Raw genomic sequence first — 57,671 nt, 5'->3', positions numbered from 1 at the left:
GTCGTGTTCTCCTTCGAGCGCCAGCTCGATAAAAACAACAAGTACCACGGTGTCTCCGGCGGCAGCTACGAATACTTCGAAGGCATGGACATGCCGAAGCTGATCGCCAAAATCGAAAAAGTGGATGACTACACCGTACGCTTCACGCTGACCCGTCCGGAAGCGCCGTTCCTCGCCGACCTTGGCATGGACTTCGCGTCAATCCTGTCGAAAGAGTACGCCGACAACATGCTGAAAGCCGGCACGCCAGAAAAACTGGACCTCAACCCGGTAGGTACCGGTCCGTTCGTGCTGCAGCAGTACCAGAAAGACTCACGTATTCTGTACAAAGCCAACCCGGACTTCTGGGGCACCAAGCCAAAAATCGATCGCCTGGTGTTCTCCATCACGCCAGATGCTTCGGTGCGCTACGCCAAACTGCAGAAAGGCGAGTGTCAGGTGATGCCGTATCCCAACCCGGCTGATATTGCCAGCATGAAGAAAGACACCAAAATCAACCTGATGGAACAGCCAGGGCTGAACGTCGGTTACCTGTCTTTCAACACCGAGAAAAAACCGCTGGATAACGTCAAAGTGCGTCAGGCACTGACCATGGCGGTGAACAAACAAGCGATCATTGATGCGGTCTATCAGGGCGCCGGTCAGGCAGCGAAAAACCTGATCCCACCAACCATGTGGGGCTACAACAATGACGTCAAAGACTACGCTTACGATCCGGCCAAAGCCAAAGAGCTGCTGAAAGAAGCGGGCATGCCGGATGGCTTCAGCATCGACCTGTGGGCGATGCCGGTACAGCGTCCGTACAACCCGAACGCCCGTCGCATGGCGGAAATGGTTCAGGCTGACTGGGCGAAAATCGGCGTGAAAGCCAAAATCGTTACCTTCGAGTGGGGCGAGTACCTGAAGCGTGCTAAAGCCGGTGAACACCAGACCGTGATGATGGGCTGGACCGGTGATAACGGGGATCCGGATAACTTCTTCGCCACCCTGTTCAGCTGCGCGGCAGCGAAAGATGGTTCTAACTACTCACGCTGGTGCTACAAGCCGTTTGAAGATCTGATTCAGCCAGCGCGCGCTGAAGCCGATCACAACAAACGTATTGAGCTCTATAAGCAGGCGCAGGTAGTGATGCACGACCAGGCGCCAGCACTGATCATCGCGCACTCAACCGTGTACGAGCCAGTGAGCAAGAAAGTGAGTGGCTATGTGGTTGATCCATTAGGTAAACATCACTTCGAAAACGTCGACATCCAGGAATAACCTTTCGGATTATCGCGGTCAGGGCCAGCATGGCTGGCCCTCGGGCGGCACCTTCGCCGCCCGTGCTCCGCACTTTATTTCCGGCTAATTTCTTATAAACCCTCAATACCTTGCGCTGATGCAGCGTGAAGTATGACGGGGATTTTGAAGCGCTTCTTGCGTCGCGTCCGGCTATGCCGGCTGCGGATTGTGAGCAATGTAGTCCATGGCGTTAGCGCCACGGAAAATGACTGAGAATCCGGCTTATGCTGCAATTCATACTCCGACGTCTGGGCCTTGTCATCCCGACGTTCATCGGTATTACATTATTGACCTTTGCCTTCGTTCACCTGATCCCCGGCGACCCGGTGCTGATCATGGCCGGTGAACGCGGCATCTCCCCTGAACGTCATGCGCAGCTGATGGCCCAGTTTGGTCTCGATCAGCCGATGTGGAAACAGTACATCACTTACATCAACGGCGTGCTGCATGGCGATCTCGGCATCTCGCTGAAAAGCCGCATCCCGGTGTGGGATGAGTTCGTGCCGCGCTTTAAAGCCACGCTCGAGCTGGGCATCTGCGCCATGATCTTCGCCGTTGCCGTGGGTATTCCGGTCGGCGTGCTGGCGGCGGTGAAACGCGGCTCAATTTTCGATCACACCGCGGTGGGCATCTCGCTGACCGGCTACTCAATGCCGATCTTCTGGTGGGGCATTATGCTGATTATGCTGGTGTCGGTGCAGCTCAACCTGACGCCGGTCTCCGGCCGCGTCAGCGACACCATCTTCCTTGACGACAGCCATCCGCTCACCGGCTTTATGCTGATTGATACGCTGCTGTGGGGCGAAGAGGGTGATTTCAAAGATGCGGTGATGCACATGATCCTGCCGGCCATCGTGCTGGGCACCATTCCGCTGGCGGTGATTGTGCGTATGACGCGCTCCTCGATGCTGGAAGTGCTGGGTGAAGATTACATCCGCACCGCGCGCGCCAAAGGCCTGACGCGCATGCGCGTGATCGTGGTGCATGCGCTGCGTAACGCCATGCTGCCGGTGGTCACGGTGATCGGTCTGCAGGTGGGCACGCTGCTGGCGGGCGCCATCCTCACCGAAACCATCTTCTCCTGGCCGGGACTCGGCCGCTGGCTGATCGAAGCACTGCAGCGCCGTGATTATCCGGTGGTGCAGGGCGGCGTGCTGCTGGTGGCAATCCTGATCATTCTGGTCAACCTGCTGGTTGATCTGTTGTACGGCGTGGTGAATCCGCGCATCCGTCATAAGAAATAAGGGGGAATCATGTCTGCTGTTGATCCCGCAAGCGTCACCGCTGCACCGAAGCCGATGACCCCGATTCAGGAATTCTGGCACTATTTTAAACGTAACAAAGGCGCGGTTATCGGCCTGGTTTACATCATTCTGATGCTGCTAATCGCCATCTTCGCCGATGTGCTGGCACCGCATGCTCCGGCTGAGCAGTTCCGCGATGCGCTGTTGCACCCGCCGGTGTGGCAGGAGGGCGGTAGCTGGAAGTTTATTCTGGGCACCGATGACGTCGGCCGTGACATCCTGTCGCGCCTGATGTTTGGTGCGCGCCTGTCGCTGCTGGTGGGCTGCATGGTGGTGGTGCTGTCGCTGATTCTGGGGGTGATTTTCGGTCTGATGGCCGGTTATCTCGGCGGCGTGGTAGATGCAGTGATTATGCGCCTCGTCGATATCATGCTGGCGCTGCCAAGCCTGCTGCTGGCGCTGGTGCTGGTGGCCATCTTTGGCCCGTCGATTGTCAACGCCTCGCTGGCGATTACCTTCGTCGCGCTGCCGCACTACATTCGCCTGACGCGCGCAGCGGTGCTGGTGGAAGTCAATCGCGACTACGTAACCGCCTCCAGCGTGGCCGGTGCCGGTACGCTGCGCCAGATGTTCATCAATATTCTGCCTAACTGCCTGGCACCGCTGATCGTGCAGGCGTCGTTAGGTTTCTCCAACGCCATCCTGGATATGGCCGCGTTGGGCTTTCTCGGTATGGGGGCGCAGCCGCCGACGCCGGAGTGGGGCACCATGCTCTCCGACGTGTTGCAGTATGCGCAGAGTGCCTGGTGGGTCGTGACCTTCCCCGGAGTGGTCATCCTGCTGACGGTTCTGGCCTTTAACCTCATGGGCGATGGTTTGCGTGATGCACTCGACCCGAAACTCAAGCAGTAAAGAGGCACCGAGATGGCGTTATTAAATGTAGAAAAACTGTCGGTGCATTTCGGCGACGAAAAGGCACCGTTCCGTGCGGTTGACCGCATCAGCTACCAGGTAGAACAGGGCCAGGTCGTCGGGATTGTCGGCGAGTCCGGCTCCGGTAAATCGGTCAGCTCGCTGGCGATCATGGGGCTGATTGACTATCCCGGCCGCGTGAAAGCGGAGAAGCTGGAGTTCAATCAGCGCGACCTGCAGCGCATCTCCGAAAAAGAGCGCCGCCAGCTGGTGGGCGCAGAAGTGGCGATGATCTTCCAGGACCCGATGACCAGCCTCAACCCGTGTTACACCGTGGGCTACCAGATCATGGAAGCGCTGAAGGTGCATCAGGGCGGCAGCAAGCGCACGCGGCGTCAGCGTGCCATCGACCTGCTGGAGCAGGTGGGCATTCCCGATCCGGCGTCGCGGCTTGATGTCTATCCGCATCAGCTGTCTGGCGGCATGAGCCAGCGCGTGATGATCGCCATGGCCATTGCCTGTAAGCCGAAGCTGCTGATTGCCGATGAGCCAACCACGGCGCTCGACGTAACCATTCAGGCGCAAATCATCGAACTGCTGCTGGAGTTACAGAAGCAGGAGAACATGGCGCTGATCCTGATTACGCACGATCTGGCGCTGGTGGCCGAAGCGGCGCAGCACATCATCGTGATGTACGCCGGTCAGGTGGTGGAAAGCGGCAAAGCGGTGGATATCTTCAAAGCGCCGCGTCACCCGTATACGCAGGCGCTGCTGCGTGCGCTGCCGGAGTTTGCCGCCGACAAAGCGCGGCTGGCGTCGCTGCCGGGCGTGGTACCGGGCAAGTATGACCGCCCTAACGGCTGTCTGCTCAATCCGCGCTGCCCGTACGTGACCGACCGCTGCCGTACTGAAGAACCTGAGCTGCGCGATATTCCGGGCCGCCAGTCCAAATGTCACTTCCCACTGGATGATGCCGGGAGACCGACTTATGAGTCTTGATAACACGAAGCAGGATTACCTGCTGCAGGCGATTGACCTGAAAAAACACTATCCGGTGAAAAAGGGTCTGTTCGGCCAGGAGCGCCTGGTGAAGGCGCTGGACGGCGTCTCCTTTAACCTCGAGCGTGGCAAAACGCTGGCGGTGGTGGGCGAATCCGGCTGCGGTAAATCCACGCTGGGTCGCCTGCTGACAATGATTGAAACGCCGACCGCCGGCGAGTTGTACTGGCACGGGCAGGATCTGCTGAAACACGATCCGCAGGCGCAAAAGCTGCGCCGGCAGAAAATCCAGATTGTGTTCCAGAACCCGTATGGCTCGCTCAATCCGCGTAAGAAAATCAGCCAGATTCTGGAAGAGCCGCTGGTGATCAATACCGCGCTGAGCAAAGCGGAACGGCGGGAAAAAACGCTGGAGATGATGGCCAAAGTGGGCCTGAAAACTGAGCACTACGATCGCTATCCGCACATGTTCTCCGGCGGTCAGCGCCAGCGTATCGCTATTGCACGCGGCCTGATGCTCGATCCCGACGTGCTGATTGCCGATGAGCCGGTCTCGGCGCTCGACGTCTCGGTGCGCGCTCAGGTGCTCAACCTGATGATGGATTTACAGCAGGATCTCGGCCTGTCCTATGTGTTCATCTCGCATGACCTGTCGGTGGTGGAGCACATCGCCGACGAGGTGATGGTGATGTACCTCGGACGCTGTGTGGAAAAGGGCAGCAAAGAGGCGATCTTCAGCAACCCGCGCCATCCGTATACTCAGGCGCTGCTGTCGGCCACGCCACGCCTCAATCCGGACGAACGCCGCGAGCGCATCAAACTGACCGGTGAGCTGCCGAGCCCGCTGAATCCGCCGCCGGGCTGTGCGTTCAACGCACGCTGCCGCCGTCGTTTCGGTACCTGCGTGCAGCTGCAGCCGAAACTGAAGCAGTATGGTGAGCAGCAAATCGCCTGCTTCGCCGTCGACCAGGATGAGAATCAGCCGGTGGCGACGCCGTAATTACGGCCAGCCAGTGCGAAAGGCTCCTGCGGGAGCCTTTGTTATTGGTGGCCTGATACATGAGTAAAATTAACCTGACGTGTCTTAATCGCCTGCGATGGCAGAAATGTATTACGCGACTGAATCTTTAAATCGCTGGTCCTGAACCACAGCGAAAAGGTTAAGGCAAATTCTGAATCCGTGCCGCATTGTGTGAGCGCCGTCACGGCCAGAGATAACTGCACATTTCAATAGTAAGTTGTTTATTATCAGTGTATTAGCTTAATTATCTTCCGGCTGCTATTTCCGTTAATCGATTTTTATTAATCCTGCTCAATTAATCAGTGCATGCTTTTTGCATCTGTATATTTTCAATCTTTCAGATAAAACTCTTTTGTCGAATCTGCGGTTTTAATAATCAGAATTCTCTCACCGTGTCTTAACGTGTGTGTTATATTCGCGGAAATTACCCCTCCGCTTTAACAGGCTCTGATCATGAAGAACTACGACGATCTGCAGCGTTTCCAGGAAAAAACGCAAACGCTGGACATTGCTTTTAAGGATATGTCCGGGCAATCGCTGGAAGCCGATCACAGCCAGTGGGCGATCATCCGTCAGCTGGCGACGGATGATGAGCCGGAGCTGGGTAGCGGCCAGCGCGTCGATCTGCCGCAGCCGCAGCCAATTCGCGGCGATGAGTTTGTCGCGCCGCCGCAGGCTCTCAATCCGGCGCCCGTCGCCCGCAGTGAAAAGGCATCGCTGCTGCAGAGCCTCGCCGCCAGCGCGCCGGCACCCGACACAGAAACACCGCGCAGCGCGTTATTCCCGCCAGCAAGCAGCGCGCCCACTGCCGCGTCCGTGTCGTCGCTGGCACCGGCAGCCACGCACGTAGCGCGTCAGGCGGCCACTTCACTGTTCCCACCGCCGCCGGTCAGCGCGCCGGTTGCTGAACAGGCTGTTGCCCCTGCTGCCGCAGCACCGGCCACTGCGCCCGCCGTGGCGCAGCCGGAGCCTGCTACGCCCTCGCGCTTTGGCGCACTGTTCCGCTCACGTGCGGCGGAACCGGTTCATTTATCTAAAGAAACACTGCTCAAACCGTTACTGGAGAAGATCGCGCTATGCCATTAGTTTGTGTGTGCTCGCCAAAAGGGGGAGTAGGAAAAACCACCATGGCGGCCAACCTGGCCTGGAGTCTGGCGCGTGCCGGCAGCAAAGTGCTGGCGATCGATTTTGACGTACAAAATGCGCTGCGCCTGCATTTTGGCGTACCGCTGCACGACAGCCGCGGCTTTGTGGCGCGCTCGGAAGAGCAGGCTGACTGGAGTCAGTCGATCCTCACCACCGGCAGCAACATCTTTGTCATGCCTTACGGTGAGGTGACTGAAGCGCAGCGTGAGCGCTTCGAACACAACCTGGCGCACGATGCCCATTTCTTAAAACGCGGCCTGGATACCGTCCTGAATTATCCGGGTCTGGTAATTATTGCAGATTTTCCGCCGGGACCCGGTCCGGCGCTGAAAGCCATGCAGGCGCTGGCCGATATGCATTTAGTGGTGATGCTGGCGGATACCGCCTCGGTGGCGCTGCTGCCGCAAATTGAAAACCATCGCATGATTGGCCAGCCATTAAATAATCAGCACGGTCATTATTTCGTGCTCAACCAAAGTGATAATCGCCGGAATATCAGCCGTGAAGTGACCGCATTTATGCAGCAGCGGCTGGGCGATAATTTACTCGGCGTGGTGCACCGCGATGAAAGCGTGGCTGAGGCCAATGCCTCGCAGCAGTCAATCTATGATTTCAGCCCGGCTTCAGCAGCGGCGTTTGATATTGAACTGGTGGCAAAACGGGTGGCGAATATCCTGAATATCAACGTAGGCAACGGCGAAGTTCAGGCACCGATCCGCAGTCATTATTAACAAGCCCGGCCGCCAGCGGCCTGGTTCAAATAATAACAACACAGCTTCTTCAGGGTGAATCATGAGTAAACTCGGGTTTTACCTGCTGCTGCTGGTGCTTGCACCGGTCGCTGCGGTAATCGTCATCACGCCTATGGACAGCCAGAAACAGTATATTTTTGGTTTGATCAGTATTGGCATGATGTTTTTACTGGGCTTCAGTAAAAGCCGTAAAATAACCATTGTGATGGTTTTTCTTTCCGCGCTGATGTCGACCCGATATATCTGGTGGCGCACCACGGAAACGCTGCAATTTAATTCCGAAATTGAAGCGATTCTCGGTATCGGCTTATATCTGGCCGAGCTGTACGTGTGGCTGATCTTAATTCTCGGCTTCCTGCAAACCAGCTGGCCATTAAAACGCACCATCGAACCGCTGCCGGATGATACCCGCTTGTGGCCGACGGTCGATGTCTACGTGCCGACCTATAACGAAAGCCTCGACGTAGTGCGGGATACCGTGCTGGCGGCGCAGTGTATCGACTACCCGCGCGATAAGATCAAAGTTTACCTGCTGGATGATGGCAAACGCAGCGAGTTCGCGGTATTTGCCGCCGATGTTGGCGTCGGCTATATCACCCGCGACGATAACCGCCACGCCAAAGCCGGCAACCTCAATCACGCCATGAAAATCACCAAAGGCGAGCTGATTTGCGTGTTTGACTGCGACCACGTGGCGACGCGCACGTTCCTGCAGGCCACCGTCGGTCCGTTCCTGAAAGATCCGAAGCTGGCGCTGCTGCAGACGCCGCACTACTTTTACTCGCCGGATCCGTTCGAACGTAACCTGCGCGCCGCGCGCAGCATCCCGAATGAGGGCTCGCTGTTTTACGGCCCGGTGCAGCAGGGCAACGACAACTGGAACGCCACGTTCTTCTGCGGCTCCTGTGCGGTGATCCGCCGCAGCGCGCTGGAACAGATTGGCGGCTTCGCGGTGGAAACCGTCACCGAGGACGCACATACCGCGCTGAAAATGCAGCGTCTCGGCTGGGGTTCGGCGTTCCTGGCAATTCCGCTGGCGGCGGGTCTGGCGACCGAACGTCTGGGTCTGCACGTGATTCAGCGTACCCGCTGGGCGCGCGGCATGACGCAGATTTTCCGTGTCGATAATCCGCTGCTGGGCCGTGGGCTTAAGTGGCAGCAGCGTCTGTGCTATCTCAACGCCATGCTGCACTTCCAGTTTGGCCTGCCGCGCGTGGCGTTCCTCACTGCGCCGCTGGCTTACCTGCTGTTTAACCTGAATATTATCCACTCGTCGGCGTCACTCATCTTCGCTTACGTACTACCGCATCTGGTGATGTCGCTGTACGTTAACTCACGCATGAACGGCAAATTCCGCTACACCTTCTGGGGTGAAATCTACGAAACCGTGATGTGCTTCCACCTGGTGATTCCGACGCTGCTGACCCTGCTGTCGCCAAAGCACGGCAAATTCAACGTGACGGATAAAGGTGGTCTGCTGGACCAGGGCTTCTTTGACTTCCACATCGTGCGGCCTCACGTCATCGTTGCCGCGCTGCTGTCGATTGGCATCGTGGCCGGCGTGGTGCGCGCCGTGGCGCATGATTACTTCGGGGTGGACCCGTATGTGATTGCGCTCAACGTCGGCTGGGCGGTGTTCAGCCTGATCATCCTGATGGCGGCGATTGCCGTGGCGCGTGAAACCAAACAGGTGCGTAAAACCATTCGTATCGAGGTGCAGATCCCGGCGGTGATTCACTATGCCAGCGGCATCTCTTCGCGCACGCAAACCAGCGATCTGTCGATGGGCGGCGCGCAGCTGGATGCGCCGGACAACCGGCATGAGCACGATGAAATCGAAGAGATCGATCTGCTGCTGAAATCGGGTGCCATCACCATTCCGGTGAGCAAGATCTCCGGTGATGAGGAGACCATTCGCCTGCGCTTTGGCGCGATGCCGCTGGCGCGCCGCCGTGAACTGGTGCGCGTGGTGCTGGCGCGGGCCGATGCGTGGATCCAGCCGGAATATAAGCAGGACAATCCGCTGGTGTCGCTCGGCACCATCATCCGTACCGTCTTTGAGCTGTTCTGGCTGAGCTGGAAAGATCGCCGTGAGGCGCGCAAGCGTGATGGCCAGGCAACGGCCAAAGAGGACAGCGCAGCATGAAAACATTGACGTACACGTTGCTGGCCAGCGCGCTGACCACCACGCTGCTGCTCGCCCCTGCCTGGGCAGAGACGCCGGCGGTAACCCAGGACAGCGCCGCGCTCTCTGACGTACCGCCGCCGCAGGGGCTGGATGGCAGTGCCGATCCGCAGCTGAAGCAGGCCGCGGGCGACGCGCCGTACACGCCGGGCGATGCAGCGCCGCTGCAGGAAAATACAGCACCCGCACAGTCGGCAGAGTCAGCACCGCCGGCAGAGGCAGCAACGCCAGCAGCATCGGCTGCGCCTGACATCGTCATACCGCCGGTGGCTGCGGAGGCACCGGCTGCCGCTGATCCCGCTGGCGCGCTGTTAAACCAGCCGGTGAGCAGCACCATTTCGGTGGCGCAGATGGGGCAGCCGCGCGGCATCACCCTGACCGGCGGCCAGCTGCAGTCCGGTATTCTGTTTACCCTGCCGGGCGATGAGGTGATCACTAATGCGCGGCTCAACCTGTCGCTGCGCGTCTCTGCCGCGCTGGCGGCGCGCAACACGTCGCTGCAGCTGATGCTCAACGGCCAGCCGCTCGGCACCCTGCCGCTGGGTGCCAGCGACAGCGATGTCAGCGACTATCAGCTGGATATTCCGGCGGCGATGGTGGTTTCCAGTAATAACCTCAGCTTTAAAATCAACGATGCCGACAAGCTGCTGTGCGAAAAAGAGAGCGCGCAGCAGTATCAGGTCACCATTCTGCCGAAAACCACGCTCAGCCTTGAAGGCCAGCAGCTCAACATCGGCACCAGCCTGCGCAACTTCCCGCGTCCGTTTATTGATGTGCAGCGCATGACGCCCGCCAGCGTGACCTTTGGTTTTGCCGCTAACGTTTCGCCGGATAGCGTCAGCGCCGCCGCGCTGGTGGCTTCCTGGCTCGGCATTCAGTCGGATTACCGTGGCATCCGTTTCCCGGTGGTGCGCGGCGATCTGCCCGAGCACAACGGTATCCTGATCGGCCATCCGGGTGACAAAATCGGCAGCGTGACGCTGCCTGCGGCGAAGGGGCCGCTGCTGCAGGTGATCGATAACCCCAACAATCCGGTGTACAAACTGTTGCTGGTGGTCGGTGCAGATGATGCCCAGCTGCGCCAGGCGGCCAACCGCCTGACCACGCAGCCGCTGGCCACCGATGCCAGCAGCCTGAACGTACCGCCGCAGCCGATTGGCACGCGCAAACCGTACGACGCACCGCGCTGGATCAACACCAGCCGCCCGGTGCGCCTCAGCGAGCTGCTGCGTAAAGATCAGAGCCTGACCACCACCGGTATCTGGCACGATGCGCTGCGGGTTAACTTCCGCGCGGCGCCGGATCTGTTCCTGTGGGACGGCGACGCGATTCCGGTCAATCTGCATTACCGTTTCCCGTCGGAAAGCTGGATCGATGAAAACAATTCGTTCCTCAACGTCACGCTGAACGGCACTTTCCTGCGCAACCTAACGGTGAACAAAGTCGGGCTGCTGGAGAGCGCCTGGCACCGGCTGGGCGGCGATGCACGTCAGGAGCAGTACACGCTGAAGCTGGAGCCATACCTGATTTACGGCGACAACCAGCTGGCGCTCTACTTCAACATCAAGCCAAAGGCGGATGCGCCGTGCGGCGTGCTGCTCAACAACAACATCAAGAGCCGTATCGAAGAGGATTCGTGGATCGATCTGAGCCACACGCGTCACTTCACCATGCTGCCGAACCTATCGTACTTCGTCGGTGCTTCGTTCCCGTTCTCGCGGCTGGCGGATTTTTCGCAAACCACGCTGCTGCTGCCGGAGGCGCCGGGTGATGCCGAGATCGCCACGCTGCTGGACATGGCCGCGCGCGCCGGTAACGCCACCGGCGTGCCGCTGGTACAGAACCAGGTATTGTTCGGCCTGCCGAATGGCGGCACCAATCTGACGCGCCTGCAGCACAGCGATGTACTGGCGGTGAGCACCATGCAGCACAGCGCCTTCACGCAGCAGATGCTGGCCGGCACCGCTTACCAGACCAGCGGCAACACGCTGGGCGTTAAAGAGCCGACCACCGTCGATAAGCTGCGCGGCTGGCTGACCGGTGACTGGTCTCGCCAGCAGCTGGATGCCGATCGCTACTTCTCCTCAAATGAAGCGTGGCGCGGCTTTGTCAGCTATCGCTCACCGTGGAGCGCCGATCGTCTGGTGGTGATGACGGTCGCCACCAGCGATCAGCAGCTGCTGCGTTTGCACGATGATTTGAATTCGGCGCGCATCAACGCCGGCATCCGCGGTGATACTGCCATCATCACCGATGAGAACGGCATCCGCAGCTTCCGCGTCGGGCCGCAGTTCCCGAGCGGTGAAATGCCGTGGTACATGATGGTGGTGTGGTATGCCAACCAGCACTCGGTACTGATGGCGCTGGCGGCGCTGCTGCTGTCGGCGCTGATCGGCAGTGCGGCCTGGGTGATGCTGAAGCGCCACGCGTGGCGCCGTCTCCACCCGCAAGACGATAGCCACTCCGGCCGGAAGTAAGGATAAAAATAATGAAAAAACAGCTGATAAGTGCCGGTATTCGTCAGGCGTTGCTGCTGGGCGGCGCGCTGACCTTCTCACAGCCGCTGCTGGCGGCGGAGAGCACCAATCCGGCGTTACAGGCACTGTTCGACCAGGCGGCCTACTGGCATCAGAAAGCGCATGACGATCTGGCGAAAGCCTCGCTGCAAAAAATCCTGATGGTGGAGCCGAACAATACCCAGGCGCTGTATCTGCTGGCGCTCTATTCACAGCAAAGCGGCAGCGCGGCCGATGCGGCACAGTGGCGCGCCCGCCTGAGTGCGGTATCGCCCAACGATCCGCATCTGACGGAGCTGGACAACGCGCGGCAGCTGCAGAGCATTCCACAGGCGCAGCTGTCGCTGGCGCGTCAGCAGGCGCGCAGCGGTAACATCGCCGCCGCGCTGCAAACCTGGCGTAACACCTTCAGCGGCAACGAGCCGCCGCCGAGCGTGGCGGCAGAATATTATCTGACCATGGCCGGCGACCGCACGCTGCTGCCCCAGGCGGTGGAGGCGCTGCGGCAGTTTGCCGCCGACCATCCGCAGGATACCGGCGCTCAGCTGGCGCTGGGCAAAGCGCTGACCTATCAGGAAGCGACGCGCCGCCAGGGCATTGATGTGCTGGCCAGCATGGCGGACGGTAATAAAGAGGCCGATCGCTCGCTGCGTCAGGCGCTGCTGTGGCTGGCGCCGCAGGCGTCGGACGCCGCGCTGTACCAGACCTGGCAGCAGCGCCATCCGCAGGACAGCGCCGTGGTGGATTACTACCGCAAAAATGTCGGCGGCGCGGAGAAGGGCGCGGGCTTTAGCGCGCTGAACAGCGGCGACGTCAGCGGTGCGCAGAACAACTTTGAAAAAGTGCTGCAGGCCAACCCGCAGGACGCCGATGCGCTGGCCGGTATGGGCTACGTGGCGCAGCGCGCCGGACGCTACGCCGAAGCCGCCGATTATCTGACGCGCGCCGCACAGCTGGGCGGCGATCAGAGCCAGCAGCGTCAGCAGCAGGCGGCCGACGCCCGCTTTTATGCGCAGCTGGCAAATGCCCAGCAGGCGCTGAAAAACGGTGACAGCGCGCAGGCGCTGGCGCTGAGTGAGCCGCTGACGCAGGCCGAGGGCGAAAAAGGTATATCGGCGAAGCTGTTCCGCGCTGATGTGCTGCGCCGCAGCAATCAGCTGCAGCAGGCGGAGCAAACCTACCGGGCTATTCTGCAGAGCGATGCCGATAACCGCAGCGCCAAAGAGGGGCTGTTTTACGTGCTGCGCCAGCAAAACCGCAGCGCCGAAGCCAATACCCTGCTGGCATCATTGCCCGACAGCGTGCGCCAGAGCGTGGCACCGCGCGGTAACAGCAGCGATCCGCTGCGTGCGCAGGCAAAACGCGAGCTGGCGGCAGGCAATCGCAGTGCGGCCATCGCCACGCTGAACAGCGCCATTCAGCGCTATCCCAGCGACGGCTGGCTGCGACTCGATCTGGCGCGCATCTACCGCGCGCAGGGCGATAATTTACTGGCCGCCAACGTCATGCAGCCGACCCTGCGCAGCGGTGCCAGCACCAGCGAGCTGTATGCCGGTGCGCTCAATGCCAGCGAGAACGGTGCCTGGCAGCAGGCCAGCCAGCTGCTGGCGCGCATTCCCAACGGCAGCAAGAACAGTGAGATGCGCGAACTGGCGCAGCGCGTGAATTTCAATCTGCAAATGGCCACCGCCGATCGCTATCTGGCGCAGGGCTCTGACGCGGCAGCGGCCAATACGCTGCGCGCGCTGGCCGCCACGCCGCCAGCCAATCCGGTCGATGCCGGTAATCTGGCGCAGAAACTGGCCAAAGCCGGCGATCTCACCACGGCGGTGACGGTGGTGCGCGGCAACATGCAGCGCGGCGTGCAGGGCAACGCCGGTGATTACGCCGCGCAGGTGGCGGTACTGAATCAGGCGGGACTGACGACCGAAGCGCAGAGCTTTCTCAGCAGTCCGGAGTTGCAGGCGCGCAGTACGCCCACGCAGCTGGCCGGTATTCGCAACGGTTATCTCATCAATGAAGTCGATCGCCTGCGCGAGCAGAAGCAGTACGCCGCCGCCTATGACAAGCTGGTGGGTGCGCTGCAGCACGATCCGCAGAACCGCGATCTGATGTTTGCCATGGCGCGTCTGTATCAGTCCGGCAAGATGAACAAAGAAGCGGGCGTGGTGTATGACTATCTGCTGACGCAGGATACGCCCACTCAGGATGCGCGCACCGGTGCTATTGATGTGGCGCTGGCGCAAAACGACGTCGACAAAGCGAACACCTTAACCCGCGGCCTGCGCAATGAGCAGACGCCGGATCGCCTGTTACTGCTGGCACGCGTGGCGGAAGCCAACGGCGAGCACAGCCAGGCGATGAGCTACCTGCGCAGCGCGCGCGGCCAGCTGATTGGTCTGCAGGGCGCACAGAGCGGCAGCGTGCCGACCGTTGGCGGTCTGGCGCTGGCGGACAATCCGTTTATCAACCGCAGCACCTCGCCGGTGTCCGGTTCGCCTTCCAGCTATGGCACAGTGATGCCGTGGCAAACGGCACCGGCCACCAGCAGCAGCGCGCAGGACGTCACGCTGGCGAGCACCACGCCGGCGGTACGGCAGAGCCAGACGCTGCGCCAGATTGACGAAATGATGGACAATCTGCAGGAGAAAACCGGCACCTGGGTACAGGGACAGATGCAGGTGCGCGGACGCGACGGCGAATCGGGGCTCAGCAAGCTGACCGAAGCCAAGGCGCCGCTAACCTTCTCGACCGTGCCGTTCGGCGAGTCGCGCTTCGACTTTACTATGACGCCGGTGTCGCTCACCGCTGGCAGTGCGGCCGGTGATGCTTGGCGTCGCTTCGGCAGCAACGCGCTGGTGCAGGGCAATGTGGTGGCATCCGGCGCGGCCAAAATAGACGACACGCCGTCTTCGTCGACCGATTCGCAAAAGGCCACCGGCGTGGAACTGAATATGGCGCTGAAGGGCGACAGCTACAAAATCGACCTCGGCAGCACGCCGCTCGGCCAGGATCTCAGTACGCTGGTGGGCGGCGTGCAGTGGTCGCCGAAGCTGACCGATTTCCTGACGCTGATCCTCACCGGTGAACGCCGCGCCATGACTGACAGCCTGCTGTCGTACGTTGGCGTGGAGGACAAGACCAGCGGCAAGCGCTGGGGGCGCGTCACCAAAAACGGCGGCAACGCCATGCTGAGCTTCGATAACGGCGACGCGGGTTTCTACGTCGGCGGCGGCGCTTACAGCTATCTGGGCGAGAACGTGGCGAGCAACAACAGCGTGCAGGCCACGGCGGGCGCTTACGTGCGGCCTTACCACTACGACGACCGCGAGCTGAAGGTCGGCATGAGCCTGTCGTGGATGGATTTCTCCAAAAACCTGAGTTACTTCAGCTACGGTCAGGGCGGCTATTTCAGTCCGCAGAATTATGCCGCGGTGTCGTTCCCCATCGACTTCAGCCGCAAGTTTGATGATCTGAAAGTCAACGTTGGCGGTTCGGTCGGCTATCAGTCGTACAGCCAGGACAAGAGCGCGTATTTCCCCAACGATCCGTCGCTGCAGTCCCAGCTGCAAAGCCTCGCCGATCAGGGCTTTGTCAAAAGCGCCTACTACAGCGGTGAGAGCAAAAACGGCATCGGCTATAACCTGCACGCCGGCGCCGATTATAAGATTAATAAAGATGTCACCATCGGCGGCCAGCTCGGCTATGACACCTTTGGCGATTACAACGAAAGCACAGCCAATCTGTACTTCCGTTATCTGTTTGGAGACAACTAATGAGTGAGCAACCGGGCGCACGCATCAGCCATCCGTATCAGCCGGGCTGGTTTGATCTGGTCAGCGTGATGATTGAGAGCATGCTGGACAACGCTGGCGCGGAGGCGGAAGCCTTCCTCAACGGCGTGGGCGAATTGCTGGCAACGCGCTATCCTTTGCCGGAGGCGCGCACCGTGCAGGATCTGGAGCGCGAAATTAATCTCCAGCTGGCGCGCTTTAACTGGGGCTTTGTTCAGCTACAGCCGCAGCAGAACGCGATTATGCTTGAGCACCATGCACTGCCGCAGGGTGACAGCCAGCTTGATGCAGAACGCTGGCAGCTGGCGCTGAGCGCAGTGCTGGCCGGCGTGTACGCGCAGTGGCTACGTGCGCAGGGTGGTAGCGCGGCGGTACCGCTGACGCTGGAAAAAATCGACGGCGGCACGCTGCATTATCGATACCAATAGGAAGCTGTGATGAGAGTGATGCGGTTCTGGCGTCAGTGGATGCTGTGTTTCATGGTGATATTTTTCAGTGCTCAGGCGGCCGCCGATGGCTGGAGCAGTTACAAAAGCCGCTTTATGAGCAGCGACGGCCGCATCAGCGATACGGCCAATAACAACGTCAGCCACACCGAAGGTCAGGGCTACGGCATGCTGCTGGCGGTGGCGTATAATGATCGCGCCACCTTTGATTTGCTGTGGCAGTGGACGCGTACCCATCTGCGCAATCCGCAGAATGACCTGTTCTACTGGCGCTATACGCCGGGCGCAGCCGATCCCATCGCCGATAAAAATGATGCTTCGGACGGGGATGTGCTGATCGCCTGGGCGCTACAGCGCGCGGCGCAGAAGTGGGGCGGTGATTATCAGCAGGCGTCGGATCGCATTCAGCGCGCGGTCATCAAGCTAACGGTGATCGACTACGCCGGCCGCAAGGTCATGCTGCCGGGCGCGCAGGGCTTCAATAAAACCAGCTATGTGGTGCTTAACCCTTCCTATTTCCTGTTCGCCGCATGGCAGGAGTTTGCGCAGCACAGCCATCTGCGCGTGTGGAACACGCTGATTGATGATGGCCTTGCGCTGCTGGGCGACATGCAGTTTGGCAAAACCGGCCTGCCGCTGGATTGGGTGGCGCTGAACGCCGATGGCTCCGTCGCGCCGGCGGTCGGCTATTCCAACCGCTTCAGCTATGACGCGATTCGTATTCCGCTGAATATCTGGTGGTACGATCCGCAAAGCCTGCGGCTGGTGCCCTTCCAGCGCGTCTGGCAGGGCTACGCGCGCGACACCACGCCCGCGTGGTTTGATGTGCTGGCCAACACCCCGGCGCCTTACAATATGGAAGGTGGCCTGACCGCGGTGCGCGACCTGACGCTCAACCAAACCGGCTACCTCAGCGACCGCCTGGCGCCGGAGCAAAACTATTTCTCCGCCAGCCTGCAACTGCTAACCTGGCTGGCTTATCAGGAGAAGCGATAGCCGAACGCTACCTGCACCCGTCGGGATTTATACCGGAGCGCATCAAAGCGCACCCTGTAAAAACCACGCAACTATCTTGTAGGGTCGCCATTTATGGCGACCTTTTCATTTTCGTGTGCTTATTTAAAATCCGCATACGGTTCCAGTGGCTGTGGTGGCATATCCATGTCGCCGTTCCAGCCGGCCATTGAATAGCGCACATACAGCAGCCCGTGGCTTGGGGTGTAATCTTTCGCCTGCTGAATGTCCATGGCTAAACCCAGCGACCAGTGCGGCGTGATGCGCCGCTCTATCAACGCCTGCACGGTATAGCCGAAACCGCGTCCGGAACTGCTGTCCGATGACGGATTGCTGGCCAGCGTAAAGCCTGGATTCACCGGGTAGCGCGCCTGAGCGTCGGTGGTTGACTGTGACCACGACACCGAGCCGCCGAGTTCATACGACCAGTTTTCCGTGCGCTGACGCCAGGTCAGCGGCACCGCCAGTGAGAAGTAGCGCTGCGGGCTGTAATAGCCGCCCTGGCCAAAGGTGTAGTCGCTCAAATCTTTCTGATAGTGCCACAGCATACTGTTCAGGCCGATGGTGGCGCGCTGGTTGTCGCTATTGATCAGCTTGTAGTAATAGCCTGCCATCAGCCGTTCGCGGCTGTTGTCCGCCACGTTTTCACCGCTGATTTGATGGGCGCTGAGATCGGCCCACACCCCGTGCGCGCCGCCCCGATCGTAGCTCAGGCCGATGCCGCCGCCGGTCGCGACGACGCCGCCCCAGTTTTTGCCGCCGTTAGTGGCCGGATCGCGCGCGCCGGCGTAAGCCAGCAGCGAACTGGAGATCGGGCGACGTGAAGCGGTAAAAGTCACCCCGAGATCGTCGATGTCAGTTTTCCAGCTTACGCCGCCGACCCAGTTAGTGACGGTAAAACCGAGCGGCGTGGTGCCGATATCGGCTGACCAGCGATCGTTGTGCCAGCCGACGCCCAGCGCGGTGCCTTCGTCCCGCTGGGTGAAATCGCGCCGGCAGCCCCCGGCGTTGGCGTCGTTACAGCTGCCGAACTGTTCACTGTGGCTGCCATCAGTGGTGGAAAACGTACCGGCAGACACCTGTACGTGATCGACGCGCACAAAGCTGCGGCCATCGGCCAGCGGGGTTTCCGCCTGCAGCATGGTGGTATGAGCGGTAAAGTCAGAGGTGCCACCGTTGCCCTTATCGCGCGAGTAGTCCTGTTCCAGCGTCACGGTGGTGTCCTGCTGGCGATACAGGTCAGCGGCGTCGCTGCGGATGCTGCGCTTCAGCCAGTCGTCCTGGGCCTGCGTGCGCGTCAGCCGGGTATAGCGGGCGTTATCGTCTGGCAGCGCAGGGGTGATGCCGCTGGCGACCATCGCCGCGCGGTAATCCTGCTGTGCCAGCGCGGGCTGGCGCTGCTGTCTCTCCAGCCGCGCGGCATCACGCAGCACCAGCGCTTTTTCCTGTGACGGCGCGACAGCGGCGGCGCGGGTTTTCAGCGCGCTGAACAGCTGCTGCGCTTTGAGGAGATCGCCGCTGTTTTGCCAGGCGAGTGCCACGCGCCGGCCGCTGTTCAGGCTCTGCTGCGCCACGCTGTCCGGCAGGCTGTGCAGCGCTGCGCGCGCTTCGGTGGTGCGCTGCAGCGCCAGCAGCGCCTCGATGCGGCCGAGCGCGGCATCGTTGTTGCTGGCGTCCTGCTGCAGCACCTGCTGATAACCGGCCAGCGCTGTTGTGGCATCGCCCCGCTCCAGCGCCCAGTCGGCCAGCGTAATGTCGCGGCGCGGCGAGGCCGGCTGCTGTTGCAGCAAGCGGATGGCGGCGGCTTCATCACCGCGGGCGCGTAGCTCCCCGGCACGCCCGAACGCCTGGTTTTGCGCCAGGCGATCCGCCAGTTCATGCATGTTGCTGTCCCAGCGGGCGGTGGGTAAACGGTGCAGCGTGGCCAGCGCGGCGGCATCGTCGTCGCCGGATGACTGCCACAGTGCCGTGGCATACAGCGCGGCTGGCTGCTGCGGCTGCTGGCGCACCATCGCGGCCATTACCGCCGCGCCTGCCTGGTTGTCACCGCTGCTGCGTAGCGCATTGGCCAGCCGCCAGGCCAGCCAGACATCATCCGGTCGCGCCTGAGCCGCCTCACGGTATTTCGCTACCGCCTGCGGCCATTGCTGCTGCTGCGCCAGCGCGTCTGCGTCGGCCAGCAGGCTCTCAATACGTAAATTGCTCAGGCGCTGCTGCGCCGTGCCGTTACTGCGGTCAAGGCGCAGCGCCTGCTGCCAGTACTGCCGGGCTAACGCGCTGTTTTTACGCGCCTGCGCCACATCACCGAGGCCGATGAGCGCCCAGCTATCATTACTGTCGATGGCCTGCGCGCTGCGGTACTGCCGCTCAGCGCCGGATAAATCCCCCTGCTTCAGCGCCGCGTCGCCGCTGTCGATAGCCAGCCAGTAACGATTGGTCTGTAACAGGGACTGCCACTTGCCGATTTGCGTGCTGGCCTGGCCCGCCTGAATCGCTTTCTGTAGCCAGCTGATGGCGGCGGCGCGGTGACCGGCACGCGCCTGTGCCTGGCCCATAGCACCGAGCAGTTCGGCGTCGTCCGGATTGGCCTTCAGCGCCGCCTGTAATGCGCCGATTGCCGCCGCGCCGCCGCCAGCTTCGACCAGCGCCAGGCCGCGCATGCGCTGGCGGAAGGCCGGATCGGCCAGCATTTTTTGCTGACGCGCCAGCTCATCCGCTCCGCGCTGTTGCGCATCGCCGCTGGTGAACACCTGCAGATACTGCTGCAGGCTGGCAACGCTGCGCTCGCTCACCGGCTGGTTCTGGATCTGCTGCAGCCACAATTCAGACGCGGCATCGCGGCCGCCGTCGCGGTTGGCCAGCTGACGCAGCTGGGTCACCGCCTGATCCGGCTGATTATTATCAAACGCCATGCGCGCCAGCTGTAGCTCGACGCCGATATTGCCCGGATAACGCTGCTCCAGCGCCTGCAACTGACGCCAGGCGAGCGGCTGCTGGCCTGGCAGGCGCGCCACCAGTCGCCAGTACTCCAGTTCGGTGTTTACATCGGGAAAGACGCCGTGAAACAGCGCATCCCACGCGGTTTTGGCCTCCGGCAGCCGTCCGGCGGTGGCCAGCAGCCGCGCCTGCTGCAGCTGCTGACGTCCTTCGGGGCTCATCAGGCGCAAACCTGCCGCAGATTCGCGTGTGGCGGCGTCATCCGGCGCAGCCTTTTGCAGCGCATCGAACAGCTGCTGCGCTTTGGCCTGATCGCCCTGACGCAGCGCCATACGAATGCGTGCCGCCAGCACCTGCGGGTTATCCGGATCGATTTTTTCCAGCCGGTACAGCGACTGCTGCACCAAATCGTATTTGTTGGTGGATTCGCCGGTACGAATCTGCATCAGCAGCCACGCGACCGGCGCCACCTGCGGACCGGGCGCGGCCGCCACGCTGCCGGCCAGCGCACTGGCGATCAGCAGCGCAAGCGGTAACTTATTCATCGTCATCCAGCTCAGCCAGGCGACGACGGCTCACCATGCGCATCAGGCGCCAGGCCATCAGGGCGAACAGGATCACCACCAGTACGGCACATATCGCCAGCCATACCGGATGGGTGGCCAGCAGATTCCACAACCGCTCCCACCACGGCAGATGCCCGACAAAGTAGGTATCACCCACGCGCACGCTGTTGACGCCGGACTCCCGGACGATGCTGACGGAACCGAACATCGCCGCGCGTTTGCCGCTGTCGCGCAGCGCTGCATTCAGCAAATCCCAGCCGCGCGGGCTGTCAGCCAGTAGCGCGACCACGCTGCGCTGATCGTGAAACGGCGACTGGAAGCCAACCAGGGCGCCGAGCGGACCGCGCGAACTGATGCCGGTCTGGCTTTCGGCAGTGCGCTCGCTGGCTGATAGTGGCACGTTGGGCGCGCTGCCCGGGCGCGATGGCATGTTGAGGGTGCTGCGCGTGCGATCCACCAGCAGATTGATCGCCGTGTCCGCCTGCAGATCCGGCGGAATGCTGCCGATCAGCAGCAGATCGGCATCGTGGTCTTTGGCGTTGCGCCAGTCATCGCTCATCTGCACGCGCAGTGCCGGATAGCCGGTCTGGGCGCCGATCGCCCCCAGCGCGTCAAGCAGCGTACTGACTTCGCCGCTCTCCGGTTTTGCCGGCACCAGCACCAGGGTTTGCGCCAGATCGGCGAAGCGGCTGAACGGGAAGCCAGCGCTGGCAAACGCGCCGAGCGAAGGCATTTCAATGTAGTGACGATAGCCGGAGAAATCGATGCTGGAGCGATCGTCGATCACCGCATGGTGCGCGACGGGGGTGACGGTTTCACAGCGGCCATCGGCAGTGCCGCCGATAAAGGTATTGGCGTAATCAAAATCAAAGCGCAGCTGGTTCACCACACCGAGACGCAGTGCCGGAATGGTCAGCTGACGGCTGTTGTCCTGCAGGCCCTGCATCAGCGGAATGCGCATCAGCTGCTGGCCCGCGCCATCTTTACTGGTCAGCGGATAATCCTGCATGAACTGGTTATTGAGATGCACTGCCAGCCGTGAGCCGTCCTGCTGCACCGGTGAGGTGTAGCGATAGATCAGGTCCATATCAATGCCGCGTGCGCGCACCAGGAACAGATCCGGCGGCAGGTTAAGCGTCAGGCTAATCGGGTTGGGTTGCAGGCCATCAGCCTGCAGCTGGTTCTGATACTGCGTCAGTTCACCAAAGGTGGTGCGGCGATCGGTGCGTACCCAGTTTGGCGCATCGTACGGCTGGCGCGGGGCCAGCAGTTTCACGCTCTCGATGGTGGCGCGCTCGCCGCGCAGCAGCAGTTCACCCTGCGCAATGCCCTCTACTGCAGTGATCAGATCGTTATCGTCGCGGCCGAGAATCAGCAGCATCTTCTGATAGGGATTGTCCGGCTGGCTGACCATTTCCACGGTGGGTTTGTCCACCGGCGGCAGCGTTTGCAGGAAGTCAGGCCGGCGATCGTTGGTGGCGAACACCACCGCATGCTGCCCTTCCGGCAGCTGGTTATACAGCACCGGGAAGGACTGGCCGCGCCACTGCGCCTGGCTACCGAACCACGAGGCCAGCAGGCCTGCCGCACGCTGTTGCTGCACATCCGGCTGGCCGCTGAACACCATCGGCAGCTGCAGCGGCCGGTTGTCGCGCGCGTCAAAGAATGGCTCCGGGAAATGAGAGAGATCGTTTTTCAGCGGCAGCTTCTGCAGCGTCAGGTCCAGTTTGCTCGCTTTACCGATATCCAGCCAGATGGTGCTGTTGGCCGGATTTTCACACACGTTGGCGTAGTGGCCGACCAGTTCCAGGCGGATGCGGTTAAAGTCGCTAATGTAGCGCGGGTCGATCGCCAGCTGCGTCTGGTTCTCTTTGCCGAGCTGATCGGCGGTGACGGTGACCAGTCCTACCAGTTCATCGTTGAGATACACCTTGAGCTGCGACTGCGTCGGCAGCAGCGCCGGCGAAGGCCGGTAGTTGAGCGTCAGCAGCGCGCGCGTGACCACTTCATCGCTGCGCACGCCGAACTCAATCTGGCTGGTGGGGACGGTGCCGCGCAGCGTCATGCTACCCGGCGGCGGTGCCACCTGGGTAAACAGCAGCTGGCTATCGCGCAGCGGGGCGCTGGCATCGAGCGGTTGGTTCACGTCGGGCAGCGGCACAGAGGTTGCCGCAGGCGGTGCAGCAGGAAGCGCCGCCGGAAGTGCCGCCTGCGCCAGAGACGCCGTGCCCAGCAGCAGGGCGGTGAACCAACTCAGTTTTCTCGTCATGGTCATATCATCAGCTTAGGTAAAATCAGTGTTGAGCGTTGCCGGTCGCGGACGGACGCTATGCGGCAACAGCGTTGCCAGCCAGTGCAGTCCGGCGGTCAGGCCACGGAACAGGCGGCGCAGCGGTGCCGGACCATACTCCGCCAGCCGCAAATAGCCTTTGAAGCCGAGCAGCATAATGTCCGCCAGGCTCTGCACCGGTTTATCCTCCGGAAAACCGTCCTGCCACAGCGCCCAGGTATCGGCGCGCGCAAAGGTGCACTGAATGAATTCGATGTGCTGGCGGGTGGAGAGCTGGTGCAGGCGGATACCCGCGCGGCGGCCAAATACGCGCTGTACCTGGCACGGGAAGCTGAACTCCTGCTGTCCGCGCCGCAGCAGCAGCGAGACGCTTTCGTTCTCGCGCAGTGCATCCGGCTCGCGCAGTTCGACGCCCACGCCGCCGTCAGAGTAGTCGCGCAGCGTGCACGGCAGCATATGACCATCGGCGCGTGCCAGCGCCGCCGGCATGGCGATCTCCACGCGGTGCGCTTCACGGATTTGACGCGCTTCCACCGACACCGCCACCGCGCCGCCGAGAATAATCATGTTGTAAACCACCCACACCAGACTGACCCAGATGGTGAGCAGCTCATTGGCCGGGCCGTGTGCCATGCGCCAGAAGCCCATGCCGATACCGGCAATGTTCAGCAGCACCAGCAGCATGTAGGGTTTGGTGATCACCCAGTCGAGATGACGCTCTTCTACCAGGCCCCCTTTGGCGGTCACATTGAATTTGCCTTTGTGCGGATTAAACAGCGCGACGGTGGTAGGGCGGGCGATGTACCAGGCGAGCACGGTTTCATACACCTCGCTCCAGAACGAGTGGCGCCAGCGCCCCTGGATGCGCGAGTTGGTCAGGCTGGTATGCACCATGTGCGGCAGCACGTAGATGGCGATGGCCAGCGCGGGCGCATAGATGATGTAGGCATGGCACAGCAGAAACGCCAGCGGCGCCAGCAGAAAGATCAGCCGGGGGATACCGGCAAGAAAGTGCAGCATGGCGTTGGCGTAACACAGCCGCTGTACCAGCTTCAGCCCTTTGCCAAACAGCGGATTATCGAGACGGAAGATCTGCACCATGCCGCGCGCCCAGCGGATGCGCTGGCCAATATGCGCTGACAGACTTTCGGTCGCCAGCCCGGCAGCCTGAGGAATGCGGATGTAGGCCGAGGTGTATCCGCGGCGGTGCAGTCGCAGCGAGGTGTGCGCATCTTCGGTAACGGTCTCTACCGCGATGCCGCCAATCTCATCCAGCGCGCTGCGGCGCAGCACTGCGCAGGAGCCGCAGAAAAAGGCGGCATCCCAGGTGTCGTTACCATCCTGCACCAGACCGTAAAACAGCGAGCCTTCATTCGGCGTCTGGCGGAAACGGCCGAGGTTGCGCTCAAACGGGTCTGGCGAGAAGAAGTGGTGCGGTGTCTGCAGCATGCCCAGCCGGTGATCTTTCAGGAACCAGCCCATGGTGAGCTGCAGGAATGAGCGCGTCGGCACGTGGTCGCAGTCAAAAATCGCCACGTATTCGCTGCGGCAGGTGGTTTTCAGCGCATGGTTGATGTTGCCGGCCTTGGCGTGTTCGTGGCTGGGGCGCACCACGTAATTGACGCCCACGCTGGCGGCAAACTCGCGAAACTCCTCGCGCGTGCCGTCATCAAGAATATAGATGTTGAGTTTATCCTGCGGCCAGTCGATACCCAGCGCAGCATAGATGGTGGGTTTGACCACGCTGAGCGGCTCGTTGTAGGTCGGCACCAGAATATCGACGCTGGGCCAGCTGGCGATCTCCGGCGGCATGGAGACCGGCTGGCGGTTGAGCGGCCACAGCGTCTGGAAATAGCCCAGCACCAGTACCGTCCACGCGTAGGTTTCCGCGCCAATCAACAGCAGGCCAAACGTCAGGCTGAGCGGATCGTCCCAGTTAAGGGTTTCCGTATAGCGCCACCACAGATAGCGGCAGGAGATGGTGAGCGACAGCACGATCAGCATGATGGTCACCAGCCGGCCCGGCATACGGCGCACCAGCATGGCCAGCGCCCACAGCAGCAGCACAAACACAAACTGCGTGGTGATATCAAACGGCTGCGAGATGCACAGCAGCGCCAGCAGGCTGGCGGCGATCGCCACTACGATGAACAGCAACTGACGCACGCGCCGTGGCAGGCGCTGCAGCCAGCGTTCGCTGCGCTGCGGTACGCCGCTGTGCTCCAGCCGCGCCGGCAGCTGCGCCAGCCATTGATACAGCTGCTGGCGCCAGCGGAACAGCGAGCCAAAGGCGTTAAAACGTTTACGCTCGCTGCGCGCGCTGCCGTCCAGCGGCAGCATGATAAGCAGCCACAGGCTCTGGAGTGCATAGCGCACAATATCCAGCGGACGCGGGCGCAGCGGAGAGATATGCGGGAAGTAGCGCTGACGCTGCTGCAGCACGCGCCGCCACGCCGGCGTTTCCAGCCGCAGCAGCGACCAGGCGAGCACGCACCACAGCAGATGCAGCGCGACCGTTAACCGCCCGGCGCCGTGCTGACGCGCCAGGTGCGCGCGCTGCTGCAATGCCTGCGAGGCCTGCGGCACCAGCAGCCAGCGCAGCGCATTCATGCGCCACCTCCGGCGACATGCAGCAGCAGCCAGTTGGCCAGCGTATTGATCTCTTCGCTGGCCAGCGCATGCGGACGCCAGGCGCCCACCGGCTGTTTCATCATCAGCGCTTCCGCCAGCGCTTCATCGCGATGAATCACCTGTGGAATCAGGTTCTTAAGCGAGCGCAGCCACAGCTGATGCAGATCCTGCTGCAGCTGGCTGTTGGCGTTGAACTGGTTAATCAGAAACAGCGTCTGCGGCGAAAAGTGCGCGCGGTGCAGGCGCAGCTGGCAGTTGGCATCCAGCGTTAACAGCTGAAGCAGCCGATCGGCGGCCGGGATGAACGCCAGCTGCCACGGCAGCAGATCCGCCGGAAGGTCGAAAATAATCCACTGATAGCGCTGTTTCAGGGCCGGCAAAGCCTTAAGCAGCGGTTGTGCAATTTCCGCTGTCGCTGCGTTTAAGGATAAGGTCTGCTGATGCGTGAGCGTGCCAGACGGCAGAAAATCCAGCCCCGGCTGATAGCGCAGCGCGCTGTGCTGCCACGGCTGGTTATCCAGCTGCGCACGCAGCCAGCCGTGCGGCGTGTCGAGCGGCAGATTAAAGTGGGCCGCCAGTTGATTGGCTGGCGAAAGGTCGATAAGCAGCACCGACTGCTGCAGCGCGTTTAGCGCCCAGCCCAGCGCGGCACTGAGTGCCGTCGCGCCACACCCGCCGCGCAGCCCCTGTAAGGCGAGAACCGGCATTAGCGTGGTGACTCCGGTCCCTGCGTGCATTCCTGCAACAACGGCCAGCGCGACAGCAACTGTTGCAGACGCGCTTCACGGGCAATATCAATATAGCGAAACGCCTTCAGTGAAAAGGCGTCACTCAGGGCGTTAATATCATCCTGATCTTCGCTGCCGACAGCGATCAGTGAAAAAGCATTTTCAGTTTTCATTACTTTTTTGCCACCAAAGAAACGACAACGGATAAAGAGGGGTGATATTTTTCTTGTCGCGTATAAAACCGCAGCCAGCGATTTCTGGCCCGGCAAAGTTCAAACAGTCTGGCGCGTGCGCAGCTTTTTTTATTCCAGCAGTTCCAATCGTTGCCGTCTATATTAAACTAGCCTGGATTGTACAGATCGCGACGCTAATATGAAAAATCTTTATACGCTTGGCCTGCAGCAGGTACAACAGGAATTAATCGCCCTGCAGTCGCCGGGATTTTACTGGATAACCTGCCAGCGGCCCGAAGACGCACGAACGCTGTTACGTCAGGTGGTTAGCCAGCAAAAGGCGGCCACGCTGGTGAGCGCGGATGAACCCCCGCAGGCGCTGTTAACGCCCGATCCGCCCGGCGGTCCGGCGCGTATTCCCTTATTTTCGCTGCCTGCCAATAAAGCCAGCCTGCAACATCTGGCCAGCGATATGGCGCGCGTAATGAATAAACGTAGCGGTCTGGTCATGTTTTATAGTCAGGCGGCGCTGTGGAGCAAATTATCCCCGGATGAACTGACCGTGTGGATAAAAGGCTTGCGCCGGGTTCTGTTAAAAAAACAAATGACGCTGCTAATGATCACCTGCGGAACCGCAATTATTCCCCTGCGAAATCATCTGCAGCGTTATTTTCGTCAGCTTGATGGTGTCGCCCATTTAGAATTTCAGCAGGATAGCTGGCAATATCGAATTAACTGGTGGTACTCCGCCGATAAATTGCTGGCCGACCGCGCTATCCGCCTGAACTGTATTGATAATCAGTTTATTGCGCAGGCTGAAGCTGCCGCGTCACAGCCGCTGAGCCTCAATGATGAAAACCAGTTTCTGGCCCAGCAGGATGTGCTGGAAGGGGCGCCGCCGCTTTCCGCGCAGTGGCAACTGTTCAGCGATAACGAGAGCGTGTATGCGCGCGGGCAGCAGGCCAACGCCGCCACGGTCATCTTTAGCCTGGCCCATAATCAGGATGTGCCGACTCTGGCGAGCATGGTCCATGGTTTGCGGCGATCGCGCGGCAACGCGCTGAAAATCGTGGTGCGGGAACTTGGCACCAGCCTGCGCTACAGCGATGAACGTTTGCTGCTGGCGTGTGGCGTTAACAGCATTGTCCCGACGGCGGCGCCGCTGTCGCGCTTGCTGACCGCGCTGGAAGGCGTGCAGGGCCAGCAGTTTACCCGCCACGTGCCGGCCGATCTGCCGGCGCTGGTACAGGCGCTACAGCCGCTGCAGCAGAAAGGCTATTTGCCGCTGGAGCGTTTCTGTGCGGCGGTACAGCAGTTGATGAACAATACGCTGCTGCCGGAAAACGACAAAGGGCTGATGGTGGCGCTGCGCCCGGTGCCGCAGCTGTCGCCGCCGCAGGTACTGACGCTGTGTAAACCGCGTCGTTTTGGCGATTTGGTGACGCTGGTTGACGATCGGCTCTATTTATTCCTCTCTTCCTGCCGCTTTAACGACCTGGACATTGCCCTGAAATCGATATTTTCCCTGCCGCACGACGAGCTGTTCAGCAACCGCATGGTGTGGTTTGCCGACAATCAGATTTTGTCGGAGGTGAATAAAGTGCGGCAGCTGACGCCGGTGGCGCAGGTCGAACCGCTCAGGGTACCGGCCGCTGCGCAACCTGCCGCGCCGGCAGCGGCCGCGCCGCGCGGCCCTCAGACGCCGCAGCCGATCATCATCGACCTCGGGGAACCGCACGTATGACGCTGATGGATGGTGTGCAGGTGGCGATCCTGCTGTTACTGATTTTGCTGTTCCTGAAATCGCTGTGGCGACGCTGGCTGCCGCAGCGCAGCACCAGCCTGCTGATGCGCCTGTTACCTGCCCGCGCCCTCAAATCGGAAGGGCAGTGGCAACGCCAATCGACCAAAACGGATAAACATGGATAACACACCTTCGACGCTGCACGCGGCGCGCTGGCGCGGCCTCGGCGGCTGGAACTTTTACTTTCTGATCAAATTTGGTCTGTTGTGGTACGGCTATCTCAACTTCCATGCACTGAGTAATCTGGTGTTTCTGGCGTGGCTGCTGTTTCCGCTGCCGTCAGCGCGGCTGCATCGTCTGCGCCAGTGGGTTTCGCTGCCGATTGGCTTCGCGCTGTTCTGGCACGATACCTGGCTGCCGGGTCTGAACTCGCTGCTCAGCCAGGGCAGCCAGGTGGCGGGATTCTCGCCGGCCTATCTGCTGGATTTGCTGCAGCGCTTTATTAACTGGGAGATGATCGGCGCGGCCTTTGTGCTGCTGGTGATTTACCTGTTCGTGGCGCAGTGGATTCGCGTCACCGTGCTGGTGTCACTGGCGCTGATCTGGCTGAACGTACTGACGCTCGCCGGCCCGGCGGTCAGCCTGCTGCCCAGCAAAGCCGCCGCACCGCCGGTGGCGCTGAATGACAAACCGGCCGCCAGCCCGGCCGCGGCGGGACTCGATCAAAGCGCGCCGCCCACCAGCGCCAACCTCACCGCGTGGCTGAATCGCTTTTACGATAGCGAACGCCAGCGCGTCACGCACTTCCCTGATGCGCTGCCCGCCGATTCGCAGCCGTTCGATATTCTGGTGATCAACATCTGTTCGCTGGCGTGGTCGGACATTGATGTGGCGCAGCTGCGTGACCATCCGCTGTGGAAGCACTTTGATATCGTGCTGAACAACTATAACTCCGCCACCGGCTACAGCGGCCCGGCCGGTATTCGCCTGCTGCGCGCCAGCTGCGGCCAGACCTCACACAGTAACCTGTATAAAGCCACCGACCAGCGCTGCTATCTGTTTGATAATCTGGCGAAGCTGGGTTTTAAGCAGCAGCTGATGATGGACCATACCGGCGTGTTCGGTAACTACCTGAAAGAGCTGCGCGAGGACGGCAACATGCAGGCGCCGCTGATGTCGCAGGCCGGGATTGCGCCAGAGCTGACGTCTTTTGATGGTTCGCCGGTGTACAACGACGGGCAGCTGATGCAGCGCTGGCTTGATGATCGCAGCAAAAGCAGCGATGCGCGCAGCGCCACCTTCTACAACCTGATTCCGCTGCACGACGGTACGCGCGAGCTGGGCAGCACCCGCACCGCCGAGTGGCAGCCGCGCGCACGGGTGCTGTTCGACCAGCTCGATACCTTCCTGACCAATCTGGAGAAGTCGGGACGCCGGGTGATGGTGCTGGTGGTGCCGGAGCACGGTGCGGCACTGCAGGGGGATAAAATGCAGATGTCCGGGCTGCGCGACATTCCGAGCCCGGGCATCACCCACGTGCCGGTTGGCATTAAATTTGTTGGCATGAAAGCGCCGCATCAGGGCCAGCCGCTGACCATCGATACGCCTGTCAGCCTGCTGGCGATTTCCGAGCTGGTGTCGCGGGTGGTGGACGGTCAGGTGTTTAACGCACCGAACGTCAACATGTCGGTGCTGGCGGATAACCTGCCGCAGACGCCGGTGGTGTCGGAAAATGATAACGCCGTCGTGATGATGTACCAGGGCAAACCGTGGATTCGCCTTAACGGCGGCGACTGGGTAGCCTATCCGCAGTAAAACCTGAGCGGCAAACGGTGCGGGCTGGCGCGCACCGTTTTGTCTCTGCGCCGCTAATGGCTGACAAAATGCTGAAACAGCGCGCAAAGCGGGGCAGTTGCGTGATTTTCGCCTTTATCCCGGCGCAAAAAAATGCTGACCTGGGATATACTTGCTGCGCATTCCGGCAACTGTCACGGCCCCCGGCGGCCAGGAGAGGTTTTGTTGCGCGTCAGTCGTTCGTTAACGATAAAGCAGATGGCCACCGTGTCCGCCGTGGCGCTGGTCACCATCTGTATTTTTATCGTCATCCAGTTATTCCATTTTGTGCAGCAGCGCAGGGTGGATTACGCCCAGCAGATGGAGAACGTCGCGCATACCGTGCGTCAGCCGCTGTCCGAAGCGGTGCTCAAAGCCGATATTCCGCAGGCCGAACGCATTCTGAATACCCTTAAGCCGGCGGGCATTCTGTCGCGCGCCGATGTGGTGCTGCCAAACGCCTTCCAGGCGCTGCACGCCGACTTCGCGCCGGAGAAACCGGTGCCGCGCTTTGTCGCCCGGCTGTTCGAACTGCCGGTGCAGATTACGCTGCCGCTCTATTCGGTCGAGCGCAGCGGGTTGCCGAAGCCGATTGCCTATCTGGTGCTGCAGGCTGATTCGTCACGCGTTTATCAGTTCCTGCTCAGCACGCTGTCCACCATGATCACCACCTATCTGCTGCTGGCGCTGATTCTTTCCGTGGCGATCAGTTGGTGTATCAACCGGCTGATCGTGCATCCGCTGCGTAATATTTCGCGTGAGCTGCAGGAGCTGCCGCCGCCCGCCATTCTCACCCATAAGCTGGCGCTGCCGCACAATCATCGCGACGATGAGATCGGCATGCTGATTCGCAGCTACAACCGCAACCAGCAGGTACTGGAGTCGATTCACGATGAGATGAGCCGGCTGACCACCCATTTCGCGGTGACCGATTTGCCCAACCGCGCGCTGTTTCTGGCGCTGCTTGATCAGCACATCCGCCATCGCCACAGCCAGCAGCCGTGGGGGCTGATGGTGATCCGCATCGAAACCCTGCAGGAAGCCAATGGCGTCCTGAGCGATGAGCAGCGCGATACGCTGATGCTGACGCTGGTGGAAAAAATCCGCAGTACCATTGATGACCATACCCTGCTGGCACAGACCGGACCGAGCGACTTTGCGCTACTGATGAAGCGTGCGCACAACCCGTTTCGCGCCATGCGGCTGGCGCGCAACCTGATGCTACGCATCAACCAGCCGGTGAACCTGTATCAGCTGCAGCTGCGCCCCAACGCTAGCATTGGTCTGGCGCTGCATGATGACAACACCGTGTCCGCTGGCGAACAGCTGGCGCGCGCCACGTCGGCGATGATGTCGGCGCGCCATCAGGGTAAAAACCAGATTCTGTTCTTTGACCCGGCGCTGACCGAGCGGGCGCAGAAGCGCTTAACCCAGGAGCACGACATCCTGCAGGGCCTGCAGGATGGCCAGTTTGCGCTCTATCTGCAGCCGCAAATCAATATGGCCACTGGCGAGCTGGCCGGCGCAGAAGCGCTGCTGCGCATGCGTATGCCGGACGGCAGCTACGGGTTATCCGAAGAGTTCATCGCCAGCGCCGAAGAGATTGGCGTCATCTCCGCGCTCGGCCGCTGGGTTTTTGAAGAGGCGTGCCGCATTATCGCTGGCTGGCAGCGCCACGGCATCAATCTGCCGCTCAGCGTGAATATCTCCGCAGTACAGCTGCGCGATGCCAGCGTGGTGAGCCACCTGCAGGGGCTACTGGAGCGCCACCGCATTGCGCCGGGTAACTTCGTGCTGGAGATCACCGAAACCGCGCAGATTGGCGATGCTGAACAGGCGATGGCGCTGCTGCGCTCGCTGCAGCAAACCGGGGTGGCGGTCGCGCTGGATGATTTCGGCATGGGCTATTCCAATCTCAACTACCTGCATCAGTTCAAAGCGCTGCCGGTCAATAAGCTGAAAATGGATCGCAGCTTTGTCGCCGCGCTGCCGGATGATGACACCATGGTGCGCATCGTGGCGGCGATTGCCGATATCATCCACCTCGACGTGATAGCCGAAGGCGTCGAAACCGCCGAGCAGCGCGACTGGCTGCTGGCGCGCGGAATTACCATCGGGCAGGGCTACTTATATGCTGAAGCCCTGCCGTTATCGGTGTTTAACCAGCGCTGGCTGGCCAGCTCGTCACCGTCTGAATAATCACCTTATTTATTGATTTTCCTTGCAGAATTGCACCGTTATGGGGTGCTGAAGCGTTTCAGTTCATAGTTAGAGTTTTGTAACTTTTGTAAGGAATGTAAGGGTATACTAATCCTGTTAACAGAGTGTTATTTTCCTCGCCATCGGTAAGGTCATACGCTTCCAGGCGGCTTGCCGCATGCGTTTCTCCATAACAATGGCGGTGAATGCCGTCTATACCTGGACACCTGTTATGAAACTGTTCAAAAGCCTCTACTTTCAGGTGCTGGTTGCCATCGGCATCGGCGTCCTGTTAGGCCACTACTACCCTGAGTTAGGCGCGCAAATGAAGCCGCTTGGCGATGGCTTCGTTAAGCTGATCAAGATGATCATCGCCCCCGTGATTTTCTGTACGGTGGTGACCGGTATTGCCGGCATGGAGAGCATGAAAGCAGTTGGACGGACCGGCGCAGTAGCGCTGCTCTATTTCGAAATTGTCAGCACCATCGCGCTGATTATCGGTCTGGTGGTGGTCAACGTGATCCAGCCGGGCGCGGGAATGAACGTCGATCCGGCGACGCTGGATGCCAAAGCGGTTGCGGTCTACGCGCAGCAGGCTGAGCAGCAGGGCGTGATTGCCTTCCTGCTGGACGTGATCCCGAACAGCGTGGTCGGTGCCTTCGCCAGCGGTAACATCCTGCAGGTGCTGCTGTTCGCTATCCTGTTTGGCTTTGCGCTGCATCGCCTCGGTAACGCCGGCACCGTGATGTTCAACGTCATCGAGAGCTTCTCGAAGGTGATTTTTGGCGTGATCAACATGATCATGCGTCTGGCGCCGATTGGTGCGTTCGGCGCCATGGCGTTCACCATCGGTAAATATGGTGTCGGATCGCTGGTGCAGCTCGGTCAGCTGATCATCTGCTTCTACATCACCTGCGTACTGTTCGTGGTGATTGTGCTGGGCATTATTGCCCGCTGGGCCGGCTTCAACATCTTTAAGTTTGTTGCCTACATCAAAGAAGAGCTGCTGATTGTACTGGGAACGTCTTCGTCCGAGTCGGCGCTGCCGCGCATGCTGGATAAGATGGAGAAGCTGGGCTGTAAGAAATCGGTGGTCGGGCTGGTGATTCCAACTGGCTACTCGTTCAACCTCGATGGCACGTCGATTTACCTGACCATGGCGGCGGTGTTTATCGCTCAGGCGACCAACGCCCACATGGATGTCTTCCACCAGATCACGCTGTTAGTGGTGCTGCTGCTCTCCTCCAAAGGCGCGGCAGGGGTGACCGGCAGTGGCTTTATCGTGCTGGCGGCTACGCTGTCGGCGGTGGGACATCTGCCGGTGGCCGGTCTGGCGCTGATTCTCGGGATTGACCGCTTCATGTCGGAAGCCCGTGCGCTCACCAACCTGGTGGGTAACGGTGTGGCGACTGTGGTAGTGGCGAAGTGGGTCGGCCAGCTCGATGAAGCGCAGATGAAAGCGACGCTTTCTTCAGCGAAAAAGGTCAATAGCGCTTCACAGACCAGCGCGTAATCCTCTATTTGCGTTAATTTGTCGTGAAATGCCCGCTGTCGCTTGCCCTGACAGCGGGCATTTGCATAATAACCCCATTGATTTTTTTCCCGATTTTTTTCCTCGTCGCGCGACATCCTGACCTTCCTGTGGTCAAAGAGTCTGTCGTTGTATAAACGTGGCGGCAGCCTGCCGCCGTGGTTCGCTGAAAAGCGGCCGCCTATGGCGCGCACGAGCGTTTATCTGTTTGAGTAGGGGTTCACATGCAGGGCACCAGAATTCGGCTTTTGGTTGGCGGATGGCTGCTTGCGGCATCTGGCTTCGGCGTCCACGCCGAAACACTTCAGCCTGATCCCGCCTGGCAGGAAGGCAAACTGGACAATGGTTTCAGCTGGCAGCTGCTGACCACACCACAACGTCCAAGCGATCGCATCGAGCTGCGCCTGATTGTTAATACCGGTTCGCTGGTGGAAAGCGCCCAGCAAACCGGGTTCAGCCATCTTTTACCGCGTCTGGCGATGGTGCATAACACCGCGCTGGATACCAATCAGCAGCGCGCACTGTGGCAACAGGCGATGGATCCGCAGCGACCGCTGCCGCCGGCCATCTCATCTTATGATTTCACCCAATACAATCTCAGCCTGCCGAACAACCGGCCGGAGCTGCTGAAAGAGGCGCTCAGCTGGCTGGCGGCCACCGCCGGTAAAATGACCATCAATGAGCAGGTGGTGTCGACCGCGCTGACCGCCACCGATCCCATCGCGACCTGGCCGCCCAATACGCAGGATGTGTGGTGGCGCTATCGCCTGAAAGGGTCGACCATGCTGGCGCATGATCCGGGCGAACAGCCGCGCGCGCCGGTGGATATCGCGCAGCTTAATGCCTTTTACCAGCAGTGGTACACGCCGGACGGCATGACGCTGTACGTGGTGGGCAACGTGGATAGCCGCAGCATGGCGGAGCAGATCAACAAAGCGTTCTCGCCACTGCAAGGCAAACGGGTGGCGCCCGCGGCGCTGCCCACGCTGTCGCCGCTGCCGCATCAGCCAATCAACCTGGTTAACGGCGGCATGATGCAGGATCGCCTGTCGCTGGTGTGGGATACGCCATGGCAGCCAATCCGCGACTCGCAGAATCTGCAGCGCTACTGGCAGAGCGATCTGGCGCGCGAAGCGCTGTTCTGGCACGTCCAGCGCGCGCTGGCCGACAGCAAAGCGCAAAGCGTGCAGGTTGGCTTCGACTGTCGCGTGCTGTATCAGCGTGCGCAGTGCGCCATTAACATGGATTCGCCTAACGCGTCGCTGGCGCAGAACCTGAACCAGGTGGCGCGTGAGCTGGCCACCGTGCGTGACAAAGGTCTGCCGCAGGAGGAGTTTGATGCGCTGATGGCGCAAAAGCTGCTGGAACTGAACAAACTGTTTGCCACCTACGCGCGCACCGACACCGATATTCTGATGGGGCAACGTCTGCGCTCGCAGCAGAATTCCGTGGTGGATATCGCGCCGGAGCAGTACCAGAAACTGCGTCAGGCGTTTCTCAGCGAGTTAACGCGCGACCAGCTCAACCAGGAGTTGCGTCAGCAGTTAACGCAGGAGCTCACCATGGTGCTGATTCAGCCGCAGGGTGAGCCCGAAACCAACGTCAGGATGCTGCAGGACAGCTGGGACAAGGTGATGAAGGTTCCGGATGCGCCTGCCGCCGCCGCTACCCCGGATGAGGCTAAACCCGAAAATAATGGCAGCGCGAGCGCGACCGATCAGGCTCAACCCTCGTCATGACCCAGGGCGCATGAATCCCCGCAATAAGGTGCGCTGCAGTAAGGCGGCACGGGTGTCATCCTCAGAAGCTTACGTAAGCGACCGGGATGAACGCGCGCCGCCAGCGCCGCTGCGGTTCAACGTAGCAGGGGCATCAGGTCTTTGCGCGCAGCCATTCGGTCACCAGCATCGGCCAGCTGGCCAGCGGCAGATCCGCCACGCCACGAATCCCAAAGCCGTGGCCGCCTTTCTGATAAAAGTGAATTTCCGCCGGTACCTTGTGCTCCCGCAGGGCACTAAAAAACACCATGCTGTTATTAACGGAAACCGTCTCATCGTCAGCGGCGTGGATCAGCAGCGTCGGCGGCGTCTGGCCGTGCACGCGCGTCTCCAGCGAATAAGCATCAATGCTTTTCTGATCCGGCCACGCGCCCAGCAGGCGGGTGCGTGAACTTTCATGCGCCAGACCGTCGCGCATGCTGATGACCGGATAGAGCAGCACCATCGCATCAGGCCGCGGTGACAGGCTGTCGGCCTGATCCTGCAGCGGATAGATTTTTTCGCCAAAGCGGGTGCCGAGGCTGGCGGCCACGTGCCCGCCGGCGGAAAAGCCCATCATCACGATGTACTTTCCGTTCAGGCCGCGCTGTGAGCGCTCGCGCAGCACGCGCATCGCACGCTGGGCATCGGCCAGCGGCGCATCCGGCCCTTCATGATGGCCGTCGTACGGCAGGCGATAAGTCATTACCGCCAGCGTGTAGCCCATCGAGGTGAAAAAGGTGGCGAGGGCGCTGCCTTCGCGGTCGATCAGTACGCGCTGATACCCGCCGCCCGGTGCCACCAGCAGGGTGATACCGTTTGAGGTTTCCGGATGCCAGATCGCCATCTCCGGACAGCGCACGCCGGTGGCGGCGCGGTCGTAAGGTTCGAACTCTCTGGCCAAATCGACGATCTGCGGCTGAGCGCGCGAGTCACTCGCGCCTGGCGCGTCGCCGTGCGGCCAGATATTGATAATTTCTGTGTGCATAAATCTGTCCTGAGCGAGTCATGTTGTCGTTATTGTGTTCGCGGTCGACCTGACAGCTTCCTGCTGTGGTTGATTAAAACATGGTCTTTTTTCGCGCGATCGTCCAGCCGAAAACCGCCGGAGTCGCCAGTTTCGGACTATGCCTGGCGGTCGGGTTTATCGTCGTAATGCATTGAATTTAAATCAGTCTGATTAGCGGCATTTAAGTGGTGAGCGTCAGGCAGAGAGACGGCTGGATGGCGTGCGTCATTAGTAAAAATTGCCCGGTGAATCTGCGTCATTAAGCCAAATTTTCGCGGTGATATTTTTCAGCGCAATAATCAATTTGCCGTCAGGGCAGAGGGGAAATTGTCGCGACGCGTAGCAGGCAGCGCGGCGCGACAATCGTGTGCGGTGTTAAACGGTTTTTGGCATCGCGCTGGGCGGAATAATCGCGCCGCGATGCTGGATCACCGTACTGGCGGTGAGATGGCCGCGCGCTGCGGCCTGCTCCACGCTGCCACCCGCGAGGCGCACGGCCAGATAACCGGCGCTGAAGGAGTCACCTGCGGCGGTGGTATCGACAATCTGCGCCGGAGCCAGTTTGATGGCCGCAACATCCCGCAGCGGATCGTCGCCGCGCGCCACCAGGCAGGAGTCGGCACCACGTTTAATCACAATCTCCTGCACGCCGGCGGCGCGCGTACGCGCAATCACGTCCGCCAGCGGCTGTTCGCCCCACAGCAGGTGTTCATCATCCAGCGTCAGGAAGGCGATATCGGTGTGGCGTAGCATCGCCGCATACGCCTGCTGCGCACTGGCGCTATCCGCCCACAGACGCGGCCGGTAGTTGTTGTCAAAAATCACGCTGCCACCGTTTTGCCGGCAGGCACTGAGCAGCGCCATCAGCTTTTCGCGGCTGGCCTGAGGCAGGATCGCCAGGCTGATGCCGCTCAGGTAGAGATAGTCGTAATGCGCCAGCTGCTGACAGATGGCCCCGGCCTGCGGGCTATCCAGCCAGAAGCGCGCGGCAGCATCGCTGCGCCAGTACCAAAAGGTGCGCTCGCCGTGGGCATCGGTTTCGATGAAGTAAAGCCCCGGCATTTTGTCCGGCAGGCGCTGCACCAGCTGCGTGTGCACCTGCTCCTGCTGCCAGGCCGCGATCATCTGGTCGCTGAAGCTGTCGGTGCCAAGCGCGGTGACATACTCCACGCGCAGCTGGCTGGAATCGCTCTGCCGTGCCAGATAGATCGCGGTGTTCAGCGTATCGCCGCCAAAGCCGCGTTTGATGTTCTCACCTTTTTCGGACAGCTCAATCATGCATTCGCCAATAATGGCGATGGTTTTCTGCGTCATGGTGTTTGGCCTGTAGTGAATGCTGCGCTCTAGTCTCGCGTCTGGTATGGCAGTCGTCAATGCTTTTTAAAACGCTGTTTTAATTTGCCTTAAGGCGTAAAACCGCGCTTCTGCACCGATTTAGCGGCCAAACCGGGGGTTGTTTTACCGATTAAGCCGCAGACACGCTGCTAGACTCAACAGCTCGTGTGGCTGCGCAGACCAATAAAGTTATCCAGGGGAGAGCCGATACTTGCCACTGAGATGCTATTTGCAGGCACTCAATACCAACCAGGAAAACACCATGGTGATGAAGAATTTGAGTCATCGGCTGCCTTTTTCTCCCGAACTTGAGCAACAACAGGAAACCCGTCTCTACTGGCAGCAGTGCCAACGGTGCTACACTTTCCAGCCGATTTACCAGGTTTCTGGCCGCTTACTGGCTATTGAACTGCTTACCGCCGTGGTGCATCCCGCCGCACCGGAGCAAAACGTGTCACCCGAAGACTATTTCGAGGCGCTGACCATTGCCCAGCGTCTCGACATCGTCCAGGAGCAGCTTGAACTGTTATTACAGTGGGCTTCCTTCTTCAGCCAGCGTCAGCTGGTGGCCTCCGTCAATATTGATGGTCCCACATTATTGGCCATTCAGCAGCATGCGCCCGTGCGCGCGCTGATCGTCCAGCTGCCGTGGGTGCGCTTCGAACTGACCGAACATCACGCGCTGCCGCAGGAAGAGATGGTGGCGCAGATGCCGGAGCTGGGCCCGCTGTGGCTGGATGACTTTGGGTCCGGCATGGCCAACTTCTCCGCGCTGACCGAACTGCGCTACGACTACATCAAGCTTTCGCGCGAGCTGTTTATGCTGCTGCGCGCCAGTGATGAAGGGCGCTCGCTGTTCTCCATGCTGCTGGCGCTGATCAACCGTTACTGTAACGGCGTGATCGTCGAAGGGGTGGAAAACGAGGAGGAGTGGCAGCAGGTACGCAACTCGCCCGCCATGGCCGCACAGGGCTATTATTTTTCACGTCCGCTGCCGTTTAACCAGCTGGAAAACCTGGTACTCGAGCTTCCGTAATTCCGTTCTGCCACGTCTCGACTATCTTTAAGGAGACGTGGAAGGGCAAGGAGGAGGCAAAATGTCGCGTACAGGAAAAATAATTAGCTGGGTGGTCGGGATTTTATTGTTGCTGGTTGTGGTGGTCGTGGTGATTATCGCCACCTTTGACTGGAACCGCCTGAAGCCAACCATCAACCAGAAAGTCTCGGCAGAACTGAACCGACCGTTCGCTATTCGCGGCGATCTTGGCGTTGCCTGGGTGCGCAATCGCGAAGAGCCAGGCTGGCGCAGCTGGGTGCCGTGGCCGCAGGTGCACGCCGACGATGTCATGCTCGGTAATCCACCCAGCGTGCCGGAAGTGACAATGGTGCATTTGCAGCGGGTGGAAGCCACGCTGGCGCCGCTGGCGCTGCTGCACAAAGAGATTTACCTGCCGTGGATTAAGATGCAGCAGCCGGATGCGCGACTGGTGCAGACCGCCGATAAGAAAAATAACTGGACCTTCAACCTCGCCAGCAGCGAAAACAGCGACCCCAACGCGCCGCCTTCGGCATGGTCATTCCGCCTTGATAATATCCTGTTCGATCAGGGACAGCTGCGCTATCGCGACGCCATCAACAAAGCCGATGTCACGGTGAAGATCAATCCGCTGGGCAAACCCGTGCCGTACGCGCAGGTCGCGGGCGGTAACGACCAGCAAAAAGGGGCCGGCGATTTTGTGTTTGGCTGGCAGGCAAGCGGGACCTACAACAACCAGAAACTCGATGGCGACGGTAAGATTGGCGGTATGTTGTCGCTGCGCAGCAAAACCACGCCGTTCCCGTTGCAGCTCGACGTACGCAATGGCACCACACGTGTGCGCGTGGATGGCACCCTGCAGGATCCGCTCAATCTCGGCGGGCTGGATGTGCGGCTGCGTTTCTCCGGCGACACGCTGGCAAATCTGTACGGCTTAACCGGCGTGCTGCTGCCGGACACGCCACCGTATGAAACTGACGGCCACCTGATTGCGCGTTTCAATGAAGAGAAAGGGCCGCTGTTCCGCTACGAAAAATTCAACGGTCATATTGGTGACAGCGATATTCACGGCTCGCTCAGCTATCGTCAGGGCAAACCGCGTCCGACGCTGAGCGGCGAGCTGACGTCGAACCAGCTGCGTATGGCGGACCTTGGGCCGCTGATTGGGGTTAACTCCGGCAAGGGCAGTGAAAAAACGGCGCAGGCCAAAGCGCAGCGCGGTGAGGCCAGCACCCAGCCGGCGGATCGCGTGTTGCCACATGACAAGTTCGATACCAAAAACTGGGATGTGATGGACGCTGACGTGAAGTTCAGCGGCAAGCGTATCGAGCACAGCAGCAAGCTGCCGCTCAGCGATCTCTATACCCATCTGCAGCTGAAAAATGGCGACCTGCTGCTGGATCCGCTGCGCTTCGGCATGGCCGGCGGCAGCATTAATTCGACCATCCATCTGGAGGGCGATCGCTCACCGATGCGCGGCCGCGCCGACCTGCATGCGCGCAAGCTGCAGCTGCGCCAGCTGTTCCCGGATGTCACCGCCATGCAGCGTAGTCTCGGCCAGCTCAACGGGGATGCCAGCCTGACCGGCACCGGCAATTCGGTGGCCGACCTGCTGGGCACCAGCAATGGCGAGCTGAAACTGTTGATGAACGATGGCCTGATCAGCCGCAGCCTGATGGAGATTGCCGGGCTGAACGTCGGTAATTATGTGGTGGGTAAACTGTTTGGCGACGATGAGGTGCGCATCAACTGTGCCGCGACCGACCTGAATATCCGTCAGGGACTGGCGACGCCGCGGCTGTTCGTGTTCGATACCGAGAACGCGGTGATCAACGTTACCGGCAACGCTAACTTTGCTAATGAGCGCTTGGATCTGTCGATCAATCCGGAGAGCAAGGGCATTCGTATCATTACGCTGCGTTCGCCGCTGTATGTGCGCGGCACCTTCAAAAACCCGGATGCCGGAGTCAAAGCCGGTCCGCTGCTGGCGCGTGGTGCCGCAGCCGTCGCGCTGGGGGCCGTGGTCGCGCCGGCGGCCGCACTGCTGGCGTTGATTTCACCAAGCGACACCGATGATAATCAGTGCAGCAACGTGCTCCAGCAGATGAAAAGCAAAAAGTGATCAGTTACGCCACAGCACTTTGATGATGTGGTAGCCAAAAGCGGTTTTCACCGGTCCGTAAGGTTGCAGCAGCGGGCAGGTGAACACCGCTTTATCAAACGCCGGCACCATCTGCCCTTTGCGAAACTCTCCCAGATCGCCCCCGTTACGCCCGGACGGGCAGGTCGAGTGTTTTTTTGCCAGTTGCTGAAAATTCGCGCCTTTTTCCAGCTGCGCCAGCAGCGCTTTCGCCTGAGCTTCCTGTTTCACCAGGATATGTAAAGCCGCCGCGGTTTTCGCCATGATGGTGTTCCCGTTATGTATAATGTGCGACGCATTATAGCGTAGTGCGCGTCAGTTGTAGGGTCGCCATTGATGGCGACCTTTGCGCTCAGGTGCGCATCAATGCGCACCCTACGGCGCGATGTAAATCTTCCTGTCTGATTAAATTGAGTGATGTTTTTCTATGCGTCTTAATCCCGGCCAACAACGTGCTGTCGAATTTGTCACCGGTCCCTGCCTGGTGCTGGCCGGTGCGGGTTCCGGTAAAACCCGCGTGATCACCAATAAAATCGCCCATCTGATCCGTGAATGCGGCTATCAGGCGCGCCATATCGCGGCGGTAACCTTCACCAACAAGGCGTCGCGCGAGATGAAAGAACGTGTGGCGCAAACGCTGGGACGCAAAGAGGCGCGCGGCCTGATGATCTCAACCTTCCACACGCTGGGCCTGGAGATCATCAAGCGCGAATACAAGGCGCTCGGCATGAAATCGACCTTCTCGCTGTTCGACGATCAGGATCAGCTGGCGCTGCTTAAGGACCTGACCAAACAGTGGCTGGAAGAAGATAAAACCCTGTTACAGCAGCTGATTTCCACCATCTCCAACTGGAAAAATGACCTGGTCGATCCGCAGGGTGCGGCCGGTCTCGCCAAATCGCAGCGCGACCAGATTTTTGCCCACTGCTACGCGCTGTACGATCAGCATCTGAAAGCCTGTAACGTGCTGGATTTCGACGATCTGATTCTGCTGCCGACCCTGCTGCTGCAGCGGAATCAGGAAGTGCGCGAACGCTGGCAACAGCGCATCCGCTATCTGCTGGTGGATGAGTATCAGGACACCAACACCAGCCAGTATGAGCTGGTAAAGTTGCTGGTCGGTGCCCGGGCGCGCTTTACCGTGGTCGGTGATGACGATCAGTCTATCTACTCGTGGCGCGGCGCGCGGCCGCAGAACCTGGTGCTGCTGAAAGAGGATTTCCCGGCGCTGGAAGTGGTGAAGCTGGAGCAGAACTACCGCTCGACGCAGCGTATTCTTAAATGCGCCAATATCCTCATCGCCAACAATCCGCACGTGTTTGAAAAGCGGCTGTTCTCCGAGCTGGGCGAGGGCAGCGAGCTGAAAGTGCTGAGCGCCAACAACGAAGATCACGAAGCCGAGCGCGTGGCGGGCGAGCTGATTGCCCATCACTTTATTAATAAAACCCAGTACAAAGATTACGCGATTCTTTATCGCGGTAACCATCAGTCGCGCGTGTTTGAAAAGCTGCTGATGCAGAACCGTATTCCTTATCGCATCTCCGGCGGCACGTCGTTTTTCTCGCGGCCGGAAATCAAGGACTTGCTGGCCTATCTGCGCGTGCTGACCAATCCGGAAGATGACAGCGCGTTTCTGCGCATCGTGAACACGCCACGCCGCGAGATCGGCCCGGCGACGCTACAGAAGCTGGGTGAGTGGGCCAATCTGCGCAACAAAAGCCTGTTTAACGCCAGCTTTGATATGGGGCTGGAACAGACGCTTTCCGGGCGCGGGCTGGAGCATCTGCAGCGCTTTACCCACTGGCTGAATGAAATCGTTCAGCTCACCGAGCGTGAACCGGTGAATGCGGTGCGCGACCTGATTCGCGGCATCGACTACGAAAGCTGGCTGTTCGAAACTTCCCCCAGCCCGAAAGCGGCGGAAATGCGCATGAAGAACGTCAATACGCTGTTTCAGTGGATGACCGAAATGCTGGAGGGCGACGAACTTAACGAGCCGATGACGCTGGCGCAGGTGGTGACGCGCTTTACCCTGCGCGACATGATGGAGCGCGGCGAGAGCGATGAAGAGCTCGATCAGGTCCAGTTGATGACGCTGCACGCCTCGAAAGGGCTGGAGTTCCCCTATGTCTATCTGGTGGGCATGGAAGAGGGGCTGCTGCCGCATCAGAGCAGTATCGATGAGAACAATATCGAAGAGGAGCGTCGCCTGGCCTACGTGGGCATCACCCGCGCGCAGAAAGAGCTGACTTTTACCCTGTGCCGCGAGCGCCGTCAGTACGGCGAGCTGGTGCGTCCGGAACCAAGCCGCTTCCTGCTGGAATTGCCGCAGGATGATGTGGCGTGGGAGCGTGAGAAAAAGGTGATCAGCGCTGAAGAGCGGGTGAAAACCGGGCAAACGCGCGTCGCCGGCTTACGTGCGATGCTGGAGAATGCGAAGAAGGGGTAATGGTTTCGTCACAGCCGCAAGCCTGGCCTGTGGCGAAATCTGTTGCGCGCGCCGCAGAGGCAAAGCGCCCGGCAAAGCGAAGTTTACTCGCGTAAAAGCGCAGTTGCCGGGAGCTTTTCAACGCAGCAGCAGCAGGTTCGATCAGGAAATCGTCAGCAGCCAGTGCACATACGACTGGTAATGGCTCTCCTGCTCCAGCAGCTCGGCGCGCAGCGGATGCGCAGCCAGCCAGCCTGCCGGCAGCGTCAGATGCAGCGCATCATCATCCGCCTGCAGACGCACCGCTGGCAGCGTGTCGTCGCGCCGCCGGCTGGAGAAGATGATTGCCAGCCGCAGCAGACGGCTCAGCCGCTCCGCCATGCGCGGCGGCACGGCGTTTTGCTGCGTCAGCAGCGCCAGATCAATGCTGCCGCTCTGGTTCTGCAGCAGGCAGGCCAGCATTTTTTTCTGCGCGGGGGTGAAACCAGGAAGATCGAGATGGCGAATCAGATACGCGGCGTGCTGCGGTGCCTGGCGGAAATCGACGCTCAGGCCAATTTCGTGGATTGAACAGGCGCTGAGGAGTAAATCGCGACATCGCTGATCCAGCTTCCAGCTGCTGCTCACCTGACGGAAAAAGCTCTCTGCCAGCTGGCGCACGCGGCCCGCCTGCTCAATATCAATGGCGAAACGACGCTGAACGTTCTGCAGCGTGCGGCTTCGAATATCGCGGTCAATCGGCAGATGCAGCATGCCGTACACCAGCCCTTCGCGCAGTGCGCCGCCGGCCAGCGTCATGCTCTCAATGCTCAGCTCGTGGAAAATGGCGATCAGAATCGACAGGCCGCTGGGAAACACCAGCGCACGCTCCAGCGTCAGCCCTTCAATCTCCAGCTCCTCCAGCTTGCCGCACTGAATGGCACGCTGCTTGAGCTGCTGCAGTTTGCTCAGGGTGATGCGCTCATCCATGCCCTGCGCCACCATGATCTCCTGCAGTGCCTGGACGGTGCCGGACGCGCCCACGCAAATCTGCCAGCCTTTCTCTCGCAGTGCCGGCGCAATCGGACGGATCATTTCACGTGCGGCCTGTTCGGCCTGGGCAAAGTTCTCTTTGGCGAGATGACGATCGCTGAAGAAGCGCTCCAGCCAGGTTACACAGCCCATCGACAGGCTAAACAGCGTCGTGGCGTGCGCACCTTCGCCGGTCACCAGCTCGGTGCTGCCGCCGCCGATATCGACCACCAGCCGCTGGTCAGAGCCGCCGGTTGTGTGCGCAACACCCTGATAGATCAGGCGCGCTTCTTCCTCACCGCTGATGACGTTCACCGCGCAGCCGAGAATCTGTTCCGCCTGAGTCAGGAAATCCTGCGCGTTGCTGGCAATGCGCAGCGTGGCGGTTGCCACAACGCGGATTTGTTCCGGGGGAATGTCCTGCAACTGCTCGGAGAACAGACGCAGGCACTGCCAGCCACGCTGCATCGCCTCAGCCGAGAGATGGTTGGCCGCATCAAGACCTGCCGCCAGACGCACCTTGCGTTTAATTCGCGCGACGGTCTGAATACTGCCGGACACTTCGCGCACCACCAACATATGAAAGCTGTTAGAACCTAAATCAATCGCAGCATAAAGTGACGATGCGCTTAGCATGTGTGCTTAACCCGAACGTTTACGGTTGTTGTTGCGCGGGGCACCGCCGCGACGGTTGCTGTTGTTGCCACCGCGACGTGGACCGTTGCCCGAGCGGTTACGCTGCAGGCGTTTCGGTGGCGGCAGGTCGCTCAGCAGGGCGTCGCTGTTGTACTTGCTCACCGGAATACCGTGACCGATGTACTCTTCAATCGCCGGCAGGTTGAGCGCGTACTCTTCACAGGCCAGGCTGATGGAGTGACCGCTGGCGCCAGCACGACCGGTACGGCCAATGCGGTGCACGTAATCTTCGCGATCGTCCGGCAGGTCGTAGTTGAAGACGTGCGTAACTGCCGGGATGTGCAGGCCGCGCGCGGCGACGTCGGTGGCAACGAGGATATCCACGTCACCTTTGGTGAAGTCGTCCAGAATGCGCAGGCGTTTTTTCTGCGCCACGTCGCCGGTCAGCAGGCCTACGCGGTGACCATCGGCAGCCAGGTGGCCCCAGATATCTTCACAGCGGTGCTTGGTGTTGGCGAAGACGATGGCGCGATCCGGCCACTCTTCTTCCAGCAGGGTCTGCAGCAGACGCATCTTCTCTTCGTTCGAAGGATAGAACAGCTCTTCTTTAATGCGGTGGCCGGTTTTCTGCTCGGGCTCAACTTCAACGTATTCGGCGTTGTTCATGTGCTCGAACGCCAGTTCACGTACGCGATAAGAAAGCGTGGCCGAGAACAGCATACTCAGGCGCTGGGTGGCCGGCGGCATGCGGCGGAACAGCCAGCGAATGTCTTTAATGAAGCCGAGATCGAACATGCGATCCGCTTCATCCAGTACCACGACCTGAATGGCGCCGAGGTTGATGTGATTTTGTTTGGCGTAGTCAATCAGGCGTCCGGTGGTGCCCACCAGAATATCGACGCCGTCTGCCAGCACCTTCAGCTGCTTGTCATAGCCGTCGCCGCCATAGGCCAGGCCCAGCTTCAGGCCGGTGGCCTGCGCCAGCGGCTCGGCATCGGCATGAATCTGCACCGCAAGCTCACGCGTCGGTGCCATGATCAGCGCGCGTGGCTGATTAACCTGACGGCCTTCAGCAGCAGGATGAGAAAGAAGATAATGAAACGTTGACGTCAGGAACGCCATCGTTTTGCCGGTACCGGTTTGCGCCTGACCCGCGACATCACGCCCTGAAAGCGCAAAAGGCAACGCGAGCGCCTGAATCGGCGTGCAGTTATGAAAGCCTTTCTTATCAAGGGCTTCCACTACCTGTGGGTGCAGGGCGAAGTCGGAAAACTTCTGTTCTGTTAAGTGTGTTTTGCTCATAGTGTGGTAGAATATCAGCTTACTATCGCTTTACGAAAGCGTATCCGATGAAATAAAGTCAACCTACGTTGGTATATTTTACGCCAATTCGCCAGGCATAATCTTTGGAGTTAAACATGAGCAGCGATAAAATCGTTCACCTGACCGATGACAGTTTCGACACTGACGTGCTGAAAGCCGACGGTGTGACGCTGGTAGATTTCTGGGCTGAATGGTGTGGTCCTTGCAAAATGATCGCCCCGATTCTCGACGAAGTCGCAGAAGAGTACGACGGTAAGCTTACCATCGCCAAGCTGAACATTGATGAAAACCCAGGTACTGCGCCAAAATACGGTATTCGCGGTATCCCGACCCTGCTGCTGTTCAAGAACGGCGAAGTGGCGGCGACCAAAGTGGGTGCGCTGTCTAAAGGTCAGCTGAAAGAGTTCCTGAACGCTAACCTGGCCTAAGCCCGGCGCGGTGTTTGTTCGGCAGTGGTGAATTTTTTCGCCACTGCTGGACGTCTCCCTTCAGGCGTGTTAAGTTGACCTCACTGCATTACGCACTTACCTTGTAGTTTGCATCTAAAGTTTTCCCTTGTCAGACCCAGCTCGCATTGAACGTTTTCGTGGTTTGGCAATCTGACGGCTAGCACATTCGGCATCACCTTTCGACCGTCTCCTCGCTTCCTATCGCCACATCTGACGATAACCGTCGAGCAGCGTTGAAAAAGAGCCATTAACAGGCATGGAATTTTTGCCATACCATTCACGACAAACATTTCGAGAATTACCCCGAGTTTAAGAACCCATCACTATGAATCTTACCGAATTAAAGAATACGCCGGTTTCTGAGCTGATTACTCTCGGCGAAAATATGGGGCTGGAAAACCTGGCGCGTATGCGCAAACAGGACATTATTTTCGCCATCCTGAAACAACACGCGAAGAGCGGCGAAGACATCTTCGGTGATGGTGTGCTGGAGATACTGCAGGATGGATTTGGTTTCCTCCGCTCCGGAGACAGCTCCTACCTCGCCGGTCCCGATGATATCTACGTTTCTCCCAGCCAAATCCGCCGCTTCAACCTCCGCACTGGTGACACCATTTCTGGCAAAATCCGCCCACCGAAAGAAGGTGAACGCTATTTTGCGCTGCTGAAAGTTAACGAAGTTAACTACGACAAGCCAGAAAACGCCCGTAGCAAGATTCTGTTTGAAAACCTGACGCCGCTGCACGCGAACAACCGTCTGCGCATGGAGCGTGGTAACGGTTCGACCGAAGACCTGACGGCGCGCGTGCTGGATCTGGCATCGCCAATCGGTCGTGGTCAGCGTGGTCTGATCGTCGCACCGCCGAAAGCCGGTAAAACCATGCTGCTGCAGAACATCGCGCAGAGCATCGCGTACAACTATCCTGACTGCGTGCTGATGGTGCTGCTGATTGACGAGCGTCCGGAAGAAGTAACCGAAATGCAGCGTCTGGTGAAAGGCGAAGTTATCGCGTCTACCTTTGACGAACCGGCCTCGCGTCACGTGCAGGTTGCAGAGATGGTGATCGAGAAGGCTAAGCGCCTGGTCGAGCACAAAAAAGACGTTATCATCCTGCTGGACTCCATCACCCGTCTGGCGCGCGCCTACAACACCGTAGTGCCGGCGTCGGGTAAAGTCCTGACCGGTGGTGTTGACGCCAACGCCCTGCATCGTCCGAAGCGTTTCTTCGGTGCGGCACGTAACGTGGAAGAGGGCGGCAGCCTGACCATCATCGCCACCGCGCTGGTTGATACCGGTTCGAAGATGGACGAAGTGATTTACGAAGAGTTTAAAGGTACAGGTAACATGGAACTGCACCTGTCACGTAAAATCGCTGAGAAGCGCGTGTTCCCGGCTATCGATTACAACCGTTCCGGTACGCGTAAAGAAGAGCTGCTCACCTCTCAGGAAGAGCTGCAGAAGATGTGGATCCTGCGCAAAATCATCCATCCGATGGGTGAAATTGATGCAATGGAGTTCCTCATCAATAAACTGGCAATGACCAAAACCAACGACGAATTCTTCGATATGATGAAACGCTCGTAATCTGTTGCCGCCGGTAACGGCCTGAGCCAGCCGGCTAACGGCACAAATTGCCAGGATTTATGACTAACGCCACGTCTTAACGTGGCGTTTTTCATTTGTGGGCATTAGGATTATGCCTGTCAGGAAGCAGACATATTGACTGAGGCAGCAAAGCGGCGGTTTTTTCAGCAAACGCACGCGCTGCGACAGAATTCAGACCAGGGATATACAGCAATGGCGGGAAAATTGCTTATTGTTGTCCATGATTTTAGCTGAGAGCGTTAACGTGAATTTACTCACTATGAGTACTGAGCTTGGTTTAGTTTTTCTTTTTTCTTTAGCGTTCCTGTTTTTTGCTCGTAAAGCGGCTAAAAAAATTGGGCTTGTGGACACGCCGAATTCCAGAAAACGACACCATGGCGCCATTCCGTTAGTCGGCGGTATCTCCGTGTATGCGGGGATTTGCTTCGCCTTTGCCATCTCAAATTATTATCTGCCGCACGCCGTACTGTACCTTTTCTGCGCCGGGGTACTGGTGCTGGTCGGCGCGCTCGATGACCGCTTTGATATCAGCGTCAAAATCCGTGCCGTGGTTCAGGCGGCGATCGCCATCGTGATGATGGTCGGGGCAAAACTCTATTTACTGAGCCTGGGGTTTATCATAGGTCCGGTCGAGCTGATCGTCGGGCCTTTCGGCTATGTGCTGACGCTGTTCGCGGTATGGGCAGCGATCAATGCTTTCAATATGGTGGACGGTATTGATGGTCTGCTGGGTGGCTTATCCTGCGTCACCTTCGCCGCGATGGGCATCATCCTCTATTTTGACGGACAGACCAGCCTGGCGATGTGGTGCTTCGCGATGATCGCCGCCACCATTCCCTACATTCTGCTTAATCTCGGCTTTTTAGGCCGCCGTTATAAAGTGTTTATGGGTGATGCCGGCAGTACCATGATCGGCTTCACTATCATCTGGATTCTGCTGGAAACGACGCAGGGCCTCAGCCATCCCATCACGCCAGTCACCGCCCTGTGGCTGATTGCTATTCCGCTGATGGACATGGTGGCGATCATGTATCGTCGCCTGCGCAAGGGCATGAGCCCGTTCTCGGCCGATCGTCAGCATATCCATCACCTGATCATGCGGGCCGGTTTTACCTCCCGGCAGGCATTTTTATTGATTACCGTGGCCGCCGCGCTGCTGGCCGGGATTGGCGTGCTGGGCGAATATCTGGCATTTATTCCCGAGTGGGTCATGCTGGCGCTGTTCCTCGCTGCTTTCCTCCTTTACGGTTATTGCCTGAAACATGCATGGCGCGTCGCGCGCAAAATCCGTCGTATCAAACGTCGCTGGCAAAGCAGCGGCGAAGAGAAAAAATAATTACCCAGATAAGTACCCGGATAAGGACACTTTTGTTATGACCTCTGTCGTTGTGGAGAACGAACTGGATGTACGCGGCCTCGGCTGCACGCTGTGGCGCGGCAAAGGCTGGATTATTGGCCTGGCGCTGCTGTTTGCGCTGCTGGCGTGGCTGGCTTCCATGTTAATGAAGCAATCCTGGAGCGCCACGGCGGTGACCGATCGGCCGACGGTGAATATGCTGGGCGCATTCTTTGTGCAGCAGCAGTTCCTCAATAATCTGGATGTGCGCAACGAGACCGTCAGCCTGAATACGCCTGCGCCGACGGTGATGGATGAGGTCTATCAGGAGTTCACCATGCAGCTGGCGTCGTGGGATACGCGTCGCGATTTCTGGCTGCAGACTGATTACTATAAGAGCCGCAAAAGCGGTAATGCGCACAATGATGCCGCGCTGCTCGACGATCTGATCACCAACATTCAGTTCACCCCGGCCGATGCCACTCACAATACGCTGGATAACATTAAGCTGATTGCGGAGACCGCCGGCGACGCCAACAATCTGCTGCGGCAGTACATTGCCTATGCCAGCGAACGCGCCGCGCGCCATCTCAACGATGAGCTCAAAGGTGCGTGGCAGGCGCGCAGCGTGCAGCTGCAGGCGCAGGTCAGTCGTCAGCAGGAAGTGGCGCAGGCGGTGTTTGATCGCCGCCGCCAGCGCATTGAGCAGGCGCTGAAAGTGGCCAGCCAGCAGGGCATTAAAGAGAACCGCGCGCCGGTCAGCGGAGAAGCGCTGCCGGACAGCGATCGCTTCCTGCTGGGGCAGCAGATGCTGCAGGCGCAACTGGATACCCTGCAAGCCAGCGGACCTGCTTACGATTTAAGCTATGATCAAAACAGGGCGATGCTCAACACACTGCAGGCCGGGCCGCGTCTGGATAAACCGTTCCAGACCTACCGTTACCTGCGCACGCCGGAAGAGCCGGTCAGCCGCGATAGCCCACGTCGTCTGTTTATGATGGTGATGTGGGGCGCGATCGGTGCGCTGGTGGGTGCCGGCGTAGCGCTGGTGCGTCGTCCGCGTGCAACATTCGCCAACCGTCACTAAGAGAATCCGCGTGAAAGTTCTGACTGTATTTGGCACGCGCCCTGAAGCGATCAAAATGGCTCCGCTGGTGCAGGCACTGGCGCAGGATGCTGCCTTCGAATCGCGCCTGTGCGTGACGGCACAACATCGTGAAATGCTTGACCAGGTACTGCGCCTGTTCCGGCTGCAGCCCGACTATGACCTCAATATTATGCGGCCCGAACAGGGGCTGACCGAGATCACCAGCCGCATTTTGCAGGGCATGAAAACCGTGCTGGCGGACTTCCAGCCAGACGTCGTGCTGGTGCACGGCGATACCACCACCACCTTTGCCGCCAGCCTGGCCGCGTTTTACCATCAGATTCCGGTGGGCCACGTTGAGGCGGGTCTGCGGACCGGTAACCTGATGTCACCGTGGCCGGAGGAGGCCAACCGCACCCTGACCGGCCATCTCGCCAGCTATCACTTCACGCCGACAGAAAATTCCCGGCAAAACCTGCTGCGCGAAAATCTGCCCGATGCGCGCATTTTCGTCACCGGCAATACGGTGATCGACGCGCTGCTGTGGGTACGCGATCGCGTGCTGGATGATGCCGATCTCAATGCCCGCCTGGCGGCGCGTTACCCGTTCCTTGAGGCCGACAAAAAGCTGATTCTGGTTACCGGCCATCGGCGCGAAAGCTTTGGCGAAGGCTTTGAACGCATCTGCAGCGCGCTGGCGCAGCTGGCGCGTCAGCATCCGCAGCTGCAAATTGTCTATCCGGTGCACCTCAACCCTAACGTCAGCGAGCCGGTGAACCGTATTCTGAGCGGTATCAACAACATCATTCTGATTGAGCCGCAGGAGTACCTGCCGTTTGTCTGGCTGATGAATCGCGCCTGGCTGATTCTTACCGATTCCGGTGGCATCCAGGAAGAGGCGCCGTCGCTGGGCAAACCGGTGCTGGTGATGCGCGAAACCACCGAGCGGCCGGAAGCGGTCGCGGCCGGTACGGTGAAGCTGGTCGGCACCGACGTGAATAAAATTGTTGCTGAAGTCAGCCTGCTATTGCAGGACGACGAGGCGTGGCAGGCGATGAGCCGCGCGCACAATCCGTATGGCGACGGCCATGCCTGCGCGCGCATCCTGCAGGCACTTAAACAACACAGAGTTTAACTATGCGTTTTTCAACCATTTCCGTTATCGGACTGGGCTACATTGGGCTGCCGACGGCAGCCGTTTTTGCTTCGCACGGGAAACAGGTTATCGGCGTGGATATCAATGCGCGCGCGGTGGAAACCATTAATCGCGGCGAAATTCATATCGTCGAGCCTGAACTGGGCGACGTAGTACGTGCAGCAGTGCACAACGGCAACCTGCGCGCCACCACCCAGCCTGAAGCTGCCGACGCCTTTATGATTGCCGTGCCGACGCCGTTTGTCGGCGATCATCAGCCGGATCTCAGCTACGTGCAGGCGGCTGCGCTGTCGATTGCGCCGGTGCTGAAGGCCGGCGATCTGGTGATCCTCGAATCAACTTCGCCGGTGGGCGCTACTGAACAGATGGCGCAATGGCTGGCGGCGGCGCGCCCGGATCTGCGCTTCCCGCAGCACGGCGAGCAACCTGACGTGTTTATCGCTTACTGCCCGGAGCGCGTGCTGCCGGGGAAAGTGATGGTCGAGCTGCTGAAAAATGACCGCGTGATTGGCGGCATGACGCCGGCCTGTTCGGCGCATGCCAGCGAGCTGTATCGCATTTTCCTGCGCGGCGAGTGCGTGGAAACTAACGCGCGCACCGCAGAGATGTGCAAGCTGACGGAAAACAGTTTCCGCGATGTGAACATCGCCTTTGCCAACGAACTGTCGCTGATCTGCGCCGAACAGGGGATCAACGTGTGGGAACTGATTGCGCTGGCGAACCGCCATCCGCGCGTCAATATCCTGCAGCCGGGACCGGGCGTCGGCGGCCACTGCATTGCGGTCGACCCGTGGTTTATCGTGGCGCAAAACCCGCAGCAGGCACGGCTGATCCGGACCGCGCGTGAGGTTAACGATGCCAAGCCGGGCTGGGTGCTGGATCAGGTTAAACAGGCGCTGGCCGAGTGCCTGACGGCCAGCGGCAAGCGTGCCACGGACGTGACCATCGCCTGCTTCGGTCTGGCATTTAAACCTAATATCGATGACCTGCGTGAAAGCCCGGCGATGTCGGTGGCGCAGCGTATTGCGGGCTGGCACAGCGGCCGCACCTGGGTGGTCGAGCCGCATGTGGCGGATATTCCGCCGCAGCTCGCCGAACGCGCTACGCTGGTGTCGCTGGCTGATGCCCTGCAACACGCCGACATTCTGGTGATGCTGGTCGATCATGCGCAGTTCCGCGCCGTCACCCCTGAACAGGTGACGCAGCCGTGGATTGTGGATACCAAAGGAGTCTGGCGATGAAACAGTTTTTAGTCACCGGCGGCGCCGGTTTTATTGGCTCCGCGCTGGTGCGCTTCCTGATTGCCAATACCGACCACCGGGTGGTGGTGGTGGATAAGCTGAGCTATGCCGGCAATCTGGCGTCGCTGGCACCGGTTGAGCAGGATGCACGCTTTGCTTTTGAGCAGGTCGATATCTGCGACCGCGCCGCGCTGGATCGCGTGCTGGCGCAGTACCAGCCGGACTGCATCATGCATCTGGCGGCAGAGAGTCACGTGGACCGCTCGATTGACGGGCCAATCGCCTTTGTCGAAACCAACATTGTCGGCACCTACCAGCTGCTGGAGGCGACGCGCCATTACTGGAACGGCATGACGGATGAGCGCAAGAAGGGCTTCATCCTGCACCATATCTCCACCGACGAAGTGTTTGGCGATCTGCACGGCACGGAAGATTTCTTTACCGAAACCACGCCGTACGCCCCGAGCAGCCCTTATTCGGCGACCAAAGCCAGCAGCGACCATCTGGTGCGCGCGTGGCTGCGCACCTACGGACTGCCTGTGGTGGTCACCAACTGTTCCAACAACTACGGGCCTTACCATTTCCCGGAAAAACTGATTCCCCTCACCATTATCAATGCGCTGGCCGGTAAGCCGCTGCCGGTATACGGCAACGGCAGCCAGATTCGTGACTGGCTGTATGTGGAAGATCACGCCCGCGCGCTGTATACCGTGGTCAGCAGCGGCAAAGTGGGCGAGACCTACAACATTGGCGGCCACAACGAGCGGCGCAATATTGAGGTGGTGGAGACGCTGTGTGATTTGCTGGATGAGCTGGCACCGCAACAGCGCGCTGCCGGGCTGAGCAGCTACCGGGAACTGATCACCTTTGTCCACGATCGTCCTGGCCACGACCTGCGCTATGCCATTGATGCCAGTAAAATCGCCCGTGAACTGGGCTGGACGCCGCAGGAAACATTCGACAGCGGCATCCGCAAAACCGTGCAGTGGTATTTGGCCAATCCGCAGTGGTGGCAGGCGATTCTCAACGGCAGTTATCGCGGCGAGCGACTGGGCTTAGCCACCCCGCGTTAAGCGCGCATGCAGGAGGAGCAACGATGAAAGGTATCATTTTAGCCGGTGGCTCGGGCACGCGCCTGCACCCGATAACCCGGGCGATATCCAAGCAGCTGCTGCCGGTGTACGACAAACCGATGATCTACTATCCGCTGTCGGTGCTGATGCTGGCGGGGATTCGCGACATTCTTATTATTACCACGCCGGACGATCGCGCCCATTTTGAGCGGCTGCTGGGTGACGGCAGTGAATTTGGCCTGCAGCTGCAGTATGCCGAGCAGCCGAGCCCGGATGGCCTGGCGCAGGCCTTTATCATCGGTGAATCCTTCATTGGCGACGACAGCTGTTGTCTGGTGCTGGGCGACAATCTCTACTTCGGCCAGGGCTTCAGTCCGAAACTGAAAAAGGTGGCCGCGCGCAGCCACGGTGCCACGGTTTTTGCCTATCAGGTCATGGATCCGGAACGTTTTGGCGTGGTGGAGTTTGATGACGACTTCAACGCGCTGTCGATTGAAGAGAAGCCGCAGCAGCCAAAATCGCGCTGGGCAGTCACCGGCCTCTACTTTTACGATAACCGCGTGGTGGAGTTTGCGAAGCAGGTGCAGCCCTCGGCGCGCGGCGAGCTGGAAATTACCGCCATCAACCAGATGTATCTGGAGCAGGGCGAACTGGCGGTGGAGCTGTTGGGGCGCGGCTTTGCCTGGCTGGACACCGGCACCCACGACAGCCTGATTGAGGCCAGCGTGTTCGTGCAAACGGTGGAGAAACGCCAGGGCTTTAAAATTGCCTGCCTCGAAGAGATTGCCTGGCGCAACGGCTGGCTGAGCGATGAGCAGCTGCTGGCAGCGGCACAGGCGTTGACCAAAACCGGCTACGGCCAGTATCTGCTGGATATTCTGCATGCCCGTCCGCGTCAGTATTGATCCCCTCGCGTGGGAGAGCGACTTCTTCCGCTGCGCCACGGCGCGGCTGACGCTGGACGGCGATGTGCCGCTGGCCGAGGCGCTGCAGCAGCCTTACACGCTGTGGCAGGTTAAGGTGCCGGCGCAGGACAGCGCGGCGATAGATGCGCTGAGCCATCACGGTTTTCAGCTGGTGGAAGGCGAAGCGGATCTGGCGATCAATATCAAACGCACCGAACGGCAGACCGGCGTGCGCATCGCGCGCGAAGCGCAGATCCCGCAGCTGCGCGCGGCAGCGGCCCAGGCGTTTAGCCAGAGCCGTTTTCGTGCTCCCTGGTTTGACGCTGAAGACAGCGGTCGCTTCTACGCACAGTGGATTGAGAACGCGGTGCGCGGCACTTTTGATCACCAGTGTCTGATCGCCTGCGACGAGCAGGGCGCGCTGCAGGGTTTCGTCTCCATGCGCGAAGTCGCCGGTGATGCGCGTATCGGTCTGCTGGCGGTGCTGCCGGCGGCGCAGGGCAACGGCGTCGGTCAGCGTTTGCTGCTGGCGGCAGCCGACTGGGGCCGGGTGCGCCAGCTCGAACGTCTGCGGGTCGCAACCCAGCTCAGCAATCTTACGGCGATGCGCCTCTATTTACGCAGCGGTGCCCGGCTGGAAAGCACCGCCTACTGGTTTTACAGGAAAGCCTGATGATCCCATTTAACGCGCCCCCGGTTGTGGGCACTGAAGTTGACTATATGCAGTCGGCGATGGCCAGCGGCAAGCTGTGCGGCGACGGCGGCTTTACCCGGCGCTGTCAGCAGTGGATGGAGCAGCATTTTGGCAGCAAAAAAGTGCTGCTGACGCCCTCGTGCACCGCTTCGCTGGAGATGGCCGCGCTGCTGATCGATATCCAGCCCGGCGATGAAGTGATCATGCCGAGCTACACCTTTGTCTCCACCGCCAACGCCTTCGTGCTGCGCGGCGCCACCATTGTGTTCGTCGACGTGCGTCCGGATACGCTGAATATCGACGAAACGCAGATTGAAGCAGCAATCACGCCGAAAACGCGCGCCATCGTGCCGGTACATTACGCGGGCGTGGCGTGCGAGATGGATACCATCATGGCGCTGGCAGCGAAGCATCAGCTGTATGTGATTGAAGATGCGGCGCAGGGCGTGATGTCGCAGTACAAAGGGCGCGCGCTGGGCACCATCGGCCATATTGGCTGCTTTAGCTTCCATGAGACGAAAAACTACACCGCCGGCGGTGAAGGCGGCGCTACGCTGATCAACGAGGCGAAACTGATCGAGCGTGCGGAGATCATCCGCGAAAAAGGCACCAACCGCAGCCAGTTCTTCCGCGGACAGGTGGATAAATATACCTGGCGCGATATTGGTTCCAGCTACCTGATGGCGGATTTGCAGGCGGCTTATCTGTGGGCACAGCTGGAAGCGGCGGAACGCATCAACCAGCAGCGTCTGCGCCTGTGGCAAAACTATTACGACGCGCTGCAGCCGCTGGCGGCCAGCGGACGCATTGCGTTACCGGCGGTGCCGGCCAGTTGCCGTCACAACGCCCACATGTTCTATCTCAAATTGCGCGATAGCGAGGATCGCCAGGCGCTGATTAACTGGATGAAGGAAGCGGAGATCCTCACCGTGTTCCACTATATCCCGCTGCACTCCTCACCGGCCGGCACGCGTTTTGGCCGCTTCCACGGCACGGATGCGTTCACTACGCGCGAGAGCGAGCGCCTGCTGCGGCTGCCGCTGTTCTACAACCTGTCGGACAACAACCAGCGTACGGTAATCAGTTCGCTGCTGAGCTTCTTTGCCTGATGTCGTTAGCCAGAGCCTCAGTGTGGACCGCCTCGTCCACGCTGGTAAAAATTGTCGCTGGCCTGCTGGTGGTGAAACTGCTGGCCGTGAGCTTCGGCCCCGAGGGCGTCGGCCAGGCGGGTAACTTTCGCCAGCTGATTACCGTGCTCGGTGTGCTGGCCGGCGCAGGTATCTTCAACGGCGTAACCACCTATGTCGCGCAGTTCCGCCAGCAGCCGGCGCAGCTGCGTGCCGTGACCGGCACTGCGTCAGCAATGGTGCTGGGGTTTTCCACGCTGCTGGCGCTGCTGTTTCTGCTGGCGGCGGAGCCCATCAGCCGGGCGCTGTTTGGTCACGCCGCCTGGCAAAACGTGGTGCGTATCGTCGCCTTTTTGCAGCTGGGCATTGCCTGGGCCAAC

General features: G+C 59.9%; 42 protein-coding genes (2 of these 42 running past the window's edge). 32 read left to right on the top strand and 10 right to left on the bottom strand.

Annotated elements, in window-relative coordinates; translation table 11 throughout:
- The 12 genes from dppA to F3J41_RS21240 all read left to right on the top strand — a co-directional run.
- A protein-coding gene (gene dppA, locus F3J41_RS21295; protein WP_058758078.1) for a dipeptide ABC transporter periplasmic-binding protein DppA crosses the window boundary here: on the top strand, positions 1 to 1,260 show its 3' portion. The gene continues 351 nt to the left of window position 1, outside the view; only the last 1,260 of its 1,611 coding nucleotides appear in the window; its start codon lies off the left edge, out of view; its stop codon occupies positions 1,258 to 1,260.
- Between the two features lie 245 nt (positions 1,261 to 1,505).
- Positions 1,506 to 2,525 (top strand): dipeptide ABC transporter permease DppB, encoded by a 1,020-nt coding sequence (gene dppB / locus F3J41_RS21290; RefSeq protein WP_021507021.1) that lies wholly within the window; start codon positions 1,506 to 1,508, stop codon positions 2,523 to 2,525.
- A gap of 9 nt (positions 2,526 to 2,534) precedes the next feature.
- Positions 2,535 to 3,437: a dipeptide ABC transporter permease DppC gene (dppC, locus tag F3J41_RS21285; RefSeq protein ID WP_021507020.1), complete on the top strand. Its 903-nt coding sequence runs from the start codon at positions 2,535 to 2,537 to the stop codon at positions 3,435 to 3,437.
- 12 nt (positions 3,438 to 3,449) lie between these two features.
- Complete coding sequence (dppD, locus tag F3J41_RS21280) at positions 3,450 to 4,436, top strand: dipeptide ABC transporter ATP-binding protein (protein WP_021507019.1); 987 nt, start codon at positions 3,450 to 3,452, stop codon at positions 4,434 to 4,436.
- Positions 4,426 to 5,436: a dipeptide ABC transporter ATP-binding subunit DppF gene (dppF, locus tag F3J41_RS21275; protein ID WP_021507018.1), complete on the top strand. Its 1,011-nt coding sequence runs from the start codon at positions 4,426 to 4,428 to the stop codon at positions 5,434 to 5,436. The genes dppD and dppF overlap by 11 nt, the downstream gene beginning before the upstream one ends.
- 474 nt (positions 5,437 to 5,910) lie before the next feature.
- A complete protein-coding gene (bcsO, locus tag F3J41_RS21270) occupies positions 5,911 to 6,543 on the top strand; it encodes a cellulose biosynthesis protein BcsO (protein ID WP_059010818.1) in 633 nt (210 codons plus the stop codon).
- Entirely contained in the window at positions 6,534 to 7,334 is an 801-nt protein-coding gene (gene bcsQ / locus F3J41_RS21265; protein WP_031279622.1) for a cellulose biosynthesis protein BcsQ, read from the top strand. The genes bcsO and bcsQ (F3J41_RS21265) overlap by 10 nt, the downstream gene beginning before the upstream one ends.
- A gap of 61 nt (positions 7,335 to 7,395) precedes the next feature.
- A complete protein-coding gene (gene bcsA / locus F3J41_RS21260; RefSeq protein ID WP_021507015.1) occupies positions 7,396 to 9,501 on the top strand; it encodes a UDP-forming cellulose synthase catalytic subunit in 2,106 nt (701 codons plus the stop codon).
- Positions 9,498 to 12,017 carry a cellulose biosynthesis cyclic di-GMP-binding regulatory protein BcsB gene (gene bcsB, locus F3J41_RS21255; RefSeq protein ID WP_166712363.1) on the top strand — a complete coding sequence of 840 codons (2,520 nt, stop codon included), beginning with the start codon at positions 9,498 to 9,500 and terminating at the stop codon, positions 12,015 to 12,017. The genes bcsA (F3J41_RS21260) and bcsB (F3J41_RS21255) overlap by 4 nt, the downstream gene beginning before the upstream one ends.
- 11 nt (positions 12,018 to 12,028) lie before the next feature.
- Positions 12,029 to 15,832: a cellulose biosynthesis protein BcsC gene (locus F3J41_RS21250; protein ID WP_166712361.1), complete on the top strand. Its 3,804-nt coding sequence runs from the start codon at positions 12,029 to 12,031 to the stop codon at positions 15,830 to 15,832.
- Entirely contained in the window at positions 15,832 to 16,278 is a 447-nt protein-coding gene (gene bcsD, locus F3J41_RS21245) for a cellulose biosynthesis protein BcsD (protein ID WP_058758083.1), read from the top strand. The genes F3J41_RS21250 and bcsD overlap by 1 nt, the downstream gene beginning before the upstream one ends.
- A gap of 9 nt (positions 16,279 to 16,287) precedes the next feature.
- Positions 16,288 to 17,292, top strand: coding sequence for a glycosyl hydrolase family 8 (locus F3J41_RS21240; RefSeq protein WP_031279620.1), 1,005 nt, complete (start codon positions 16,288 to 16,290; stop codon positions 17,290 to 17,292).
- Positions 17,293 to 17,411: 119 nt separating this feature from the next.
- Here the strand turns inward: F3J41_RS21240 and bcsC are convergent, their stop codons facing one another.
- The 5 genes from bcsC to bcsR are packed head-to-tail and all read right to left on the bottom strand — an operon-like array spanning position 17,412 to position 26,635.
- Positions 17,412 to 20,792 (bottom strand): cellulose synthase complex outer membrane protein BcsC, encoded by a 3,381-nt coding sequence (bcsC, locus tag F3J41_RS21235; protein WP_059010810.1) that lies wholly within the window; start codon positions 20,790 to 20,792, stop codon positions 17,412 to 17,414.
- The gene (gene bcsB / locus F3J41_RS21230) at positions 20,785 to 23,082 is read right to left on the bottom strand and encodes a cellulose biosynthesis cyclic di-GMP-binding regulatory protein BcsB (RefSeq protein WP_166712359.1); all 2,298 of its coding nucleotides are present in this window, start codon (positions 23,080 to 23,082) and stop codon (positions 20,785 to 20,787) included. The genes bcsC and bcsB (F3J41_RS21230) overlap by 8 nt, the downstream gene beginning before the upstream one ends.
- Before the next feature lie 15 nt (positions 23,083 to 23,097).
- Entirely contained in the window at positions 23,098 to 25,713 is a 2,616-nt protein-coding gene (gene bcsA, locus F3J41_RS21225) for a UDP-forming cellulose synthase catalytic subunit (protein WP_159378052.1), read from the bottom strand.
- Positions 25,710 to 26,441: a cellulose biosynthesis protein BcsQ gene (gene bcsQ, locus F3J41_RS21220; RefSeq protein WP_104189225.1), complete on the bottom strand. Its 732-nt coding sequence runs from the start codon at positions 26,439 to 26,441 to the stop codon at positions 25,710 to 25,712. Before bcsQ (F3J41_RS21220) ends, bcsA (F3J41_RS21225) begins: the two co-directional genes overlap by 4 nt.
- Complete coding sequence (bcsR, locus tag F3J41_RS21215; protein ID WP_021507005.1) at positions 26,441 to 26,635, bottom strand: cellulose biosynthesis protein BcsR; 195 nt, start codon at positions 26,633 to 26,635, stop codon at positions 26,441 to 26,443. Before bcsR ends, bcsQ (F3J41_RS21220) begins: the two co-directional genes overlap by 1 nt.
- A gap of 199 nt (positions 26,636 to 26,834) precedes the next feature.
- Here bcsR and bcsE point away from each other — a divergent pair, with 199 nt between their 5' ends.
- From bcsE to F3J41_RS21185, 6 genes are all read left to right on the top strand, one after another.
- Positions 26,835 to 28,379: a cellulose biosynthesis protein BcsE gene (gene bcsE, locus F3J41_RS21210; RefSeq protein ID WP_166712357.1), complete on the top strand. Its 1,545-nt coding sequence runs from the start codon at positions 26,835 to 26,837 to the stop codon at positions 28,377 to 28,379.
- Entirely contained in the window at positions 28,376 to 28,564 is a 189-nt protein-coding gene (gene bcsF / locus F3J41_RS21205) for a cellulose biosynthesis protein BcsF (RefSeq protein ID WP_010617915.1), read from the top strand. Before bcsE ends, bcsF begins: the two co-directional genes overlap by 4 nt.
- Complete coding sequence (gene bcsG, locus F3J41_RS21200; RefSeq protein WP_104189219.1) at positions 28,557 to 30,194, top strand: cellulose biosynthesis protein BcsG; 1,638 nt, start codon at positions 28,557 to 28,559, stop codon at positions 30,192 to 30,194. The genes bcsF and bcsG overlap by 8 nt, the downstream gene beginning before the upstream one ends.
- A gap of 204 nt (positions 30,195 to 30,398) precedes the next feature.
- Complete coding sequence (gene hmsP / locus F3J41_RS21195) at positions 30,399 to 32,411, top strand: biofilm formation regulator HmsP (protein ID WP_021507002.1); 2,013 nt, start codon at positions 30,399 to 30,401, stop codon at positions 32,409 to 32,411.
- A 232-nt stretch (positions 32,412 to 32,643) separates the two neighbouring features.
- Complete coding sequence (locus F3J41_RS21190; protein ID WP_132466037.1) at positions 32,644 to 33,924, top strand: dicarboxylate/amino acid:cation symporter; 1,281 nt, start codon at positions 32,644 to 32,646, stop codon at positions 33,922 to 33,924.
- 242 nt (positions 33,925 to 34,166) lie between these two features.
- Positions 34,167 to 35,681: a pitrilysin family protein gene (locus F3J41_RS21185; RefSeq protein WP_166712355.1), complete on the top strand. Its 1,515-nt coding sequence runs from the start codon at positions 34,167 to 34,169 to the stop codon at positions 35,679 to 35,681.
- Positions 35,682 to 35,814: 133 nt separating this feature from the next.
- Here F3J41_RS21185 and F3J41_RS21180 read toward each other — a convergent pair whose 3' ends face one another.
- Together F3J41_RS21180 and F3J41_RS21175 are read right to left on the bottom strand one after the other, a co-directional pair.
- Complete coding sequence (locus tag F3J41_RS21180; RefSeq protein WP_166712353.1) at positions 35,815 to 36,687, bottom strand: alpha/beta hydrolase; 873 nt, start codon at positions 36,685 to 36,687, stop codon at positions 35,815 to 35,817.
- Positions 36,688 to 37,083: 396 nt separating this feature from the next.
- Positions 37,084 to 38,022: a sugar kinase gene (locus F3J41_RS21175; RefSeq protein WP_166712336.1), complete on the bottom strand. Its 939-nt coding sequence runs from the start codon at positions 38,020 to 38,022 to the stop codon at positions 37,084 to 37,086.
- Positions 38,023 to 38,305: 283 nt separating this feature from the next.
- Between F3J41_RS21175 and pdeH the strand changes: the two genes are divergently transcribed.
- Positions 38,306 to 39,079: a cyclic-guanylate-specific phosphodiesterase gene (pdeH, locus tag F3J41_RS21170; protein WP_021506997.1), complete on the top strand. Its 774-nt coding sequence runs from the start codon at positions 38,306 to 38,308 to the stop codon at positions 39,077 to 39,079.
- A gap of 61 nt (positions 39,080 to 39,140) precedes the next feature.
- Positions 39,141 to 41,201 (top strand): AsmA family protein, encoded by a 2,061-nt coding sequence (locus tag F3J41_RS21165; RefSeq protein WP_058775505.1) that lies wholly within the window; start codon positions 39,141 to 39,143, stop codon positions 41,199 to 41,201.
- Here F3J41_RS21165 and ppiC read toward each other — a convergent pair whose 3' ends face one another.
- Positions 41,202 to 41,483 (bottom strand): peptidylprolyl isomerase PpiC, encoded by a 282-nt coding sequence (gene ppiC, locus F3J41_RS21160; protein ID WP_058758095.1) that lies wholly within the window; start codon positions 41,481 to 41,483, stop codon positions 41,202 to 41,204.
- Between the two features lie 163 nt (positions 41,484 to 41,646).
- On the opposite strand from ppiC, the gene rep reads away from it, so the two are divergent.
- Positions 41,647 to 43,668, top strand: coding sequence for a DNA helicase Rep (gene rep / locus F3J41_RS21155; RefSeq protein WP_058758096.1), 2,022 nt, complete (start codon positions 41,647 to 41,649; stop codon positions 43,666 to 43,668).
- A 141-nt stretch (positions 43,669 to 43,809) separates the two neighbouring features.
- On the opposite strand, the gene ppx is transcribed toward rep, so the two are convergent.
- Both ppx and rhlB read right to left on the bottom strand, forming a co-directional pair.
- Positions 43,810 to 45,294, bottom strand: coding sequence for an exopolyphosphatase (gene ppx, locus F3J41_RS21150; RefSeq protein WP_088516567.1), 1,485 nt, complete (start codon positions 45,292 to 45,294; stop codon positions 43,810 to 43,812).
- Positions 45,295 to 45,300: 6 nt separating this feature from the next.
- Complete coding sequence (gene rhlB, locus F3J41_RS21145) at positions 45,301 to 46,596, bottom strand: ATP-dependent RNA helicase RhlB (RefSeq protein ID WP_031279615.1); 1,296 nt, start codon at positions 46,594 to 46,596, stop codon at positions 45,301 to 45,303.
- A gap of 116 nt (positions 46,597 to 46,712) precedes the next feature.
- Between rhlB and trxA the strand changes: the two genes are divergently transcribed.
- From trxA to wzxE, 11 genes are all read left to right on the top strand, one after another.
- On the top strand, positions 46,713 to 47,045 hold the full coding sequence (gene trxA / locus F3J41_RS21140) for a thioredoxin TrxA (RefSeq protein WP_021313352.1): 333 nt from the start codon (positions 46,713 to 46,715) through the stop codon (positions 47,043 to 47,045).
- 346 nt (positions 47,046 to 47,391) lie between these two features.
- A complete protein-coding gene (gene rho, locus F3J41_RS21135; RefSeq protein WP_021506991.1) occupies positions 47,392 to 48,651 on the top strand; it encodes a transcription termination factor Rho in 1,260 nt (419 codons plus the stop codon).
- A 280-nt stretch (positions 48,652 to 48,931) separates the two neighbouring features.
- Entirely contained in the window at positions 48,932 to 50,008 is a 1,077-nt protein-coding gene (gene wecA / locus F3J41_RS21130; protein ID WP_021506990.1) for a UDP-N-acetylglucosamine--undecaprenyl-phosphate N-acetylglucosaminephosphotransferase, read from the top strand.
- A 37-nt stretch (positions 50,009 to 50,045) separates the two neighbouring features.
- Entirely contained in the window at positions 50,046 to 51,095 is a 1,050-nt protein-coding gene (gene wzzE / locus F3J41_RS21125; RefSeq protein ID WP_021506989.1) for an ECA polysaccharide chain length modulation protein, read from the top strand.
- Between the two features lie 10 nt (positions 51,096 to 51,105).
- Entirely contained in the window at positions 51,106 to 52,230 is a 1,125-nt protein-coding gene (gene wecB, locus F3J41_RS21120; RefSeq protein WP_166712334.1) for a non-hydrolyzing UDP-N-acetylglucosamine 2-epimerase, read from the top strand.
- 2 nt (positions 52,231 to 52,232) lie between these two features.
- The gene (wecC, locus tag F3J41_RS21115; protein WP_166712332.1) at positions 52,233 to 53,492 is read left to right on the top strand and encodes a UDP-N-acetyl-D-mannosamine dehydrogenase; all 1,260 of its coding nucleotides are present in this window, start codon (positions 52,233 to 52,235) and stop codon (positions 53,490 to 53,492) included.
- Positions 53,489 to 54,565: a dTDP-glucose 4,6-dehydratase gene (gene rffG, locus F3J41_RS21110; protein WP_021506986.1), complete on the top strand. Its 1,077-nt coding sequence runs from the start codon at positions 53,489 to 53,491 to the stop codon at positions 54,563 to 54,565. The genes wecC and rffG overlap by 4 nt, the downstream gene beginning before the upstream one ends.
- 23 nt (positions 54,566 to 54,588) lie before the next feature.
- Entirely contained in the window at positions 54,589 to 55,470 is an 882-nt protein-coding gene (gene rfbA / locus F3J41_RS21105) for a glucose-1-phosphate thymidylyltransferase RfbA (protein ID WP_021506985.1), read from the top strand.
- On the top strand, positions 55,448 to 56,143 hold the full coding sequence (rffC, locus tag F3J41_RS21100) for a dTDP-4-amino-4,6-dideoxy-D-galactose acyltransferase (protein ID WP_166712330.1): 696 nt from the start codon (positions 55,448 to 55,450) through the stop codon (positions 56,141 to 56,143). Before rfbA ends, rffC begins: the two co-directional genes overlap by 23 nt.
- Positions 56,143 to 57,273: a dTDP-4-amino-4,6-dideoxygalactose transaminase gene (rffA, locus tag F3J41_RS21095; protein WP_021506983.1), complete on the top strand. Its 1,131-nt coding sequence runs from the start codon at positions 56,143 to 56,145 to the stop codon at positions 57,271 to 57,273. The genes rffC and rffA overlap by 1 nt, the downstream gene beginning before the upstream one ends.
- Positions 57,273 to 57,671, top strand: the beginning of a protein-coding gene (gene wzxE, locus F3J41_RS21090) for a lipid III flippase WzxE (protein ID WP_058758104.1). 855 nt of this gene lie beyond the right edge of the window; only the first 399 of its 1,254 coding nucleotides appear in the window; the start codon lies at positions 57,273 to 57,275; its stop codon lies off the right edge, out of view. The genes rffA and wzxE overlap by 1 nt, the downstream gene beginning before the upstream one ends.

It is taken from the genome of Pantoea sp. Ap-870, assembly GCF_011752515.1.
Lineage (GTDB): Bacteria > Pseudomonadota > Gammaproteobacteria > Enterobacterales > Enterobacteriaceae > Pantoea > Pantoea dispersa.
The sequence above is the reverse complement of the archived record's forward strand: the minus strand, read 5'-3'. Positions and strand labels throughout refer to the sequence as shown.

What these genes read in the sequence shown, in the direction of transcription:
- rffG (WP_021506986.1), top strand. Translation starts at nt 53,489, where the DNA reads ATGAAACAGTTTTTAGTCACCGGCGGCGCCGGTTTTATTGGCTCCGCG.
- F3J41_RS21185 (WP_166712355.1), top strand. Translation starts at nt 34,167, where the DNA reads ATGCAGGGCACCAGAATTCGGCTTTTGGTTGGCGGATGGCTGCTTGCG.
- F3J41_RS21180 (WP_166712353.1), bottom strand. Translation starts at nt 36,687, where the DNA reads ATGCACACAGAAATTATCAATATCTGGCCGCACGGCGACGCGCCAGGC.
- bcsF (WP_010617915.1), top strand. Translation starts at nt 28,376, where the DNA reads ATGACGCTGATGGATGGTGTGCAGGTGGCGATCCTGCTGTTACTGATT.
- bcsE (WP_166712357.1), top strand. Translation starts at nt 26,835, where the DNA reads ATGAAAAATCTTTATACGCTTGGCCTGCAGCAGGTACAACAGGAATTA.
- bcsQ (WP_104189225.1), bottom strand. Translation starts at nt 26,441, where the DNA reads ATGCCGGTTCTCGCCTTACAGGGGCTGCGCGGCGGGTGTGGCGCGACG.
- dppF (WP_021507018.1), top strand. Translation starts at nt 4,426, where the DNA reads ATGAGTCTTGATAACACGAAGCAGGATTACCTGCTGCAGGCGATTGAC.
- dppB (WP_021507021.1), top strand. Translation starts at nt 1,506, where the DNA reads ATGCTGCAATTCATACTCCGACGTCTGGGCCTTGTCATCCCGACGTTC.
- bcsA (WP_021507015.1), top strand. Translation starts at nt 7,396, where the DNA reads ATGAGTAAACTCGGGTTTTACCTGCTGCTGCTGGTGCTTGCACCGGTC.
- bcsQ (WP_031279622.1), top strand. Translation starts at nt 6,534, where the DNA reads ATGCCATTAGTTTGTGTGTGCTCGCCAAAAGGGGGAGTAGGAAAAACC.
- rfbA (WP_021506985.1), top strand. Translation starts at nt 54,589, where the DNA reads ATGAAAGGTATCATTTTAGCCGGTGGCTCGGGCACGCGCCTGCACCCG.
- F3J41_RS21250 (WP_166712361.1), top strand. Translation starts at nt 12,029, where the DNA reads ATGAAAAAACAGCTGATAAGTGCCGGTATTCGTCAGGCGTTGCTGCTG.
- bcsR (WP_021507005.1), bottom strand. Translation starts at nt 26,635, where the DNA reads ATGAAAACTGAAAATGCTTTTTCACTGATCGCTGTCGGCAGCGAAGAT.
- dppC (WP_021507020.1), top strand. Translation starts at nt 2,535, where the DNA reads ATGTCTGCTGTTGATCCCGCAAGCGTCACCGCTGCACCGAAGCCGATG.
- rffC (WP_166712330.1), top strand. Translation starts at nt 55,448, where the DNA reads ATGCCCGTCCGCGTCAGTATTGATCCCCTCGCGTGGGAGAGCGACTTC.
- wecC (WP_166712332.1), top strand. Translation starts at nt 52,233, where the DNA reads ATGCGTTTTTCAACCATTTCCGTTATCGGACTGGGCTACATTGGGCTG.
- dppD (WP_021507019.1), top strand. Translation starts at nt 3,450, where the DNA reads ATGGCGTTATTAAATGTAGAAAAACTGTCGGTGCATTTCGGCGACGAA.
- bcsC (WP_059010810.1), bottom strand. Translation starts at nt 20,792, where the DNA reads ATGAATAAGTTACCGCTTGCGCTGCTGATCGCCAGTGCGCTGGCCGGC.
- trxA (WP_021313352.1), top strand. Translation starts at nt 46,713, where the DNA reads ATGAGCAGCGATAAAATCGTTCACCTGACCGATGACAGTTTCGACACT.
- F3J41_RS21240 (WP_031279620.1), top strand. Translation starts at nt 16,288, where the DNA reads ATGAGAGTGATGCGGTTCTGGCGTCAGTGGATGCTGTGTTTCATGGTG.
- bcsB (WP_166712363.1), top strand. Translation starts at nt 9,498, where the DNA reads ATGAAAACATTGACGTACACGTTGCTGGCCAGCGCGCTGACCACCACG.
- ppiC (WP_058758095.1), bottom strand. Translation starts at nt 41,483, where the DNA reads ATGGCGAAAACCGCGGCGGCTTTACATATCCTGGTGAAACAGGAAGCT.
- F3J41_RS21190 (WP_132466037.1), top strand. Translation starts at nt 32,644, where the DNA reads ATGAAACTGTTCAAAAGCCTCTACTTTCAGGTGCTGGTTGCCATCGGC.
- bcsD (WP_058758083.1), top strand. Translation starts at nt 15,832, where the DNA reads ATGAGTGAGCAACCGGGCGCACGCATCAGCCATCCGTATCAGCCGGGC.
- pdeH (WP_021506997.1), top strand. Translation starts at nt 38,306, where the DNA reads ATGGTGATGAAGAATTTGAGTCATCGGCTGCCTTTTTCTCCCGAACTT.
- rhlB (WP_031279615.1), bottom strand. Translation starts at nt 46,596, where the DNA reads ATGAGCAAAACACACTTAACAGAACAGAAGTTTTCCGACTTCGCCCTG.
- bcsA (WP_159378052.1), bottom strand. Translation starts at nt 25,713, where the DNA reads ATGAATGCGCTGCGCTGGCTGCTGGTGCCGCAGGCCTCGCAGGCATTG.
- F3J41_RS21175 (WP_166712336.1), bottom strand. Translation starts at nt 38,022, where the DNA reads ATGACGCAGAAAACCATCGCCATTATTGGCGAATGCATGATTGAGCTG.
- ppx (WP_088516567.1), bottom strand. Translation starts at nt 45,294, where the DNA reads ATGCTAAGCGCATCGTCACTTTATGCTGCGATTGATTTAGGTTCTAAC.
- rep (WP_058758096.1), top strand. Translation starts at nt 41,647, where the DNA reads ATGCGTCTTAATCCCGGCCAACAACGTGCTGTCGAATTTGTCACCGGT.
- bcsO (WP_059010818.1), top strand. Translation starts at nt 5,911, where the DNA reads ATGAAGAACTACGACGATCTGCAGCGTTTCCAGGAAAAAACGCAAACG.
- bcsG (WP_104189219.1), top strand. Translation starts at nt 28,557, where the DNA reads ATGGATAACACACCTTCGACGCTGCACGCGGCGCGCTGGCGCGGCCTC.
- bcsB (WP_166712359.1), bottom strand. Translation starts at nt 23,082, where the DNA reads ATGACGAGAAAACTGAGTTGGTTCACCGCCCTGCTGCTGGGCACGGCG.
- rffA (WP_021506983.1), top strand. Translation starts at nt 56,143, where the DNA reads ATGATCCCATTTAACGCGCCCCCGGTTGTGGGCACTGAAGTTGACTAT.
- wecA (WP_021506990.1), top strand. Translation starts at nt 48,932, where the DNA reads ATGAGTACTGAGCTTGGTTTAGTTTTTCTTTTTTCTTTAGCGTTCCTG.
- rho (WP_021506991.1), top strand. Translation starts at nt 47,392, where the DNA reads ATGAATCTTACCGAATTAAAGAATACGCCGGTTTCTGAGCTGATTACT.
- F3J41_RS21165 (WP_058775505.1), top strand. Translation starts at nt 39,141, where the DNA reads ATGTCGCGTACAGGAAAAATAATTAGCTGGGTGGTCGGGATTTTATTG.
- wzzE (WP_021506989.1), top strand. Translation starts at nt 50,046, where the DNA reads ATGACCTCTGTCGTTGTGGAGAACGAACTGGATGTACGCGGCCTCGGC.